Annotated in this window: 52 protein-coding genes, 1 tRNA gene and 1 other RNA gene (1 of these 54 cut by a window edge); 33 read left to right on the top strand and 21 right to left on the bottom strand. The window is 65.9% G+C overall.

The genetic code is table 11. From position 1 onward, the window contains the following. Positions 1-106: 106 nt before the first annotated feature. On the bottom strand, positions 107-682 hold the full coding sequence (locus tag B4E96_RS01865; RefSeq protein WP_102160020.1) for a MerR family transcriptional regulator: 576 nt from the start codon (positions 680-682) through the stop codon (positions 107-109). Between the two features lie 230 nt (positions 683-912). Continuing rightward, positions 913-1,635 (bottom strand): lysophospholipid acyltransferase family protein, encoded by a 723-nt coding sequence (locus B4E96_RS01860; protein ID WP_102160018.1) that lies wholly within the window; start codon positions 1,633-1,635, stop codon positions 913-915. 160 nt (positions 1,636-1,795) lie between these two features. On the opposite strand from B4E96_RS01860, the gene B4E96_RS01855 reads away from it, so the two are divergent. After that, the gene (locus B4E96_RS01855) at positions 1,796-2,578 is read left to right on the top strand and encodes an alpha/beta hydrolase (protein ID WP_286956210.1); all 783 of its coding nucleotides are present in this window, start codon (positions 1,796-1,798) and stop codon (positions 2,576-2,578) included. 1 nt (position 2,579) lies between these two features. Beyond that, on the top strand, positions 2,580-3,017 hold the full coding sequence (locus B4E96_RS01850) for a hypothetical protein (protein ID WP_102160014.1): 438 nt from the start codon (positions 2,580-2,582) through the stop codon (positions 3,015-3,017). A gap of 31 nt (positions 3,018-3,048) precedes the next feature. Here B4E96_RS01850 and B4E96_RS01845 read toward each other — a convergent pair whose 3' ends face one another. Further along, a complete protein-coding gene (locus B4E96_RS01845; RefSeq protein ID WP_217004927.1) occupies positions 3,049-3,375 on the bottom strand; it encodes a hypothetical protein in 327 nt (108 codons plus the stop codon). Positions 3,376-3,511: 136 nt separating this feature from the next. On the opposite strand from B4E96_RS01845, the gene B4E96_RS01840 reads away from it, so the two are divergent. Further along, positions 3,512-5,278 (top strand): DEDD exonuclease domain-containing protein, encoded by a 1,767-nt coding sequence (locus B4E96_RS01840; protein ID WP_259856709.1) that lies wholly within the window; start codon positions 3,512-3,514, stop codon positions 5,276-5,278. 13 nt (positions 5,279-5,291) lie between these two features. Here the strand turns inward: B4E96_RS01840 and trpD are convergent, their stop codons facing one another. Further along, positions 5,292-6,401, bottom strand: coding sequence for an anthranilate phosphoribosyltransferase (trpD, locus tag B4E96_RS01835; protein ID WP_259856707.1), 1,110 nt, complete (start codon positions 6,399-6,401; stop codon positions 5,292-5,294). Positions 6,402-6,739: 338 nt separating this feature from the next. On the opposite strand from trpD, the gene B4E96_RS01830 reads away from it, so the two are divergent. The 4 genes from B4E96_RS01830 (at position 6,740) to B4E96_RS01815 (ending at position 10,946) form a co-directional block, all read left to right on the top strand. Next, positions 6,740-7,378 carry a cytochrome c oxidase subunit 3 gene (locus B4E96_RS01830; RefSeq protein WP_259833249.1) on the top strand — a complete coding sequence of 213 codons (639 nt, stop codon included), beginning with the start codon at positions 6,740-6,742 and terminating at the stop codon, positions 7,376-7,378. Between the two features lie 82 nt (positions 7,379-7,460). Beyond that, positions 7,461-8,213, top strand: coding sequence for a c-type cytochrome (locus B4E96_RS01825; RefSeq protein WP_414632662.1), 753 nt, complete (start codon positions 7,461-7,463; stop codon positions 8,211-8,213). Between the two features lie 43 nt (positions 8,214-8,256). Beyond that, positions 8,257-9,306, top strand: a complete 1,050-nt coding sequence (locus B4E96_RS01820; protein WP_165882982.1) for a ubiquinol-cytochrome c reductase iron-sulfur subunit — start codon at positions 8,257-8,259, stop codon at positions 9,304-9,306. A gap of 2 nt (positions 9,307-9,308) precedes the next feature. Beyond that, positions 9,309-10,946 (top strand): cytochrome b, encoded by a 1,638-nt coding sequence (locus B4E96_RS01815; protein WP_217004935.1) that lies wholly within the window; start codon positions 9,309-9,311, stop codon positions 10,944-10,946. Between the two features lie 1,052 nt (positions 10,947-11,998). On the opposite strand, the gene B4E96_RS01810 is transcribed toward B4E96_RS01815, so the two are convergent. From B4E96_RS01810 to B4E96_RS01785, 6 genes are all read right to left on the bottom strand, one after another. Next, positions 11,999-12,400 (bottom strand): cytochrome c oxidase subunit 4, encoded by a 402-nt coding sequence (locus B4E96_RS01810; protein ID WP_217004937.1) that lies wholly within the window; start codon positions 12,398-12,400, stop codon positions 11,999-12,001. After that, on the bottom strand, positions 12,397-14,109 hold the full coding sequence (ctaD, locus tag B4E96_RS01805; RefSeq protein ID WP_259856704.1) for a cytochrome c oxidase subunit I: 1,713 nt from the start codon (positions 14,107-14,109) through the stop codon (positions 12,397-12,399). The genes B4E96_RS01810 and ctaD overlap by 4 nt, the downstream gene beginning before the upstream one ends. Continuing rightward, complete coding sequence (coxB, locus tag B4E96_RS01800) at positions 14,106-14,996, bottom strand: cytochrome c oxidase subunit II (RefSeq protein ID WP_286956205.1); 891 nt, start codon at positions 14,994-14,996, stop codon at positions 14,106-14,108. The genes ctaD and coxB overlap by 4 nt, the downstream gene beginning before the upstream one ends. Positions 14,997-15,128: 132 nt before the next feature. Further along, positions 15,129-15,767 carry a leucyl/phenylalanyl-tRNA--protein transferase gene (aat, locus tag B4E96_RS01795; protein ID WP_286956204.1) on the bottom strand — a complete coding sequence of 213 codons (639 nt, stop codon included), beginning with the start codon at positions 15,765-15,767 and terminating at the stop codon, positions 15,129-15,131. A gap of 16 nt (positions 15,768-15,783) precedes the next feature. Continuing rightward, entirely contained in the window at positions 15,784-16,137 is a 354-nt protein-coding gene (gene erpA / locus B4E96_RS01790) for an iron-sulfur cluster insertion protein ErpA (RefSeq protein WP_102159991.1), read from the bottom strand. Between the two features lie 154 nt (positions 16,138-16,291). After that, a complete protein-coding gene (locus tag B4E96_RS01785) occupies positions 16,292-17,656 on the bottom strand; it encodes a M20/M25/M40 family metallo-hydrolase (protein WP_102159990.1) in 1,365 nt (454 codons plus the stop codon). Between the two features lie 33 nt (positions 17,657-17,689). On the opposite strand from B4E96_RS01785, the gene B4E96_RS01780 reads away from it, so the two are divergent. Beyond that, positions 17,690-18,325 carry a DUF3043 domain-containing protein gene (locus B4E96_RS01780; protein WP_165882987.1) on the top strand — a complete coding sequence of 212 codons (636 nt, stop codon included), beginning with the start codon at positions 17,690-17,692 and terminating at the stop codon, positions 18,323-18,325. 148 nt (positions 18,326-18,473) lie between these two features. On the opposite strand, the gene B4E96_RS01775 is transcribed toward B4E96_RS01780, so the two are convergent. Then, positions 18,474-19,553: a quinone-dependent dihydroorotate dehydrogenase gene (locus B4E96_RS01775; protein ID WP_286956203.1), complete on the bottom strand. Its 1,080-nt coding sequence runs from the start codon at positions 19,551-19,553 to the stop codon at positions 18,474-18,476. A 164-nt stretch (positions 19,554-19,717) separates the two neighbouring features. On the opposite strand from B4E96_RS01775, the gene B4E96_RS01770 reads away from it, so the two are divergent. The 3 genes from B4E96_RS01770 (at position 19,718) to sucB (ending at position 24,908) form a co-directional block, all read left to right on the top strand. After that, positions 19,718-21,229 (top strand): leucyl aminopeptidase, encoded by a 1,512-nt coding sequence (locus tag B4E96_RS01770; protein WP_259800402.1) that lies wholly within the window; start codon positions 19,718-19,720, stop codon positions 21,227-21,229. A gap of 223 nt (positions 21,230-21,452) precedes the next feature. Then, positions 21,453-22,844 (top strand): dihydrolipoyl dehydrogenase, encoded by a 1,392-nt coding sequence (lpdA, locus tag B4E96_RS01765; protein WP_286956201.1) that lies wholly within the window; start codon positions 21,453-21,455, stop codon positions 22,842-22,844. A gap of 21 nt (positions 22,845-22,865) precedes the next feature. After that, on the top strand, positions 22,866-24,908 hold the full coding sequence (gene sucB / locus B4E96_RS01760) for a 2-oxoglutarate dehydrogenase, E2 component, dihydrolipoamide succinyltransferase (RefSeq protein WP_286956200.1): 2,043 nt from the start codon (positions 22,866-22,868) through the stop codon (positions 24,906-24,908). Positions 24,909-25,011: 103 nt separating this feature from the next. Here sucB and B4E96_RS01755 read toward each other — a convergent pair whose 3' ends face one another. Next, the gene (locus B4E96_RS01755) at positions 25,012-26,610 is read right to left on the bottom strand and encodes a hypothetical protein (protein WP_286956199.1); all 1,599 of its coding nucleotides are present in this window, start codon (positions 26,608-26,610) and stop codon (positions 25,012-25,014) included. Between the two features lie 154 nt (positions 26,611-26,764). On the opposite strand from B4E96_RS01755, the gene lipB reads away from it, so the two are divergent. From lipB to B4E96_RS01740, 3 genes are all read left to right on the top strand, one after another. Then, complete coding sequence (lipB, locus tag B4E96_RS01750; RefSeq protein WP_259800385.1) at positions 26,765-27,403, top strand: lipoyl(octanoyl) transferase LipB; 639 nt, start codon at positions 26,765-26,767, stop codon at positions 27,401-27,403. Between the two features lie 78 nt (positions 27,404-27,481). Next, on the top strand, positions 27,482-28,522 hold the full coding sequence (lipA, locus tag B4E96_RS01745; RefSeq protein WP_259800384.1) for a lipoyl synthase: 1,041 nt from the start codon (positions 27,482-27,484) through the stop codon (positions 28,520-28,522). Between the two features lie 64 nt (positions 28,523-28,586). Beyond that, positions 28,587-29,315, top strand: coding sequence for a DUF4191 domain-containing protein (locus B4E96_RS01740; protein WP_286956198.1), 729 nt, complete (start codon positions 28,587-28,589; stop codon positions 29,313-29,315). Positions 29,316-29,405: 90 nt separating this feature from the next. On the opposite strand, the gene B4E96_RS01735 is transcribed toward B4E96_RS01740, so the two are convergent. Next, positions 29,406-29,846 carry an RDD family protein gene (locus B4E96_RS01735; protein WP_165882996.1) on the bottom strand — a complete coding sequence of 147 codons (441 nt, stop codon included), beginning with the start codon at positions 29,844-29,846 and terminating at the stop codon, positions 29,406-29,408. A gap of 180 nt (positions 29,847-30,026) precedes the next feature. On the opposite strand from B4E96_RS01735, the gene glnA reads away from it, so the two are divergent. Together glnA and B4E96_RS01725 are read left to right on the top strand one after the other, a co-directional pair. Beyond that, positions 30,027-31,451: a type I glutamate--ammonia ligase gene (gene glnA / locus B4E96_RS01730; protein ID WP_165882997.1), complete on the top strand. Its 1,425-nt coding sequence runs from the start codon at positions 30,027-30,029 to the stop codon at positions 31,449-31,451. Between the two features lie 140 nt (positions 31,452-31,591). Beyond that, entirely contained in the window at positions 31,592-33,061 is a 1,470-nt protein-coding gene (locus B4E96_RS01725; RefSeq protein ID WP_286956196.1) for a mycothione reductase, read from the top strand. 146 nt (positions 33,062-33,207) lie between these two features. Here the strand turns inward: B4E96_RS01725 and B4E96_RS01720 are convergent, their stop codons facing one another. The 3 genes from B4E96_RS01720 to B4E96_RS01710 are packed head-to-tail and all read right to left on the bottom strand — an operon-like array spanning position 33,208 to position 37,921. After that, positions 33,208-36,381 (bottom strand): bifunctional [glutamine synthetase] adenylyltransferase/[glutamine synthetase]-adenylyl-L-tyrosine phosphorylase, encoded by a 3,174-nt coding sequence (locus B4E96_RS01720; RefSeq protein ID WP_286956195.1) that lies wholly within the window; start codon positions 36,379-36,381, stop codon positions 33,208-33,210. Next, positions 36,378-37,715, bottom strand: a complete 1,338-nt coding sequence (locus B4E96_RS01715) for a glutamine synthetase family protein (protein ID WP_286956433.1) — start codon at positions 37,713-37,715, stop codon at positions 36,378-36,380. Before B4E96_RS01715 ends, B4E96_RS01720 begins: the two co-directional genes overlap by 4 nt. A 5-nt stretch (positions 37,716-37,720) precedes the next feature. Beyond that, positions 37,721-37,921: a hypothetical protein gene (locus B4E96_RS01710; RefSeq protein ID WP_102159962.1), complete on the bottom strand. Its 201-nt coding sequence runs from the start codon at positions 37,919-37,921 to the stop codon at positions 37,721-37,723. Between the two features lie 179 nt (positions 37,922-38,100). Between B4E96_RS01710 and ald the strand changes: the two genes are divergently transcribed. From ald to bioD, 7 genes are all read left to right on the top strand, one after another. Beyond that, positions 38,101-39,219, top strand: coding sequence for an alanine dehydrogenase (gene ald, locus B4E96_RS01705; protein ID WP_286956194.1), 1,119 nt, complete (start codon positions 38,101-38,103; stop codon positions 39,217-39,219). Between the two features lie 72 nt (positions 39,220-39,291). Then, the gene (map, locus tag B4E96_RS01700) at positions 39,292-40,203 is read left to right on the top strand and encodes a type I methionyl aminopeptidase (RefSeq protein ID WP_286956193.1); all 912 of its coding nucleotides are present in this window, start codon (positions 39,292-39,294) and stop codon (positions 40,201-40,203) included. Next, positions 40,200-41,039 carry a polyphosphate--glucose phosphotransferase gene (ppgK, locus tag B4E96_RS01695; RefSeq protein ID WP_286956192.1) on the top strand — a complete coding sequence of 280 codons (840 nt, stop codon included), beginning with the start codon at positions 40,200-40,202 and terminating at the stop codon, positions 41,037-41,039. Before map ends, ppgK begins: the two co-directional genes overlap by 4 nt. Positions 41,040-41,104: 65 nt before the next feature. Beyond that, the gene (bioB, locus tag B4E96_RS01690) at positions 41,105-42,331 is read left to right on the top strand and encodes a biotin synthase BioB (protein ID WP_286956191.1); all 1,227 of its coding nucleotides are present in this window, start codon (positions 41,105-41,107) and stop codon (positions 42,329-42,331) included. After that, complete coding sequence (locus B4E96_RS01685; RefSeq protein WP_286956190.1) at positions 42,324-43,649, top strand: adenosylmethionine--8-amino-7-oxononanoate transaminase; 1,326 nt, start codon at positions 42,324-42,326, stop codon at positions 43,647-43,649. The genes bioB and B4E96_RS01685 overlap by 8 nt, the downstream gene beginning before the upstream one ends. Further along, the gene (locus B4E96_RS01680; protein WP_286956189.1) at positions 43,646-44,797 is read left to right on the top strand and encodes an aminotransferase class I/II-fold pyridoxal phosphate-dependent enzyme; all 1,152 of its coding nucleotides are present in this window, start codon (positions 43,646-43,648) and stop codon (positions 44,795-44,797) included. The genes B4E96_RS01685 and B4E96_RS01680 overlap by 4 nt, the downstream gene beginning before the upstream one ends. Then, on the top strand, positions 44,794-45,531 hold the full coding sequence (gene bioD, locus B4E96_RS01675) for a dethiobiotin synthase (protein WP_286956188.1): 738 nt from the start codon (positions 44,794-44,796) through the stop codon (positions 45,529-45,531). The genes B4E96_RS01680 and bioD overlap by 4 nt, the downstream gene beginning before the upstream one ends. A 124-nt stretch (positions 45,532-45,655) precedes the next feature. Here bioD and rnpB read toward each other — a convergent pair. Further along, positions 45,656-46,021: RNase P RNA component class A (rnpB, locus tag B4E96_RS01670), an RNA gene on the bottom strand. A 109-nt stretch (positions 46,022-46,130) separates the two neighbouring features. On the opposite strand from rnpB, the gene B4E96_RS01665 reads away from it, so the two are divergent. Further along, positions 46,131-46,892 (top strand): YaaA family protein, encoded by a 762-nt coding sequence (locus B4E96_RS01665; RefSeq protein ID WP_259833284.1) that lies wholly within the window; start codon positions 46,131-46,133, stop codon positions 46,890-46,892. A 17-nt stretch (positions 46,893-46,909) separates the two neighbouring features. On the opposite strand, the gene B4E96_RS01660 is transcribed toward B4E96_RS01665, so the two are convergent. Further along, positions 46,910-47,650, bottom strand: a complete 741-nt coding sequence (locus B4E96_RS01660; protein ID WP_286956187.1) for a zinc ribbon domain-containing protein — start codon at positions 47,648-47,650, stop codon at positions 46,910-46,912. Position 47,651: 1 nt separating this feature from the next. Next, positions 47,652-48,506 carry a Nif3-like dinuclear metal center hexameric protein gene (locus tag B4E96_RS01655; RefSeq protein WP_286956185.1) on the bottom strand — a complete coding sequence of 285 codons (855 nt, stop codon included), beginning with the start codon at positions 48,504-48,506 and terminating at the stop codon, positions 47,652-47,654. Positions 48,507-48,639: 133 nt separating this feature from the next. On the opposite strand from B4E96_RS01655, the gene B4E96_RS01650 reads away from it, so the two are divergent. The 5 genes from B4E96_RS01650 to B4E96_RS01630 all read left to right on the top strand — a co-directional run bounded on the left by B4E96_RS01650 (position 48,640) and on the right by B4E96_RS01630 (position 53,190). Then, positions 48,640-50,151, top strand: a complete 1,512-nt coding sequence (locus B4E96_RS01650; RefSeq protein ID WP_286956183.1) for a fatty acyl-CoA synthetase — start codon at positions 48,640-48,642, stop codon at positions 50,149-50,151. An 85-nt stretch (positions 50,152-50,236) separates the two neighbouring features. Further along, positions 50,237-50,310 (top strand) — tRNA-Val (locus B4E96_RS01645). Between the two features lie 274 nt (positions 50,311-50,584). Beyond that, complete coding sequence (locus tag B4E96_RS01640; protein ID WP_286956182.1) at positions 50,585-51,391, top strand: helix-turn-helix domain-containing protein; 807 nt, start codon at positions 50,585-50,587, stop codon at positions 51,389-51,391. 4 nt (positions 51,392-51,395) lie between these two features. After that, on the top strand, positions 51,396-51,803 hold the full coding sequence (locus tag B4E96_RS01635; protein WP_286956181.1) for a VOC family protein: 408 nt from the start codon (positions 51,396-51,398) through the stop codon (positions 51,801-51,803). A 298-nt stretch (positions 51,804-52,101) separates the two neighbouring features. Next, the gene (locus tag B4E96_RS01630) at positions 52,102-53,190 is read left to right on the top strand and encodes a glycosyltransferase (protein ID WP_286956180.1); all 1,089 of its coding nucleotides are present in this window, start codon (positions 52,102-52,104) and stop codon (positions 53,188-53,190) included. Positions 53,191-53,218: 28 nt separating this feature from the next. Here the strand turns inward: B4E96_RS01630 and B4E96_RS01625 are convergent, their stop codons facing one another. Continuing rightward, positions 53,219-53,512 (bottom strand): putative quinol monooxygenase, encoded by a 294-nt coding sequence (locus B4E96_RS01625; RefSeq protein ID WP_286956178.1) that lies wholly within the window; start codon positions 53,510-53,512, stop codon positions 53,219-53,221. Between the two features lie 52 nt (positions 53,513-53,564). Next, positions 53,565-53,954, bottom strand: coding sequence for a DUF4870 domain-containing protein (locus B4E96_RS01620; protein ID WP_286956177.1), 390 nt, complete (start codon positions 53,952-53,954; stop codon positions 53,565-53,567). Between the two features lie 113 nt (positions 53,955-54,067). Here B4E96_RS01620 and B4E96_RS01615 point away from each other — a divergent pair, with 113 nt between their 5' ends. The 4 genes in view from B4E96_RS01615 to B4E96_RS01600 are tightly spaced (at most 24 nt apart) and all read left to right on the top strand, a layout consistent with a single transcriptional unit that may run on beyond the window. Further along, on the top strand, positions 54,068-54,730 hold the full coding sequence (locus B4E96_RS01615) for a hypothetical protein (RefSeq protein ID WP_286956176.1): 663 nt from the start codon (positions 54,068-54,070) through the stop codon (positions 54,728-54,730). Continuing rightward, positions 54,727-55,023, top strand: a complete 297-nt coding sequence (locus tag B4E96_RS01610; protein WP_191726325.1) for a transcriptional regulator — start codon at positions 54,727-54,729, stop codon at positions 55,021-55,023. Before B4E96_RS01615 ends, B4E96_RS01610 begins: the two co-directional genes overlap by 4 nt. After that, entirely contained in the window at positions 55,023-55,967 is a 945-nt protein-coding gene (locus B4E96_RS01605) for an ABC transporter ATP-binding protein (RefSeq protein ID WP_286956174.1), read from the top strand. The genes B4E96_RS01610 and B4E96_RS01605 overlap by 1 nt, the downstream gene beginning before the upstream one ends. A 24-nt stretch (positions 55,968-55,991) precedes the next feature. Then, on the top strand, positions 55,992-56,636 hold the 5' portion of the coding sequence (locus tag B4E96_RS01600) for an ABC transporter permease (RefSeq protein ID WP_165883022.1). The gene runs 147 nt beyond the window's last position; the window shows 645 of its 792 coding nt (coding positions 1-645); the start codon lies at positions 55,992-55,994; its stop codon lies beyond the right edge, outside the window.

The following is a 56,636-nucleotide window of genomic DNA, read 5'->3' as shown; positions in this document are numbered from 1 at the left end:
GAGCGTCTGAGACACAGGCCGCTGCGAGCCGGAGTCTCTTTCCCCACGCAAAAGCGAAGCGGCCGGGAGCAATCTGCTCCCGGCCGCTTCGCTGTGACGACGTTGCTCAGTTGGCCTTGCGGCGCTCACGAAGCTGCGCAAGCTCATCGACGAGCGGCAGTTCGTCTTCCGGACGCTCGCTTGGCAGTTCAACCAGCGATCCTTCGACTTCGCGGAAAACGCTTCCCACCGCGATGGCGAAGACTCCCTGGCCACCCTGCACTAGGTCGATGACCTCGTCAGTCGACGTGCATTCGAAGACGCTCGATCCATCACTCATCAGAGTGATCGTGGCCAGGTCCTGCACACCGCGTTCGCGCAGATGCCCGACTGCCGTGCGGATCTGCTGGAGACCCACGCCGGTGTCGAGAAGGCGCTTGACGATCTTGAGGACGAGAATGTCGCGGAAGCTGTAGAGCCGCTGCGATCCCGAACCGGTAGCAGTCCGGATCGACGGGACTACGAGATCGGTGCGTGCCCAGTAGTCGAGCTGGCGGTAGGTGATGCCAACGACCTTGATGACTGTCGTTCCGCGGTAGCCCGCGTCTTCGTCAAGGTTCGGCAGATCATCATCGAACAGCAGACCTTGAGCTGAAGGCGGCACGGCGGGCGCAGCAGCCTGTTCCTGACTTGAGCGGTTCACACCGACTCCTCCTTTTAGCCCCTAGGGGAAGCGAAGTCGCATTCCGGTTTGCGGCAGTGTCACAATTCTACCGCATGACCTTCGAGCGACTCGGGGTTAACGTACACATCGAACCTACTGGCTGAGTTTCCCCTGGCCAAACACCTGCCGATAACGATTTGCGCGTGTCGCCGTTATCGAAGAAATCGAACGACTTTCGACTCCAGCGTGCCAGCTGAACCCCAGTCGAATCAGGCCTTCGCATCACCGGACGGCTGATCGTCTGCTTTCTTCGCAGCCAGCAGCTTCGTCTTGGCTGACGAGGCATAGGTGTCGATATACCGCTGACCAGACAGGCGGAGGATCTCGTACATGATGTCGTCGGTGATCGACCGCAGGAGGAATCGGTCACCGGCCATGCCCTCGTACTCGGAGAAATCAAGAGGCTCTCCGAACACCACGCCGATCCGGCGCAACCGCGGAAGCATCCGACCGACAGGCTGGACCTTGTCAGTTCCGATGAGTGCAACCGGCACAACCGGCACGCCGGCTTCGAGGACGAGCCGCGCCACGCCGGTGCGCCCGCGGTAAAGATTGCCGTCAGGGCTGCGGGTTCCTTCTGGATAGATGCCGAGGAGATTGCCTCCATTGAGGACCTTCAACCCGGAGTGCAGCGACGCTTCAGACGCCGAACCGCCGGATCGGTCCATGGGCAGCTGGTTCGTCAGCCGGAAGAACCACCTCGTTGCGGTGCCCTTGACTCCTCGGCCTGTGAAGTAGTCCTTCTTGGCCAGATACACAACGGGTCGGGGTGCGACGAGCGGCACGAAGATCGAGTCCATGAAGGACAGATGGTTGCCGGCGATGATCGCCCCGCCGGACTCGGGAATGTTCTCCAAGCCGCGCACCCACGGGCGGAAGAGCGCACGCAGGAATGGCCCGACGATGATGCGCTTGAGCAGCCAGTAGAACACTCGACCCCTCTCGACGAGTCTGAGTCACGAACGAATCCGAGACTACTACAACGCCGAGGTGAGCAGGAAAACGCTCGCGGTCGCCCGCCCCCGCCCACGCGATCGTCGATCTGCGCTCAATCGCTGTCAGAGTCACTCCTTATATGGCAGTCTGGTGCCCATGTACGACAATGCCTCTGGCGACGAGCACGACGTCCATGCAGCGATCAACATCAGTTCGCAGTCTTCGTCGACCGCTGTCCTCTTCCTCCACGGTTTCACCGGTTCGCCGGCGGTCTTCGCCGATGTGGCGCGCGAGGTTGCCAGTCGGGCCGATGTGTCAGTGAGCGTGCCGAAACTGGCAGGACATGGCACCACCTGGCAGGACATGAGCCGCACCCGCTGGCAGGATTGGCTTGCCGACGCTGAAAGAGCGTTGATGGGTTGCGCCGACGAGCACGACACCGTCATCGTGGTCGGCCTGTCGATGGGCGGAGCGCTGGCCCTGACATTGGCAGCCGACCATCCGGACCTGGTTGACCGGCTCGTGCTCATCAATCCAGCGCTATACGTCGACTCCCCCTTGGCCCCGCTGACACCGATCCTTCGGCACGTCATCAAGTCCGTTCCCGGCATCGGCGGCGACATCGCGCTGCCCGGAGCAGCCGAGCACGCGTATACACAGACGCCGGTGGCCGCAGTGGCGTCATTGCACCAAGAGCTCAAACACCTGCGCCGTCGCCTGTGGCAGGTGTCGGCACCGACAACGCTGTGCATCTCGACCACCGACCATGTCGTTCGCCCCCGCTCGGCTCGTCTGCTGCGCAACGCCCTGCTCACCTCGCCGCGTGTCGTCATTCTGCGCCGCAGCTACCACGTGGCCGCAGTCGACTACGACGCAGATGTCATCGTGGGCGAGATCGTCAGCGCCGTGAACACCGACAGCAGCGTCCGGACGAGCTGAGATGTCTCCATCCTCACGCGACGACCACTCCTCATCAGACGATGACAAGTTCGAGCCCACGTGGGACGCCTTGGATGACAGCGAGCGTGTTGACGATACGCGGTGGGAGGATCTCGTATCCGACATCAACCGCGACCAGGGGTTCGTGCCGGAGATGTCCTCGGACGAGATCCGCGACGCGCTAGCCGAGGACGAGGAGTGGCAGCCACCGGATCCCGGACCGGTCGGCTGGCGAACCGCCTCCCCGCTCTTCATGCTCGGCATCGTCGGGCTCATCGGCGGCATCAGCGCGCTGGTCCTCAGCGCCTTCCTGTTTCGCGGGCTGCCCGGTTACGCGCTCGTCGGGATCATCGTGGTGATACTGCTCAGCACCTTCGTGCTGATTCGGCATCTCCCCCAGTACCGCTCACCCGATGACGGTGACGGCGCGCAGGTCTGAGTATTCCCCTCAGCCTTCCGGATGCAGCCGATCAGGCGCCTCTGGCGTTCCGCAGCATTGAACCGCGCAGGCCGGCAGGACGCATCTCAGTCGTGGCGTCTTCAGGTCCGAGGCTGACGAGCTGCGGTACGAGGCCTGCGTCTCCGAGGATTGCCAGCGCCTCGACCTCACACTCCTCCAGCACGTCCGGGCTGGAGAGAATCCAGTCCGGACGCTGAGCAGGCAGGCGATCCATCGGGTTGGGCCGCTGGCCGACGTCGCTGCGGTCGATTGCTGCTGCCAGGCAGTTAGGGGCGGGACAGTCGATTCGTCCGGTGGCATCGATGAGGTGGTCAGGGTGGGTGCATTCGACAATCATGGTCAGCTCCTCAGGTCAGTGCTGTGTCGATGAACGTGCACCATTGACGCTACGGGCACCCACTGACATCGCCTGGCGATCCGATCACTGCATCGCAGTCCGAGGCGTTGTCTGCGGCGCGTGACATCATGTTCCTATGCCAGCCAGCCACCAGCCCCCGCTGTTCGATCAGGCCTCGCAGCCCCGCAGTGGGCAGCTTTCCTTCGCCGATGTGGGCACGCCTCTGCACGACGTCACTTTCGTGACTGTGGACCTGGAGACAACCGGTGCCCACGCGCAGCGCGAGGAGATCACCGAGATCGGTGCGGTCAAAACTCTAGGCGGTGAGGTGGTTGGTGAGTTCTCCACCCTTGTGCGCCCCGAACAGGCGGTCATCTCTGCGTTCGTCGAGCGCCTCACCGGCATCACCAATGGAATGGTGGCAGGAGCACCAACGATTCATGCTGTGCTGCCGAGCTTTCTGGAGTTCAGCCGCGGAGCTGTCTTGGTCGCCCACAACGCAGGATTCGACATCGGGTTTCTCAAGGCTGCGTGCGCACGCCTGGATTATCAGTGGCCGAACCCGCACGTGCTCGACACAGTTCGCCTTGCACGCCATGTCGTACCCCGGCCCGAGGTCCGCAATCACAAGCTGGCAACGTTGGCGCAGCACTTCGCCACCCAGACACCACCGACTCACCGCGCTCTCGACGATGCCAGGGCCACGAATGAGATCCTGCACCACCTGTTCGAGCGCTTCGGCTCATACGGGATCACCACCCTTGAAGAGCTGGGGACCGTGCGCACCTCCGGCTGGCAGAAGCGCCAGCGGAAATCGCATCTGGCGCGCGATGTGCCCGCACTGCCAGGCGTCTACATGTTCCTCGATGGTTCGCGCCGCACGCTGTACATCGGCACCAGCCGGAACATGGCCGCACGTGTGCGTCAGTACTTCAACGCCGGAGAAACACGCGGACGGATGACCGAGATGATCACCGCGACACAGGAAGTCTCGACACTGGTGTGCGAGACCGTACTTGAGGCCAATGTCCGGGAGGTACGGCTCATCGCCGAGCTGCAGCCGCCGTACAACCGGCGTTCGAAGAACGCCCATAAGCGCGCGTGGCTGCGGCTGACAGACGAGCCGTACCCTCGCTTGTCGGTGACGCGGACTCCGCCTGCGGCCGATAGACCGGAGCGGCACCCCCGCCTCGGGCCGTTCAGATCACAGGCAACCGCACAGCGGATCAAGGACACCTTAGAACGCGTCGTCACCGTCAAGCGGTGCACGCGGTCGGCTGCCGCAGCCCGCCGAACCCCCTGCGCAGCCGCTGAAATGGGACGGTGCGCCGGCCCGTGCATCGGCCAGAGCCAGGAAGAGTACCTCACCCAGCTGACCGATCTCGTCTCCTTTCTCAGCGGCGATTCCTCCGGACTGCTCGAACAGATCCGCGAGGCGATGATCGCCGCCAGCGCGACGCAGCGATACGAGCGCGCCGCTGAGATCCGCGACCTCGCAGCTGACCTGCTGCGCACAACCGTGTCCGATGAGCAGCGGCGCGGGCTCTACGCCGTGCCTGAGATCATCGCCGCCCAGCCGCGCGAGTACGGCAACCCAGCAGCCGGTGACGACGTAGCCCTGATCCGATACGGAAAACTGGCAGGCAGTGCGCACGTCGCGCATCCGAGCCGGATTCCAGAAGTCGTGTCAGCCCTGCAGCTGACGGGCGAGCATGTCGATGAGCCGGTTCCGGGCACAGGCAGCACCTATGAAGAGGAGACCGATATCGTGCTCCGCTGGCTGCAGCGGTCGGGCACCCAGTTGCTGTCGGTCACCGGAACCTGGTGTGCACCCCGATGCGGACATGCATTCGGGCTGCACACCAGCGGCTTCGCCCCGACGAGCAGCTCAGCCCCGCAGTGAGGGGCTGAGCAGATCACCCCTCTACAGGCACCTCGTCGCGGCCTGAGAGACGACGGGAAGCGGCGATGAGCTCCTGCAGCTTGTCGTACGCTGCGCCGGAGTCGAGATGCTCGCGGGCGATCTCGATCTTCGCCGCAAGGCGCTCAGCGAAAGGCCCCTCGGCAGACGGGTCCGCAGCGACGAGTGCGGCGGCGGAGTTGAGCAGGACGATGTCGCGCACTGGCGAGTGCTCACCGGCCAGCACGCTCTGGATGGCCTGGGCGTTGAATGCCGGGTCGCCACCGCGCAGGTCGTCCTTGGTCACCCGCGCGAAGCCGAGGCTGCAAGCGTCGAACTTGCTGTGCGTGATCTCCCCGTCGCGGACCTCCCAGACGTCGTTGACTGCGGTGTTGCTCAGCTCATCAAGCCCATCCTGTGAACGGAACACGACTGCCGAGTCGCCCCGGCGGGCCAGAACACCGGCAACCAGCGGCGCCATCTCCCTGCTCGCAACACCGATCGCCGTGGCACGGGTGCGCGCAGGATTGGTCAATGGCCCCAGAATGTTGAACGCCGAAGGCACCTTGATCGCCCGGCGCACCGGGGCGATGAAGCGCATGGCCGGGTGGTAGACGTTGGCGAAGCAGAAGGCCATCCCCACCTCGTCGGCAAGCTGCCGCGACTGCTCGGGAGTCAGATCGAGCACAAGTCCAAGCGTTTCGAGCACGTCAGCCGAGCCCGAGGCCGAGGAGGTCGCTCGATTGCCGTGCTTGACGACACGCTGGCCGGTTGCGGCGATGACGAACGAGGAAGTCGATGAGATGTTGACGGTCTTGGCCCGGTCTCCGCCAGTGCCGACGATGTCGACAGCATCGCTGAGGCCTTCCAGCGGCACGGCATGTCCCATCATCGCCTCGACCAAGCCGGTGATCTCCTCAACCGTCTCCCCTTTGGCGTGATGGGCGACGAGGAATGCCGCCATCGTCACATCCGGGACGCTGCCGGACATGATCTCGTCCATCGCCCACCCGGCGGTCGCCGCGTCGAGGTTCTCCTTGTTCATCAGAGCCACGAGCAGATCCGGCCACTCCCGCACACCGGAGACGGTGGCAGGAGCATCGGCTGCAGAAGGAACGGCAGACATAGGGGCCTTTCGAGTTGGTGCGGATCATGCGGACAGCGGCCAGGCTGTCACCGGAACATCCTACGCGCCACGCACACAGCACACCGAACCCGTTCACCGGCGGCTCTGCGCAAGCGGCGATCCGAACCTCCGCCCGTCCCCCACCTCGGGACCGGCCGCTGATGTGCGCCGATGCCGTTTCGACGCGGTTCGGAGTTCGCGACACGCGCACGTTGCAGAGTCGTGACGAACCGACCGGCCGCGAGTTCTCGCTGGAAATTCCACACGCTGTAGAAAAACTCACTCAACTAGCTGAGCAAAAGGTGAATTTATCCTGCGGACTGGGTAATAATGGAGGCGTGTCTACTGCCACTGCAACTTCAACAGCGCCGGTTCATCCAGTCGTAAACAGGCCCAACACGACGACAGTCGGGTTCATCGTGTGGCTGTCGAGCGAGCTGATGTTCTTCGCCGCGCTCTTCGCCATGTACTTCACCATCCGGTCCGTTGTGCCCCAGATGTGGGAGATGGAGACCGCTAAGCACGACGTCGTGTTCGCTTCGATCAACACGTCGATCCTGGTGCTTTCATCGGTCACCTGCCAGCTGGGTGTCTTCAAGGCTGAGCACTTCAAGCCGCGCCGCACCGGCGGGCTCATGAACATCGGCTCGTGGGGCATGATCGAGTGGTACTACCTCTCCTTCATCCTCGGCTCGATCTTCATCGGCGGCCAGGTCTTCGAGTACGCCACCCTCGTCTCCGAGGGCATCGCAATCAACTCGAACGCCTACGGTTCGGTCTTCTACCTGACCACCGGTTTCCACGGCCTCCACGTGCTCGGCGGACTCATCGCGTTCCTGCTCGTCATCGGACGCGCCCACGCCGCAAAGCGCTTCGGCCATCGAGAGGCGACGTTCGCCATCTGCATGTCGTACTACTGGCACTTCGTCGACGTCGTGTGGGTTGGCCTGTTCTTCGTCATCTACATCTTGATGTGACGCGCCCGTAAGACCTCACCCCTGGCAACTGCAACAAAAGGACTAACTAGTGAAGCTTCTAGCGGAACGACGCCGGCACCCCATGGCACTCGTCGTGCTCCTGCTCGTCGGCCTGCTCCTCACCGGAGGCGCATACGCCGCATTCACCGGAACGAGCACTGCGAACGCTGAAGAGTACTCCGCCTCAGATGTTAAGGAAGGCGAGAAGCTCTTCATCACGAACTGCGCGACATGCCACGGCATGAGCGGTGAGGGAACCGAGAACGGCCCCGGCCTCATCGGCGTCGGCGCCGCTGCTGTCGACTTCCAGGTCGGCACCGGCCGCATGCCGCTGCAGATGATGGGCCCGCAGGCTCAGGTCAAGCAGCCCCAGTTCAGCGAAGAGCAGACCCGTCAGATGGCTGCCTACGTCGCATCCCTCGGCCCCGGACCGGCAGTTCCGGAGGACGAGTACCTGGATCCTTCCAAGGGTGACGCAGCAGCCGGTGGCGGACTCTTCCGCACCAACTGCGCGATGTGCCACAACGTCGTCGGTGCCGGTGGTGCACTGACCCGCGGCAAGTACGCCCCGAGCCTCTCCGGCGTCTCCGAGAAGCACCTGTACGAGGCCATGCAGACCGGCCCGCAGAACATGCCGATCTTCAACGACGCGAACCTCACCCCTGAGCAGAAGCGCGACGTCATCGCCTACATCAAGGAAGTCACCGAGGAGACCCCTCCCGGCGGATTCTCCCTGGGCTCGCTCGGACCGGTGTCTGAGGGTCTGTTCATCTGGTTCTTCGGCCTGGCAGGCGTCATCGGCATCACGATGTGGCTGTCCTCGCGTTCGAAGTAACCCGCAAGTTTTCATCCGTATCGAGTAATAGACGAGGAAGCGAATGACCTCGAAGCATCTCACTGCCGAAGCCGGCAGCCAGCTCGAGCAGGTGAACGGGCACACCAACCCTGGTCTGCCCGAGCACAAGCCACGCGTCACTGACAGCTCGCCGCAGGCTGAGCGCATCACCGAACGCCAGATCGCCGGCTGGTTCATCCTGTCGATGATCGGAACGATCGGCTTCATCGTGTCGTACTTCCTGTTCGACTCAGAGCCGGGTACGTACAACAACCTGCGCCTGCAGAACACGGCGTTCGGCATCACTGCGACGGCCGCCCTGGCCGGCATCGGCATCGGCGTCATCCTGTGGGCCCGCCAGCTCATCCCCGACGCCGAGGTCGTCGAGAGCCGCCATGACATCGCCGGCTCGGAAGAGGATCAGGCTGTGGCCGTTGAGATCCTCAACCAGGCGAAGGAGGAGTCGGGCATCGCCCGCCGTCCGTTCCTGCGCAACACCCTCATCGCAGCGGTCGCGCTTGCTCCGCTGCCGGCGATCCTGGTCTTCCGCGACCTGGGACCGCTGCCGGGTGACAGCCTGTTCAAGACCCTCTGGGGTCCGGGCGTGCGCCTGTGCCAGGACCCGGGCATGGTTCCGGAAGAGGATCGCTACATCCGCGCCGAAGAAGTCACCATCGGTTCGGCCTTCCACGTGATCCCGGAGAAGATGCACGAGTCGGAGCACCCGCTTGATGAGAAGGCCAAGGCCGCTGTTCTCCTCATGCGCGTTGACCCACGCGAGCTCAACACGGATCCCGAGAAGGAAGACTGGGGCGTCGACGGCATCGTCGCCTACTCCAAGATCTGCACCCACGTCGGCTGCCCCGTCGCACTGTATGAGCACCAGACGCACCACCTGCTGTGCCCGTGCCACCAGTCGACCTTCGACGTGACCAACCACTGCGCGGTCATCTTCGGACCGGCTAAGCGCCCGCTGCCCCAGCTGCCGATCGCAGTCGACGACGAGGGTTACCTCGTGGCTCAGCGCGACTTCCCTGAGCCCGTCGGACCGACCTTCTGGGAGATCAACATGAGGGAGACTTCGGTAGAATGACGATGACGCACGAACCCACTACCGCGGTCGGCAAGGCGGCGAACTTTGCCGAGACCCGCGTCGGCGCCTCGAAGATGGTCCGTGAATTCGGACGCAAGATCTTCCCCTCCCACTGGTCCTTCATGCTGGGTGAGGTTGCGCTCTACACCTTCATCATCCTGGTTCTGACCGGCACGTTCCTGACGTTCTGGTTCAAGCCGGCGATGGGTCACGCCATCTACGAAGGCCCCTACATTCCGCTGCAGGGCGTCGAGATGTCCGAGGCCTACGAATCGACTCTGGCGATCTCGTTCGAGATCCGCGGCGGACTCTTCATCCGCCAGATGCACCACTGGGCAGCCCTGCTGTTCATGGTTGCCGTCTCGGTTCACGCACTGCGCATCTTCTTCACCGGCGCATACCGCCGCCCGCGTGAGATCAACTGGATGGTCGGCATCGCGCTCATCGCCCTGGGCATGGGTGCAGGCTTCACCGGCTACTCGCTGCCTGATGACCTGCTCTCCGGCAACGGCCTGCGCATCATCGACGGTCTTCTGAAGTCGATCCCGCTGATCGGCACCTACACCTCCTTCTTCCTGTTCGGAGGAGAGTTCCCCGGTGTCGACATTGTGTCCCGCCTGTACACGCTGCACATCATGATCGTCCCGGCGCTCATCATCGCCTTCATCGCGATCCACCTGATGTTCGTCGTGATCCACAAGCACACCCAGTGGCCGGGCGCCGGACACACCAACCGCAACGTTGTCGGCGAGCCCGTTCTGCCGACCTTCGCTGCGAAGGGTGGCGGCTTCTTCTTCATGATCTTCGCCCTGCTGTCGTTCCTGTCCGGCATCTTCACCATCAACGCCGTGTGGAACTACGGACCGTACGACCCGTCTCCCGTCTCGGCTGGTACGCAGCCTGACTGGTACATCGGCTGGATGGACGGATACCTGCGTATCGTTCCGGGCTGGCTGGAGTTCTACATCTTCGGACTGCCATTCAGCCTCAACATCAACACCGCACTGCTCGCAGCCCTCGTGCTGTTCGGCGCCATGGCGATCTGGCCGTTCTTCGAAGCCTGGCTGACGAAGGATTACCGCGAACACCACATCCTCGACCGCCCGCGCAACAACCCGACGCGTACGGCTGTCGGTGTGGCCGCAGTCGTGTGGTACGCAGTCATGTGGGCCGCCGCTTCCGGTGACCTCATGGCCGTGTTCTTCCACATGTCGCTCAACGACATGATCTACATCTTCCGCATCATGTTCTTCCTTGGACCGATCCTCGGCTTCATCATCACGAAGCGGGTCTGCCTGGGACTGCAGCGGAAGGATCGGGAGATCGTCCTGCATGGCTTCGAATCCGGTGAGATCATCCGTCTGCCGCACGGCGAGTTCCAAGAGCGCCACAAGCCGCTCGACCCGCACAAGCTGTGGAAGCTCATGGCCTATGATTCGCCGCGCTACATCCCGGCCGAGCCCGGACCTGATGGGAAGATCTCTAAGGGTGAGAGGCGCCGCGCGACCATCGCGAAGTACTTCTACGAGGATCGGGTCGCACCGGTGACGAAGGAAGAGCTCGATGCCGCTCACCACGATCACCACGCAGTGGAAGCCGGCAGCCACGAAGTCGGATCCCGTGGCTCGATCGGCCACTGATTCGCTGATCACCTGAGAGAGGCGCCAGTCATTGCGACTGGCGCCTCTTTCGTAACTTCCAGGGGCGCTGGCTGACAGCTTCCAGGAATGACAGCGCCCCGTCGCAGCACGTCTGGGATAGCTGCTGCCGCACGTCGCGGAATCAACGCTCGGAGCGCCGGGATATCCCTCGAACCTAGCGCCTGCTCTATTCTTCAGAGTCGCCTCACGGGATTGATGAAGCACGGAGCCGCTCTGGCCCCCTCTGATCCTGCTCCCCCGCGGACGACGGCCACTCGCGTCTCGGATCAAGCCTTCCCCGCGCGTCACCATACGGGCGGCCCGTAGGCCTCCTCGGCGACATGCAATTCAGCCTTGAGGAGGGTTGCGCGCAGCAGCCGATGAGATCGCGTCTCAACCATGCCGGCTTCTGCGTGCTGGAACCAGGCTTGAGCAGTGCGTTCGCAGGCCGGCGTCACATGCTTCCACATCGACCGCTCGTTCAGCCGACCTCTGCAACTGGGCCGTCAATAGGGCCGCTCCTTCCTGGGCGGCTGCCCGGCTGCGAAGGACGACTGGCTCTGCCGCAGGATGCGTATCCTGTCCATCGACGATAGAAAGCGCAGAGATTCTCGATCGTCATCTTCTTACACGGCACCGGCAGCGGACTCAGCGGCGCTCTGCCCATTCACGATGTCTTCGGAGAGCCCGCAACGTCCAGCACACGGCTGCGCGGCGGGAGCCTCTCCGCATTAGAAGTGACGGACACCGGCGACCGACGGGCCGCTCGAAACTGCTGGCACCGCTCATCACAGCTGCAGGCTGGACGTACGCGGTACGCGGCATGCACACTGCGTCGGCCTCGATCAACTGCCAAATCGGTGGTGGATGGCTGGCCGGCGCTGGAAGCGTTACCGGCCTCTCCTCCACAGAGGTGGCAAGCTCTGCGCAAGGCTCGGATCGTCGCAGCGCGCACTTCCTGCTCGTCCGCCCACAGGTTTGAGTCGCGACAGCAGCGAAAAGGGCCTGCCAGGATGATGAACATCCTGGCAGGCCCTCGGGCTCACAGAGCATCAGTGTGCGTGGTCGCCCCGGTTGTACTCGTAGACGAGTCCGATGACGCCGATGAAGGCGATCACGGCACCGAACGGGAAGATCCACCATCCCACGGCAACGCCGAGGAAGCAGATGCCTGCACCGGTGGCGATGATGATGGGCCACCAGCTCCACGGGCTGTAGAAGCCGTACTCGTAGTGTTCGTCAGAGATCTCGGCATCGAGGCGATCCATCGGAGTGTCTCCGACGCTGCGGTGCTGCAGGAACAGGTAACCGCCGATCATGATGGCCATACCGCCGAGCAGCAGGATGGCCGGGAATCCGACGAGCTCTTTGAAGTCCGTCAGGATGCCGTAGACGATCGCGACGGGGACGAAGAAGAACAGCCCTGAGGAGAAGATGATTGCTGCAGTCTTCACTTGGCGGTCTCCTTCTTCTCAATCATCGAGTAGGCGTCACGCGGGTGACCAGCGAGCTCGAGGAGCTCGGGGTGGTTGGCGTCGAACACCGGGCGCTCCGAGCGGATGCGCGGCAGCGAGGTGAAGTTGTGACGCGGCGGCGGGCAGGAGGTCGCCCATTCGAGCGAGGAGCCGTAGCCCCACGGGTCATTGACGGTGACCTTCGGTGCCTTGCGTGCGGTGACCCAGACGTTCCAGAACCACGGGATCATCGAGAGGCCGAGGATCAGTGCGCCGACGGTGGAGATCTGGTTCATCCAGGTCCAGCCGTCCTGCGGCAGGAAGTCGGCGTAACGACGCGGCATGCCGTCGGCACCCATCCAGTGCTGGACGAGGAACGTGCCGTGGAAGCCGATGAACAGGAGCCAGAAGTGGATCTTGCCCAGGGTCTCGTCGAGCATCTTGCCCGTCCACTTGGGCCACCAGAAGTAGAATCCGGCGAACATTGCGAACACCACGGTGCCGAAGATGACGTAGTGGAAGTGCGCAACGACGAAGTAGGAGTCAGACAGCTGCTGGTCCAATGCCGGGCTGGCCAGCACCACACCAGTGATGCCACCGAAGACGAAGCTGACGAGGAAGCCGAGCGACCAGAGCATCGGGGTCTCGAATGTGAGCGAACCGCGCCACATCGTGCCGATCCAGTTGTAGATCTTCACACCGGTCGGGACGGCAATGAGCATCGTCATGAAGGCGAAAAACGGCAGCAGCACCGCGCCGGTGACGTACATGTGGTGTGCCCACACCGTCACGGACAGCGCCGCGATCGCGATCGTTGCGTAGACGAGACCCTTGTAGCCGAAGATCGGCTTGCGGCTGAAAGTCGGGAAGATCTCCGAGACGATGCCGAAGAACGGCAGCGCGATGACGTAGACCTCCGGGTGACCGAAGAACCAGAACAGATGCTGCCACAGGATCGGGCCGCCGTTCTCCGGGCTGAAGACGTGTGCGCCGAGGATGCGGTCGGCGCCGAGCGCGAGCAGGGCGGCGGCCAGCGGCGGAAACGCCATCATCACGAGGATACCGGTGATGAGGGTGTTCCAGGTGAAGATCGGCATGCGGAACATCGTCATGCCCGGGGCGCGCATCGTGATGATGGTGGTGATGAAGTTCACCGAGCCGAGGATCGTGCCGAAGCCCTGGAAAGCCAGGCCCATGACCCACATGTGTCCGCCGATGCCCGGTGTGAACGTCGTGTTCGACAGCGGGGCGTAGGCCGTCCAGCCGAACGATGCCGCACCCTGCGGGGTGAGGAAGCCGGCGCAGGCGATGAGGCTGCCGAACAGGAAGAGCCAGAAGGCGAAAGCGTTCAGGCGCGGGAATGCCACGTCAGGAGCGCCGATCTGCAGCGGCATGATGACATTCGCGAATCCGGCGAACAGCGGAGTTGCGAACATCAGCAGCATGAGCGTGCCGTGCATAGTGAACAGCTGGTTGTACTGCTCCTTGGTCTCCAGGACCTGCATGCCCGGCTCGAAGAGCTCGAGGCGGATGAGCAGCGCCATGACGCCGCCGATGCAGAAGAACGTGAACGACGCGATCAGGTACATGTACCCGATGGTCTTGTGGTCCGTCGACGTGATCCAGTTGACGATGACCTTGCCCAGGCTCTTGGGCACAGGTGCCTGGTCGACTGTGACAGTGCGGTTGCTATCAGCGACTGCGGTCACTCGTCATCCCCTCCCTCATGTGGGTTCTTGTACCAGTCAGTGCGGTCGTACTCGGGTCCGAGGCGGCCGGTGTTGCCTTCCTCGCGCAGCGAGTCGGTGTACGCCTTGTACTCGTCCATGGAGACGACCTTGACGTTGAAGAGCATCTCGGAGTGGAACTCGCCGCAGAGCTCAGCGCACTTGCCGACGTACTCGCCTTCCTTCAGCGCCTGGAAGTGCAGCGACGACGTGCGGCCTGGGATCATATCCCGCTTTTCGAGGAATGCCGGAACCCAGAACGAGTGGATGACGTCACGGGAGCGCAGCTGGATCTCCAGGTCGGTGTTCGACGGCAGGTACAGAACCGGGACCTTCTCGCCGGCCTTCTCCGTTCCGTCGAGATTCACCTGAACACTGGAATAGTAAGCGTCCTCAGTGATGTAGTTGAAGTCCCATGCCCACTGCTTGCCGACCACTTCGACGACAACCTCGCCAGGAGTGTCGTCATAGCTGGTGTTCTCCACAGCCTTGACGGTTTCGAAGAAGAATCCGATGACGAGGATGATCGGCACAACCGTATAGAGGATCTCCACCGGCATGTTGTAGGCCAGCTGGACGGGCAGCCCGCGCTCGTGCTTGCGACGGCGGTAGGCGACAACGCACCACAGGAGCAGGCCCCAGGTGACGAAACCGACGATGAGCGCGGCGATCCAGCCGCCGTTCCACAGGTGAATGTAGTGATCGGTGTGGGACGTCGCTCCCTTGGACTCAGGTGGGAGGAATCCTACTTCCCAATGCTCCTTCGAGCAGCCGGAGAGCAGCGCAACGACGCCCAGGACACCAATGACACCGAGCCGCTTGGCCCAGGCCGAGGGGCCCGAGCGGACTGGCTGATTCGGAGAATCCACGTGCAGCCTTTCGCAACTTTGTCAGCTCCTCGCGGGCCCTCTCATCTGAGCGGACGCACGCGAATCGCCGAACACTGACTTTGTTCTCGTCCACCTTACCGCTACAAGAGGTAGAAATTCACTTCCGACTGCTCATTTCGTGAGAAAAGCCTGGAAATGCCGGCCGCCCCGCGCGACGGCAAGCGCTTCGAGGTATTCGAAGGCGCTGATCTCCGACACGCCGAGGGTTTCGAGGTGTGAGGTCTGCCACTGCGTATCGATGATCCACGGGGTGTGATCGCCAACGCTGTCGAGCAGTTCGACGAGCTTGACGAGGGCGACTTTTGAGGCGTCGCGGCTGGTGTGAAACATCGACTCCCCGCAGAACACTCCCCCGAACGCGACCCCGTAGAGTCCACCGACGAGCCGGCCGTCCTCGTAGACCTCGATGGAATGGGCGTGTCCGGCCTCATGCAGGCGCTGGTACAGCCGTGCGATCTGCGGGGTGATCCAGGCTCCGTCGCGGGACGGGTCTGCACAACCGGCCACCACCTCGGCGAAGGCGGCATCGACCGACCATGTGAACCGTTTGAGTGAGCGGCGGAGCGAACGCGTCACGCGGAGGTCGCCAGGCCGGAGCACGCCGCGCATCACCGGCGCCCACCAGCCGATCGGCGGTGCGCCGTGCTGGCCGATGCCCATCGGGAAGAGCCCGGCCCGGTATGCAGACAGGACCTGGTCGATCCCGCTGATGGCGCCGATGGCGCGGAGATCGTCCAGGCTCTGTGACATGGCTGGTACGGCTGGGTCAGCTGAAGGAGTCGCCGCAGGCGCACGAGCCGGCGGCATTCGGGTTGTCGATCGTGAAGCCCTGCTTCTCGATGGTGTCGGAGAAGTCGATCGTCGAGCCGTTGAGGTAGGGCACGCTCATCCGGTCGACGATGACCTCGACGCCGTCGAAATCGCGCACGGCATCGCCGTCGAGGAACCGTTCATCGAAGTACAGCTGGTAGATCAGGCCCGAGCAGCCGCCGGGCTGCACGGCCACGCGCAAGCGCAGGTCATCGCGACCCTCCTGCTGCAGGAGGCTGCGGACCTTGTCGGCCGCCTCGGAGGTGAGGTCGACTTCGTGCGTGGCGCTCGTGTCCTGCGTGGCGGTCATGAGGTCTCCTTACATCAGTTTGGTCGTGCAGTCAGCTCTGGGCACTCCGGCTGGCTGCGGCGCGGCCGCCCCGGATGGGTCCCGGAGGCGGCGTCGCCTGTTCAACGTTCATCGTTGCGCCATTATTCCATTGATCGCGCTGCAGCGAGAGCGCTCAGTCGCGGGCGAGCCGGTCGAGCAGCAGCGCCTCGGAGATGATCGCTGAGCGGAAGTCGGGCAGGTACAGCGATTCGTTCGGGCTGTGGGCGCGGGTGTCGGGGTCTTCGATGCCGGTGACGAGGATCGATGCCTGCGGGAATACCTCGACGAGGTCGGCGATGAACGGGATCGAACCGCCGAGTCCCATCTGGACTGCCTCTGCGCCGAAGCCCTCGCTCAGCGCCTCCATCGCCGTCGCGATGACCGGATCGGAGGAGTCAGCACGCCACGGGGCACCGGATTCCTCGGCTCCGAACTCCACCTCCGCGCCGAAGGGCACGTACTCCTGCAGATGCCGCTTGACTGCGGCCAACGCATCGGCGGGGTTCTCCCCCGGCGCCAGGCGGATTGAGATCTTCGCGCGCACGCTGGCCAGCAGCGTGTTCGAGGAGTCGTCGACGTTCGGGGTGTCGATGCCGATGACGGTGATCGAGGGCTGGTGCCACAGGCGCGAGGCGATCGAGCCGCGGCCGATGAGCTCAGTGCCTGCCAGGGCGACCGTGTCGGTGCCCATCGGGTCATCGCCGTACTCAGCTGCCGCCTCTGGCGCGGAGCGCAGACCAGCGACGGCCACTGCGCCGTCCTCGTCGTGCAGGGTGGCCAGCAGCCGGGTCATCGCCAGGGTGGCATCCGGCACAGCCCCGCCGTACATGCCCGAGTGCACGGAGTGGCTGAGCGTGCGGACGGTGAATTCGAGTCCGGCCATGCCGCGCAGACTCGTCGTCAGCGCGGGCTTTCCGCAGGCGAGGTTGGAGGAGTCGGCGACGATGATCGCGCTGCCTGCGAGCTTGTCGCGGTAGGTCTCCAGGAAGCTGCGGAAGCTCGGCGAGCCGATCTCCTCTTCGCCTTCGATGAAGAGGACGACGCCGACACCGAGTTCGTCGCCGAGCAGCTGCAGGGCGGTGAGGTGGACGAGGATGCCGGCCTTGTCATCGGCGGCGCCGCGGCCGTACATGCGGTCGCCGCGGATCGTCGCCTCGAACGGCGGAGTGTCCCACTGACTCAGGTCGCCGGCCGGCTGCACATCGTGGTGGGCGTAGAGGACGACGGTCGGCCGGCCCTCAGGAGCCGGGCGGCTGGCGACGACAGCGGGGAACCCGGGAGTGCCGTCGGGGTTCTCAGCCCGCAGCGTCTCGACGGTGTCGAATCCGAGCGGTTCGGCCATGCGCGCGACAGCCGCCGCGGTGGCGTCGACATGGGCGGGATCCGCCGTCGGCCAGGCCAGGGATGGGATGGCAACGAGTTCGCTCAGGCGGGCCAGGACGTCGTCGTAGATCGCGTCGAGGCGGGAGGTCAGTTCAGCACGGTTCAGGTGGGTCATAGGGCGATCCTATAGTCGGATACGATAGAGGGCGTGTTTGGACGGAAGAAGAACTCCCAGGATGAATCGCCCGCAGAGCGGACGGGCTCCCATGCTGCCTCCGCAGGCCCGGTCGACGAGGCTGCCGAGGCGGTGAATCCGGCTGAGGCGAAGAAGAACCGCCCGACGCCGAAGCGCTCCCAGCAGGAGGCTGCCCGCCGCCAGCCGCTCGTCGGCGATGACCGGAAGTCGGCGAACAAGCAGGCGAAGGCTGAGATCCGCCGCAAGCGCGATGAGGCGCGCATCGGCCTCATGCAGGGTGATGAGAAGTTCCTCGGCCCGCGCGATCGCGGCCCGCAGCGCCGCTATGTGCGCGATTTCGTCGACGCCCGCTTCTCGATCGGGGAGATGTTCATCCCGTTCGCCTTCGTCGTGCTGCTCATCGGCTTCATCATCTCGACTCCGCAGGTGCAGATCATCACGAGCTACGCCGTCTACGGCCTCATCCTGCTCGTCGTCATCGACTGCTTCATCCTCAACTACGTCATGAAGGGCCGGATGGCCCAGAAGTTCGGCGGCAAGGAGAACCTCGAGCGCGGCCTGACCTTCTACGCCGTCATGCGCGCCATCCAGCTGCGGGTGCTGCGCATCCCCAAGCCCAAGGTCAAGCGCGGCCAGTACCCGTCCTGATCTCCGGTCCCGAGGCGGTGGTTCCGCCCGCCGAGCCCGCACCCGAGGTGCCGGCTGAGGAGATGAGAGAAGCGCCCCCGTTCGTGCGGGGGCGCTTCTCCTCTATATAAGGGGTCTCTGGCGATGAAACCCGTGGATGCTCCGGAGCTCAGGGCTTGCGGCGCAGTGTGCGCAGCATGCGGCCTGGCCACAGCGGCCCCCCGTAGATGAGCCCGGAGTACACCTGAACGAGGTCGGCGCCGGCACCGAGCCGGGCAGCGGCATCCCGTGCGTCGGCGATCCCGCCGACGGCGATGACCGTGAGCTTGTCCCCGACGTGGCTGCGCACCAGGCGCAGCACCTCGAAGGCGCGTTCGGCCAGCGGGTCACCGGAGATCCCACCGGCCTCGGATTCGGCGAAGGCCCGGTCGGCGCCGGTGAGCACACTGCGGTCGATCGTCGTGTTCGTCGTGATGAGCCCGTCGACGCCGGTGCGCAGAGCGAGGTCGGCGACGGCGAGGACGTCCTCGTCGGCGAGGTCCGGGGCGATCTTGATGAGCAGCGGCACATGCCCGAGGCTCGAGCGCGGAGTCCCGACCGCCTCGGCGGCGGCGCCGCGGACTGCGGTGATGATCGGTTCGAGCGCCTCAGCGGACTGCAGGTCGCGCAGGCCGGGGGTGTTCGGTGAGCTGACGTTGATGACGAGGTAGTCGGCCAGCGGGGCCAGCTGGGCTGCCGACTGGCGGTAGTCCTCAGCAGCATCGGCGGCCTCGACGACCTTCGTCTTGCCGATGTTGACGCCGATGATCGGGCGCTGATCCTCCGGCAGCTTGGCGATGTCCTCACGGGCCCGCAGCAGTTCGAGCCGGGCGGCGGCCGCCCCGTCGTTGTTGAAGCCCATCCGGTTGAGCACCGCATTGTGGCCCAGCAGCCGAAACAGGCGCGGACGCGGATTGCCCGGCTGGCCGTGAGCGGTGACAGTGCCGATCTCAACATGGCCGAAGCCCATCTGGGTCAGCGCCCGGATGCCGATGGCGTTCTTGTCGAAGCCGGCGGCCATGCCCAGCCGGTTGGGAAAGCGCAGGCCGAGCACCTCGACGGGGTCCAAGGTTCCACGGCTCATGACTGCGCGGCTGAGCCGGCGCAGGCCGGGCATGCGGTCGAGGGCCCGCAGGCCGGTGAAGCTGAGGTGGTGGGCGGTCTCCGCGTCGAGGCGGGTGAGCAGGGTGCGGAAGATCAGCGAGTACACGCTCTCATCCTAGCGAGGCCTCCGGCCGCCGGAGAACACGTGGGAGTTCGCTGACGAATCGAAGTTCGGCAGGTGACTTTCGTCCCAGCAGCGGCTGCATTGACTACGGTAGGAGGCGGAGCAGATCCCCTGCCTGAGATTTCTGTCTATTGGAAAGGAACAGAATGACGACCGCAGAACTGACGATCGACGCCGCGGCCTCCGAACCCGCCCGCAGCAAAGCCGACGTCCTGGTCATCGGTGTCGCCGCTGACGGCGATGCCGTGTCCATCCCCTCCGGTGTCGCACTGGCCGCTGGAGTCCGCAAGGAGCTCGTCGCCGCTGCCGCCGCTGTCGGCTTCACCGGCAAGGCCGGTGCGCTGGCCCGGATCCCGTCCTCCAAGGGCGTCGCCGCCGGTTCGGTGCTGCTGGCCGGCCTCGGTGACTTCGACGAGGTGGCCCTCGAATCAGAGCTCGACGCCGATGGCGCCCACGAAGCGCTGCGCCGCGCGGCAGCTGTGGCCGTGCGCTCGCTGACGAAGGGCGAATCGGTTGCTCTCGCCTTCCCGGCGCAGACCGCAGCCGCTGCCGAGGCGACGGCCACCGGTGCCGTGCTCGGCTCATACCGCTACACCGAGTACCGCTCGAACGCCGAGGAGCACAAGCGCGTCACCTCGGTCACGGTGCTCGCACCGAAGGGCTCGAAGGACGGTGTCGCACGCGGCCAGTTCCTCGGCGCGGCCACCAACCGCTGCCGCGACCTGGTCAACCAGCCGCCGCTGGACCTGTACCCGGAGACCTTCGCCAAGACGGTCACCGAACAGGCCAAGGCCCGCAAAGTCAAGGTCACCGTCATCGACGAGGCCGCTCTGGAGGCCGGCGGCTACGGCGGTCTGACCGGTGTGGGCAAGGGCTCGACCCGCGGCCCGCGCCTGGTGAAGATGGAGTACAAGCCGCGCAAGGCCAGGAAGCACCTCTCGCTCGTCGGCAAGGGCATCACGTTCGACTCCGGCGGCCTGTCGCTCAAGCCGCCGCAGGCGATGGAGGAGATGAAGTGCGATATGGGCGGTGCGGCTGCGGCCGCGCAGGCCGTGCTCGCCGCTGCCGACCTGGAGCTGCCGGTGCGGGTCACCGCGTGGCTGGCCCTGGCTGAGAACATGCCCGGCGGCAACGCCCAGCGTCCCTCCGATGTCATCCGCATCTACGGCGGCAAGACCGTCGAGGTGCTCAACACCGATGCCGAGGGCCGTCTCGTGCTCGCCGATGCGCTCGTCGCCGCGCAGGAGGAGAAGCCGGACCTGCTCATCGACATCGCGACGCTCACCGGCGCGCAGGTCATCGCACTCGGCAGCCGCGTCTCCGGTGTCATGGGCACCAACGGGGCACGCAACCGCGTCGTGCTCGCCTCGGAGGTCACCGGTGAGTCGATGTGGCCGATGCCGTTCCCCGAGGAGATCCGTTCGCACTTCGATTCGACGGTCGCTGACCTGAAGAACACCGGCAAGCGCGAAGGCGGCATGCTCGCCGCCGGTGTATTCCTCAACGAGTTCGTCGAGAAGGGCCAGCAGTGGGCCCACATCGACATCGCAGGCCCGGCCTTCAACAGTGAGAGCCCGTGGGGCTACACGGCCAAGGGCGGCACCGGTGTGCCGGTGCGCACCCTGGTCGAGGTCGCCGAGCAGCTCGACCGCAGCTGACGGCAGCCCACCTGAGTCAGGGGCGCAGCCGACACCCGGCGGCTGCGCCCTTGACCATGTGCCCACACCAGCCACCGCCTCGGGCCCGGAATCCACATGAGACAGACGTGAGCAGGGTTACGGGGGTGCAGGGGCGAACGGTTGCGACATTTCCGGGAAATAGTGGAAAGATGGAGACAAGTGCCGTGACCCGGCAGTTCATCCATTCAACGAGGAGCAACCTGTGAGCGAATCGGACAACACCTACGACCTCGTCATTCTGGGTGGTGGCACGGGCGGCTACGCTGCCGCGCTGCGCGCTTCCCAGCTCGATATGCGCGTCGCACTCATCGAACGCGACAAGGTGGGCGGCACCTGCCTCCACCGTGGATGCATCCCGACCAAGGCCCTGCTGCACGCCGCCGAGGTGGCGGATTCCGCACGCGAGGCCGCGTCCTTCGGCATCAATGTCGAGCTGCAGGGCGTCGACATGGCCAAGGTCCTGGAATTCAAAGACGGCATCATCGACCGCAACTACAAAGGTCTGCAGGGACTCGTGAAGGCGCGCGGCATCGACTACATCGCCGGTGAGGGCAAGCTGACCGGCAAGGACACCGTCGAGGTGACCACCGATGACGGTTCGATGACCGTGACCGGCAAGAACATCGTGCTGGCGACCGGTTCGACGTCGAAGACCATCGGCATCGAGATCGGCGGTCGCGTCATGACCTCGGAACAGGCGCTGCAGTACGACGAGGTGCCCGAGTCTGCGATCGTGCTCGGCGGCGGCGTCATCGGCGTCGAGTTCGCCAGCGTCTGGGCCTCGATGGGCTCGAAGGTCCACATCGTCGAGGGTCTGCCGAACCTGGTCGCCAATGAGGACGCGACGATCTCGAAGAACCTCGAGCGCGCGTTCAAGAAGCGCAAGATCAAGTTCACCGTCGGCACGATGTTCAAGAGCGTCGAGCAGGACGACGACGGCGTGCACGTCACCCTCGAAGACGGCACCGTGCTCGACGCTGCGGTGCTGCTCGTGGCCGTCGGCCGCGGCCCGGTCACCGAGGGCTTCGGCTTCGAAGATCAGGGCATCGAGATGGACCGCGGCTTCGTGCTGACCGATGAGCGCCAGCACACCGGCGTCGGCTCGATCTACGCCGTCGGCGACATCGTGCCCGGCCTGCAGCTGGCCCACCGCTCATTCGCCCAGGGCATCTTCGTCGCCGAGGAGATCGCAGGACTCGACCCGGCACCGGTCGTCGAATCCGGCATCCCGCGCGTGACCTACTGCGAGCCGGAGATCTTCTCCGTCGGCCTGACCCAGAAGCAGGCTGAGGAGAAGCACGGTGAGGACAAGATCAAGACGATCGAGTACAACCTCGCCGGCAACGGCAAGTCGACGATCCTCAAGACGACTGGTCTCATCAAGCTCGTCAGCCTCGAAGACGGGCCCGTCCTCGGCGTGCACGGAATCGGCGCGCGCCTGAGCGAGCAGGCCGGTGAAGCGCAGCTGATCGTCAACTGGGAGGCCTTCCCCGAAGAGGTCGCCGAGCTCATCCACGCCCACCCGACCCAGAACGAGGCGATCGGCGAAGCCGCCCTGGCTCTGTCCGGCAAGCCCCTTCATTTCCACAGCTAAGAGCGAGGGAGACGAAACGTTATGTCCAACAAAGTGCAGATGCCGGCTCTCGGTGAATCGGTCACCGAGGGCACAGTCACCCGCTGGCTGAAGGAGGTCGGCGAAGAGGTCGAGGTCGACGAACCCTTGCTCGAGGTCTCGACCGACAAGGTCGACACCGAGATTCCGAGCCCGTACGCCGGGACCCTGCAGGAGATCCTTGCGGACGAAGACGATGTCGTCGAGGTCGGCGGCGATCTGGCTGTCATCGGCGACGGTGACGGCGACTCCTCTGACGACTCCTCTGATGAGGATGCCGACAGTGATGATGCCGACTCCTCCGATGACGGGGCTGAGGATCAGGCTGACGAGGACTCAGCTGATGAGGATTCCGCAGACGAGGCTGACGACAGCGACTCGGACGACGCGGATGACTCCGACGACTCCGCTGATGATTCCGACGATTCGGATGACTCGGATGACAGCGACGAGAAGCCGAAGAAGAAGTCCTCGGGCGGTTCCGGTGACTCCACTGAGGTGAAGATGCCGGCGCTCGGCGAATCGGTCACCGAAGGCACCGTCACCCGCTGGCTCAAGGAGGTCGGCGACGAGGTGGAAGTCGACGAGCCGCTGCTCGAGGTCTCCACCGACAAGGTCGACACCGAGGTGCCCTCCCCTGTGGCCGGCACCGTGCAGAAGCTCATGGCAGATGAGGACGATGTCGTCGAGGTCGGCGATGTCGTGGCGCTCATCGGCTCCGGCGATGCCCCGGCTGACGACTCGGATGACGCGGATGACTCCGACGACTCCGATGAGGCCGAGACCACCGACCGCAAGACCGAGCAGGCCGATGACGTCTCCGAGGAGGACACCGACGACGACGTCAAGGAGGAGTCCGACGAGGACGACGAGTCCGATGACTCCGAGGTCAAGGACAAGGAGTCCGACGCCAAGGAGGCCAAGGACGAGGCCGAGAAGTCGGACAAGTCCGAGAAGAAGGCTGAGAAGAAGTCCGAGAAGTCGGAGAAGTCCGACGAGGACGCTGCCGCTGAGGCGCAGAAGGCCGCAGCCGAGCAGGCCGCCGGTGAAGAGGCCAAGCAGTCGATCTCCTCGACTGTCGCCCACGGTTCGGCGTACGTCACCCCGCTGGTGCGTCGCCTGGCCAAGAACAAGGGCGTGGATCTCTCCAACGTCACCGGCACCGGTGTCGGCGGTCGCATCCGCAAGCAGGATGTGCTCTCGGCAGCCGAGAACGCCGGCGGATCGAAGTCCGGCGGTGCTCCGGCACCGGCAGCCGGCAAGCCGGCTGTCACCGATGACCGCGAGCCGTTCGTCGTCAAGATCCCCGAAGAGGTCAAGAAGCTGCGCGGCACCACGCAGAAGGCCTCCCGGATCCGCCAGACGATCGCCACCCGGATGCGCGAGTCGCTGCAGAACTCTGCACAGCTCACGCAGGTCATCGAGGTCGACATGACCCGTGTCGGTCAGCTGCGCAAGGCCTACAAGGACCAGTTCCAGCAGACCCACGGCGTCAAGCTGACCTACCTGCCGTTCTTCGCCAAGGCCATTGTCGAAGCACTCCAGGTCCACCCGAAGGTCAACGCCACCTACGATGTCGAAGCCAAGGAGATCACCTACTTCGACCACGAGAACCTGGCTGTTGCCGTCGACACCGAGCGGGGTCTCCTCGTTCCGGCCGTCAAGGACGCCGGCGACCTCTCGATCGCAGGTCTGGCCAAGGCCATCGACGATGTCGCTGAGCGCACCCGCACGGCCAAGATCGGCCCGGATGAGCTCTCCGGCGGCACCTTCACGGTCACGAACATCGGCAGCGTCGGCGCGCTGTTCGACACCCCGATCCTGAATACCCCGCAGATGGGCATTCTGGGCACCGGTGTCATCACGCGCCGCCCGGTCGTCGTCGAGACCGCTGACGGCGGCGAATCGATTGCGATCCGCGACATGGTCTACCTGCCGCTGACGTACAACCACGAGCTCGTCGACGGTGCGGATGCAGGACGCTTCCTGCAGACCATCAAGGCGCGCCTCGAGGACGCGAACTTCGTCGCCGACCTTGAACTGTGATCCGGAGCGTCAGCTGAGCCTCACGGCCAGCTGACGCACGGCACACCGGCCACTGCGGGTGGGATGCTCCGGCATCCCACCCGCAGTGTCGTCTCAGCCCGTCTCAGCTCTCCTCGATCGCGTCATAGACCCTCCAGCTGCCGTCCTTGCGGCGCAACTCGACGCGCATGCGCACGCTGCCGTAGTCGTGGCCGGACCCATCGGGTGCGCTCACCTGCGTCCGTGTGGCGACGTCGAGCTCGGCTCGGTCCGCCTCCTGCTGCGTGATCTGAGCCGATTCGATGTCGATGCTGATGTCACTGCCTTGGAAGGCCTCGACGTCGGCTGCGCCATCGGCTGCCGCTGCCGGGGAGCCTGCGACCGTCAGCTCCGCCAGCGCTGCGGCATCGCCGAGGTGATAGGCCTGCTCGCGTCTGCGGGTGAGCGCGGCGAACGCGTCCTTGGGGTTCTCCGGCCCCGAGGCGGTGGTCGCCGCAGGGCCTTCAGTTGCTTGTTCGCTGGGCGGGTTATGGCCGGCACTGCCCGGGGCGACCGCCTCACCTCCGGGATCGATGAGACCGGTGAGCAGCGCGATCCCCGACAGGCTCAGCACGAGTGCGGCCGCAGCGCCGATGAGCATCGTGCGGTTCAACGGCAGCCGCGGGAGGTGGAAGCCGCTTATTCCGGAGCCTCTCCCCTGCCGCGTGCGCTGCGTCGGCTCGTGGGTGCGCCTCTGTGCCTTCCGCGAAGTGGAGTTCTTCATGCGGCGCATTCGGTCGCGTCTGGCGTGCCCGGCGGCCGCGCGCAGCCGGCCGATCCCGCTGCCCTTGGTGCTGTCTTCGGCCCGGCGAGCCCTTTCTTCACGCCGGCCGCCTGAGGTGCGCTCGCGGCTGCGCTCATAGCGGCCGGTGAGTGCCGACGCGACGCTTGCGTCGACGCGCAGCTGGGCGGTCACCGCCTCGGACACCGAGACCTCCGCCTCGACGGGGACGAACGGAATCTGCTCCGGCTCGCCCATTGCCGCAAGCCTCGTCAGCAGCTCGGGCCCGGGCGCGGGACCGCCGCCGGGTTCGGCTTCGAGCAGTTCGATGATGATGCCGGCCAACGGCTCCGGAACGGCTGGGGTGAGGTCTGGCACCGGCACCCCGTGCTCCTCCCATGTCAGGCCGGTCAGGCACAGATAGGCAAGCTGACCGAACTCGACCGCCTCGCTCGACACTGACTCAACCGGCACCGTATGGCCGGGCACGAGGTGAATGGCACCGGCATCATCGACGCCGAAGGCGCTGCGGTGGCAGCGCAACCGGCCGGAACTCGGTGCAGGGGCGGCACACAGCGCCTCCAGGCAGGCACCGAGCACCGCCAGAGTCTGCCCGAGGGTCAGCCCGGCATAGCTGCGCAGCGCATCGACGAGCAGACCGCCGTGGAAGCGGGGCACGATGAGCCCGTTGCCGCCTGCCTGCCGCGGCTGGCCGAGCACATGGGCGGGCTGCCCATCGACTGAGGCGACGTCGCTTGCGCGGGTGCCGTCCGCCTCGGGAACGGCGGCAGGATCGCAGCTCACCGGTCCGCCAGTGAGCTCGGCGGTGCCGATTCCCGGCCACCGGTGCGTGATATCGGCCACATCGCCCTCGGGCAGGAACCAGGCGGTGCGCTGCCCTGTGCTGATGCGGCGGATCCCCGGTGCCACCTCGGCGACGGTGTGCCACGTCTGCTCGGCCATGTCCCTCCTGTCTGCACTCGTGGTGATCGGCTGTGCGGCAAGGCTACGGCTGGGCTGGAGGGTGTTGCCATGGGCTTGTCGGATCTGTGGATAACCGTCGGCGGCGGATGCGGACGGCTTTGCCCGCCTGCAGCGTGCGGCATAGGGTGAGTGCATGTCATTCACAGTGGAATGCCTCGGGTATGCACACGACTATGTCGACTACCGCAGCGCCTGGGATCTCCAGCAGCGCTATCACGCCGACGTCATCGCCGGCACGCGCGAGTCCACCCTCCTGTTCCTGGAGCATTCCCCCGTCTACACCGCTGGCAAGCGCACCGAAGACCATGAGCGCCCGGTCGACGGAACGGAGGTCATCGACGTCGACCGCGGCGGCAAGATCACCTGGCACGGACCCGGCCAGCTCGTCGTCTACCTCATCTACCGGCTCAACGACGCCAAAGACGTCAAGCTCTTCGTCGACCAGATCGAAGATGCCCTCATCGACGTGTGCGCGTCCCTCGGCATCGAGACGATGAAGGTCGACGGCCGCTCCGGCGTGTGGCTGGCCGCCACCGACACACTGCCCGAGCGTAAGATCGGCGCGATCGGCATCCGCATCCACGAAGGCGTGACGATGCACGGGCTGGCCCTCAACTGCTCGAACGACAACACCGGATTCGACTCGATCGTGCCCTGCGGCATCGCCGATGCCGGGGTCACGAGCTTGAGTGCCGAAACCGGCCGCACTATCACCCCCGCCGACGTCGCTCCGGCTGTCGAAGCGGCGCTCGCCAGGCACATCACCGCCTGAGACAATTGAAGCCCCGGCATCAGCCGCGCCGGCCGGCGCACCTGCACGAGGCACGACCACCGACGAGAAGGACCCACAGTGACGATTGCTCCTGAAGGACGCAAGATGCTGCGTGTCGAGGCACGCAACGCCCAGACGCCGATCGAGAAGAAGCCGTCCTGGATCAAGGCGAAGGCCAATATCGGACCGGAGTTCACCGAACTCAAGTCCCTGGTGCGCTCCTCGAAGCTCAACACGGTCTGCGAGGAGGCCGGCTGCCCGAACATCTTCGAATGCTGGGAGGACCGCGAGGCGACCTTCCTCATCGGCGGTGAGCAGTGCACCCGCCGCTGCGACTTCTGCCAGATCGACACCGGCAAGCCGGCCGACTTCGACGCCGACGAGCCGCGCCGGGTGGCCGAATCGGTCGCGACGATGGGCCTGCGCTACTCGACGATCACCGGTGTCGCCCGCGACGACCTCGACGACGGCGGTGCCTGGCTGTACGCCGAGACCGTGCGCCTCATCCACGCGATCGAGCACGAGGACGGCCACCAGACCGGCGTCGAACTGCTCATCCCCGACTTCGACTCCAACGACGACCAGCTCGCCGAGGTGTTCTCCTCCCGGCCGGAGGTGCTGGCCCACAATGTTGAGACCGTCCCGCGGATCTTCAAGCGCATCCGCCCCGGGTTCCGCTACGAGCGATCGCTGTCGGTCATCACGAAGGCCCGCGATGCCGGCCTGGTGACGAAGTCGAACCTCATCCTCGGCATGGGTGAGACCAACGACGAGGTCATCGAGGCGATGCAGGACCTCTACGATGCCGGCACCGACCTGCTGACCATCACCCAGTATCTCCGCCCATCACCGCGGCACCATCCGATCGAGCGCTGGGTCAAGCCGCAGGACTTCGTCGAGCTGCGCGATGCCGGTGAGGAGATCGGCTTCGCCGGTGTCATGAGCGGACCGCTCGTGCGCTCGTCCTACCGGGCCGGCCGGCTGTGGGCGCAGGCGATGCGCCGCCGCGGTGAGGAGATCCCCGCCCACCTGCTGCACCTCGACCGGGAGATGCCGGCCAAGCAGGAGGCGCAGGCGGTCGTGAATACCTTCGGACCCGGCGAAGAGGTACAATTCTAGGTTGTCCGCCCAGCACGGCTGGGGCGTCATCCGCCACACCAATGAAAGCTGATTGAGCACAGGAATGTCAGAAGAGAAGCCACGCCGCTTTTTCAAGCGCAAGCCGAAGGATCCGAGCAAGCCGGGCCGCATCGCGCAGATGCGCCAGGTTGTGCAGCTGTCGAAGAAGCACACCCCCGCCACCGTCTGGCTCATGCTCGCCGCGATCGTCGGCCTCACCGCCCTGGGTGTCGGGGTGGGCTTCCTCTTCGGCCCGATCTGGCTGTGGACGATCCTGGGCCTCATGCTCGGTATCTTCCTGGCCCTGTTCATGCTCGGCCGCTTCGCTGAGACTGCCGCGTTCAAGGAGATGGAGGGCCAGCCCGGTGCGATCGGTGCGGTGCTCAACACCTGCCGGCGCGGCTGGCTCATGGATGAGCAGCCCATCGACGTCGATCCGCGCAGCCGCGACCTCGTCTTCCGCTCCACCGGCAAAGCCGGCGTGGTGCTCATGAGCGAAGGCCCCAAAGGCCGGGTCGAGAAGCTGCTGGCCAAGCAGAAGAAGCGCCACGAGCGCGTGCTGCCCAATGTGCCGATCTACACGCTGCAGGGCGGCGAACAGGACGGCCAGATCCCGATGAGCAAGATCGTGCGCACCGTCCACCGGCTTCCGCGCAAGCTGAACAAGGCCGAGATCCTCGCCGTGCGCAACCGGCTGACCGCCCTCGGTTCAGTGACGAAGAACCCGCCGATCCCCAAGGGCATCGACCCGATGAAGGCCCGGCCGAACCACCGCGCGATGCGCGGACGGTAAGCCCCACGCAACGACGAAACGGCAGGCAGTGCACATGCACTGCCTGCCGCTTTCGCATGCCCAGGCGAGGACCGCCTCGGGAACGGAAGATCAGCTGCGCACAACGGCGGTGCGGGCGGCGATGTCGTGGAAGCCGCGCCGGTCGGCATCGAAGATGACGGCTGGGATGACGAGCATGAGCAGCAGGGTGCGGATGAAGCCCGAGGCGATGCCCGGGGTTGCGCCGTCGAGACGGATGACGCGGATGCCGAAGATCTTCTGCCCGACTGTTGTGCCCAGCAGCGAGACGAGCACGAGGTATTCGATGAAGAAGATCGCGAGGATGGCGAGATTGCTGCCCTCGAAGAGCCAGAACGCGATCCCCAGGCACATGAGGTAGTCAAGCCACAGGGCAAGCAGGCGGCGCCAGATCGGCGCGATCGAGCCCGGCCCGGTCTCAGGCAGGCCGAGCCGGCTGCCTGGCCAGCTGCTGCCGGTGCTCGCGGCGGTGGGTCCGTTGAGCCATGAGCCGAAGTCATCTCGCTGAATCACGCCCTCAAGTGTAGCCGCCGGCAGCCGGTGGCTTTGCACCGGCAGAGGGTGATGCAGAACTCGCCGACGTCGCCGAAAACGGCGTGGCACCTGTTCTGGCAAGGGTGTGGGGTGAATTAGGATGGAGAACACACCACAGGGCCACGCCCGAGTCGTGGCCCGCGACTTCCAGGAGTGATCTTGTTCAATACCCCGGCAGAGCTCGTCGCCTACATGAAGGAAAACGACGTCGACTTCGTCGACATCCGGTTCTGTGACCTTCCCGGTGTGGTGCAGCACTTCAACCTCCCGGCCTCGGCCTACGGCGAGGAGGAGCTGGAAGAGGGTCTGCTATTCGACGGTTCGTCGATCCGCGGGTTCACCTCGATCCACGAGTCGGACATGAAGCTCATCGCCGATGTCACCAGCGCCTACATCGACCCGTTCCGCATGGCCAAGACGATGGTCATCACGCATTCGATCGTCGATCCGTTCACCGACGAGCCGTTCTCCCGCGACCCCCGCCAGGTCGCAGCGAAGGCCGAGGCGTACCTCAAGTCGACCGGCATCGCCGACACCGTGTTCTTCGGTGCGGAGGCTGAGTTCTACCTCTTCGACTCGATCCAGTACCAGAACCACCCGGGCAACAGCTTCTTCAAGATCGACTCGGTCGAGGCCGCCTGGCGCTCCGGTGCCGAGGAGGGCGGCAGCAACCTCGGCTACAAGACCCCGTTCAAGGGCGGGTACTTCCCGGTCTCCCCGCAGGATCACTTCGCCGATGTGCGCGATGCGATCTCGCTGACGCTGGCCGAGATCGGCTTCGAGGTCGAGCGCGCCCACCACGAGGTCGGCACCGCCGGCCAGCAGGAGATCAACTACAAGTTCGACTCGCTGAAGAAGGCCGGCGACCAGCTGCTGGACTTCAAGTACGTCGTCAAGAACGTCGCCTGGGACTTCGACAAGTCGGTGACCTTCATGCCGAAGCCGCTGTTCGATGACAACGGATCGGGCATGCACTGCCACCAGTCGCTGTGGAAGGACGGCGAGCCGCTGTTCTACGACGAGAACGGCTATGCCGGCCTGTCGGACGTCGCGCGCTGGTACATCGGCGGCCTCATCGAGCATGCCGGTGCGGTGCTGGCGTTCACGAACCCGACGATCAACTCCTACCGCCGTCTCGTCAAGGGCTACGAGGCTCCGGTCAACCTCGTGTACTCCTCGGGCAACCGCTCGGCGGCCATCCGCATCCCGGTCACCGGCACCTCGCCGAAGGCCAAGCGCCTGGAGTTCCGCGCACCGGACCCGTCGGCCAACCCGTACCTGGCGTTCTCGGCCCAGCTCATGGCAGGCCTCGACGGCATCCGCAACCGCATCGAGCCGCCGGAGCCGATCGACAAGGACCTCTACGAGCTGCCGCCGGAGGAGCTCGAAGACATCAAGCTCGTGCCCGGCACGCTCGAAGAGTCCCTGGCCGCACTCGAGGAGGACCACGACTTCCTGACCGAAGGCGATGTTTTCACCGAGGACCTCATCGAGACCTGGATCCAGTACAAGCGCGAGAACGAGCTCGACGTCGCTCGTCTGCGCCCGACACCGACCGAGTTCGAGCTGTACTACTCGATCTGATGAGCACACCGTGACCTGGCAGCCGGGCTCCGGCTGCCAGGTGCAGCGCCGCAGGCGGTCTCCCCCACCGGGATGCCGCCTGCGGTGTCTCTGTGTGGGCGGCCCGTTGACGATCGGGCTGATCTCGTAGGATATGGGTCATGACTCATTACGACGTACTCGTCATCGGCACCGGATCAGGCAACTCGATCATCGATCACCGCTTCGACGACCTCTCGGTCGCCATTGCCGAGTCCGCTCGCTTCGGCGGCACCTGCCTCAATGTCGGCTGCATCCCGACGAAGATGTTCGTGCACACCGCCGATCTCGCTCGTGACGCCGCTGACGGTGAGCGCTTCGGCATCGACACTTCGTTCAACGGCGCGAACTGGACGTCGATCCGCGACCGGATCTTCTCGCGCATCGACCAGATCGAGTCCAGCGGCCGCGCCTACCGAACCCATGAGCTCGACAATGTCACCGTCTACCCCGAACATGTCGAGTTCACCGGTGCCCGCTCCTTCCGCACCGCCTCGGGCACGGAGTTCACCGCCGACCGCATCGTCATCGCCACCGGCTCCCACCCGGTCGTTCCGACGGCCGAGGGCCTCGATCCCCAGCGCGTCGACACCCCCGGCTACCCGGTGCGCACGTCGGATACCGTCATGCGCATCGACGCGCTGCCTGAGTCGATGGTCGTCATCGGCGGCGGCGTCATCGCCGCCGAGTTCGCCCATGTCTTCTCCTCCTTAGGTGTGGAAGTCACGGTGCTCGTGCGCGGGAAGCGGCTGCTGAAGCACTCCGATGAGCTCGTCTCCGAGCGCTTCACCCATGCGTTCGGCGCCGCCCCGCGCATCGACCTGCGCACTGACACCGTGGCGACCCGCTACGAGATCCGCGAAGACGCTGAGGCTGCGCAGGGACAGCCCGACGCCCGGGCCGTACGACTGACGACCGATGCCGGGGATGTCATCGACACCGACCTCGTGCTCATGGCCACCGGCCGCACGCCCTCGACCGGGCAGCTGGGCCTGGAGCACACCGACATCGACGTCGAGCGGGGCTCGATCAGCGTTGATGAGTACCAGCGGGTGCGCTCCAGCGGGACGCCGCTGCCCGGTGTCTTCGCCCTCGGCGACGTGTGCTCGGACTATCAGCTCAAGCACGTCGCCAACCACGAGGCGCGCATTGTCAAGGCCAATCTGCTCGCCGACATCGCCTCCGGTTCCCTCGGCGGCGCGCAGGAGGCTGATCTCGTTGAGGTCAACCATCATGCGGTCCCGGCGGCAGTGTTCTCGCACCCCCAGTCGGCCGGCGCCGGCCTGACCGAGGCTGAAGCCCGGGAGGCCGGCTTCGACTGTACCGTCAAAGTCCAGGAGTACAGCGACGTCGCCTACGGCTGGGCGCTGGAGGACCGGACCGGATTCTGCAAGATCATCGCCGATCGCACCAGCGGGCAGATCCTCGGCGCCCACATCCTCGGCGCGGAAGCCTCGATGATCATCCAGCCGCTCATCCAGGCGATGTCCTTCGCACTGCCGGCGGATCAGATGGCCAAGCACCAGTACTGGATCCATCCGGCCCTGCCCGAGGTCGTCGAGAACGCCCTCCTCGGCCTCGAACTCGGCTGAGCACGTGCGAACCGACGCCCGGTCCCTGTCCTGGGGCCGGGCGTCGGAAAATGGCTGGCTTTGTCGAGTGGCCAGGCGTCCGACGTGTTCTGAGGCTGCTGTCGGGCTGTGCCGCTGCGCTCGCGCGCCGGGCCCGAGGCGGTGGTTCAGAACCGGCGGGAGTAGCCGCGGGCGAATTCGTCGGGATCGGCGACGTGGCCGCGGTTGGCAGCGTGGGCGTGACTGCCTGCCTGCTCCTCGTCGAAGTCGTAGAACAGCCGCTCCATGACCTTCCGCGCCCGGCGGGTGGCGCCGAGGTAGTCGTCGAAGAGGACCTGGCCGCACCCGGGGTCATAGTCGAGGAGCCGAGCAGTAGCCTCCAGTTCGGCTGAGTCCGCCGGCAGGGCGGCTGCCGTACGGCCGCGGAACAGCGTCACCGCTGAGCGCACACCGGTGGCCAGCAGCCAGGCTTCTCTCAGGGTCTCGGCGTCCTCGGCACCGATCTCACCGGCGGCGACGAGCGCGTCGAGGGCGGCCAGGGTCTCGGTGGTGCGCAGACGCGGATTGTCAGCGGCGTGCTGCATCTGCAGCAGCTGGATCGTCCATTCGACGTCGGACAGGCTGCCGCGGCCGAGCTTGAGGTGCCGATTCGGGTCAGCGCCGCGGGGCAGGCGTTCACTCTCCATGCGCGCTTTGAGCCGGCGCATCTGCCGCAGCGAGGATTCCGGCACCTCGTCGGGGTAGCGCAGCGGGTCGATGAGCTCGGTGAAGGCATCGCGCAGGGTCTGCTCTCCGGCGATCGGCCGGGCGCGCAGCAGCGCCTGCGCCTCCCACGGCTCGGACCATTTGTCGTAGTAGCCGGCGTAGGAGTCCAGGGAGCGCACGAGCGGTCCCTTCTTGCCTTCTGGCCGCAGGTCGACATCGATCTCGATCGGCCGGGACGGCCCGGCGCTGCCGAGCTGGTTCGTCACCTCCAGGGCGACCCGGCGGACATGCGAGCTGAGTTTCGAGCGGGCGTCGGCGTCGAGGTTCTTCTCCAGCGACCGGAAAACGAACATGACGTCGGCGTCGGAGAAGTAGCCGATCTCAGCTCCTCCGAGCCGGCCCATGGCGATGATCGCGAACTCGTACTCCCCCACCTCGGCGTCGGCATCGAGGCCCGCGCGCACGGCGCGCACGGTCGCGTCGATCGCGGTGTCCATGAGGATGGCCAGCTGCTTGGGGATGTCCTTGCGGTCGGCGATGCCGAGGATGTCGGACAGCGCGATGCGCAGCACCTCCCGGCTGTAGCGGGCCCGCACCGCCGGCACGGCTTCGTGGCCGTACCGGTCGACGATGCCGCGCAGCCGGGCTTCGATGTCTTCGGGCTCCTGCAGCTGCAGCCGGGTCTGGTCGTCCAGCCACGAGACGGCGCTGGGATTGCGCAGCAGCAGCTCGGTGGCGAACGACGACAGGGAGAGCACGTGGGCCATCGACTTCGCAGCGACGCCGGAGTCGCGCAACATCTTGACGTACCACGTCGAGGTCGACAGCGATTCGGACAGGCGGCGGAAGGCCAGCAGCCCGGCATCGGGGTCGACGCCGTTGGAGAACCAGTCGAGCAGTGCCGGCAGCACCTGCTTCTGCACCATCGCCGCACGCGAGACACCGGTGGTGAGCGCCTGGATGTGCTTCATCGCCGACTTCGGATCGCGGTAGCCGAACGCCGACAGGCGCTCGCGAGCCGATTCGGCTGACAGCCGGGAAATCGCCCCGTGGCCGGCGGCGGCTTCGAGGATCGGGCGGTAGAAGATCTGCTCGTGCAGTGCCCGGATCCGCCTCGAACGGGACTCCCGCTCCTCCTGCAGCCGCTGCGGGGAGCGGTCGCCGAGGGCGTAGACGCTGCGCGAGAGCGCGCGCATCTTCTTCTCCTGCGTCGGCAGCAGCGCCGTGCGGCGCATGCGCGGGATCTGCAGCCGGTGCTCGACGGTGCGCAGGAACCGGTAGGACTCGCTGAGGTCGGCGGCATCATCGGAGGAGATGTATCCGCGTTCGCCGAGACACTCGAGCAGCTCGAGGGTGTTCGTCACCCGGATGGCCTCGTCGTCGCGGCCGTGGACGAGCTGGAGAAGCTGGGCGGAGAACTCGACATCACGGAGTCCCCCGGCCCCGAGCTTGATCTGGCGTTTGGCCTCCTTGGCTGGGATGAGGTCGACGACGCGGATGCGCATCCGCCGCACCTCGTCGATGAACCCGGGCCTGGCCGATGCAGTCCACACGTGCGGGTTGAGGCTCTCGAACCAGGCGGCGCCGAGGTCGCGGTCGCCTGCGATCGGGCGGGCCTTGAGCAGCGCCTGGAACTCCCAGTTGTGGGCGATCTTGTCGTAGTAGTGCTCGAACTCCTCCAATTTGCGCACCAGCGGGCCATTCTTGCCCTCCGGGCGCAGCGCGGCATCGACCTCCCACAGGGGAGGTTCGGGCGCGTAGCCGGCGATGACCTCGGCCAGCCGGTGGGCGAGCTTCGTCGCCGTCCGGGCGCCGGATTCGTCGAGTTCGGCAACCTTCCGGGCCTGCGCACCGTGATCGGTGGCCTCATCGCTGGCCTCAGGCTCACCGGTCTCGACCGGCGCCCAGCAATAGACGACGTCGACATCGCTGACGTAGTTGAGCTCCCGGGCTCCGCATTTGCCCATCGCGATGACGGCCAGGCGCACCGTCTCGGCTTCCTCGGTCTCAGCCCGTGCGACGGCGAGGGCGGCGTCGATCGCCGCGGCGGCCATATCGGCCAGCAGCGCGGAGACGTCGCAGACGATCTCATTGGCGAACAGGCTGCCGAGGTCGTCGCTGGTGAGCTGGACGAGCAGATCCCGATAGGCCTGCCGCAGCGCGACCACGGCGTCCTCCCCCGTCACCGAGGCGACGGGCACCTCGGCGGCGGGATTGGCACCGACGGCTTCGAACAGGTGGGCGCGCAGCTGCTCCGGTTCGGCGGCCTCGGTTCCCAGCAGCAGGGTCTGGTCTTCGGAGGCGAGCAGGAACACGGCCTCGGGCCGGCGTACGAAGTGATCGACTGAGGCATCCGAGGTGCCGGCCAGGTGCGACAGGCGCGGCAGGAAGTTCGAGTGCTCGTCGACGGCGGCGGCGAAGCGGCGCTGGCCATCCTCGTCGAGTGCCTCAATCGTGCGCAGGATCCCGAGCGCGGCGGCATCCGGGTCGGGTGCCTGGGTGATGAGCTCGACGCTGACCGGTGAGCTCAGCGCCTCGCTGCCGAGGAGTTCGTCGGCCTCAGCCAGGAAGCCCCGGGCGCGGCGGGAGTCGCCGAAGCCGGAGCGGCTGCGCGCGGGGTCGACCTGGCGGCTCATATGGTGTTGAAGTGGCGTCGGTACTCGTGTGGGGTGACCTGGTCGCGGTAGTCGACCCACTCCTGCATCTTGTTGCGCAGCACGAACTCGAACACCGCTTCGCCGAGGGTGTCGGCGACGAGTTCGCTGTTCTCCATCTTCGCGACCGCGTCGTTGAGGCTCACCGGCATCGCCGAGATGCCGAGTGCGCGGCGCTCATGATCGGACAGCAGCCACACATTGTCCTCGGCCTCGTCGGGCAGCTCGTAGCCCTCTTCGATGCCCTTGAGGCCAGCGGCCAGCATGAGCGAGTACGTCAGGTACGGGTTGGCTGAGGAGTCGATGCCGCGGTATTCGACCCGCGCCGAGGAGGCCTTGCCCGACTTGTACTGCGGGATCCGCACGAGTGCGGAGCGGTTGCGGTGGCCCCAGCAGATGTAGCTGGGCGCTTCGTGCCCGGTCCACAGCCGCTTGTAGGAGTTGACGTACTGGTTCGTCACCGCTGAGATCTCCGGGGTGTGCTCCAGCAGACCGGCGACGAACTGCCGGCCGGTCTGGGAGAGCTGATACTCAGCACCGGGTTCGTAGAAGGCGTTCTCATCGCCTTCGAACAGCGAGACGTGGGTGTGCATGCCGTTGCCGGGCTCGTCGATGAGCGGCTTGGGCATGAACGAGGCGAACACGCCCTGTTCGAGGGCGACTTCCCGGATGACGGTGCGGAACGTCATGACGTTGTCGGCCATCGTCAGGCCGTCTGCGTAGCGCAGGTCGATCTCGTTCTGCCCGGGGCCGGCCTCGTGGTGCGAGAACTCCACGGAGATGCCCATCGATTCGAGCGTCTGCACAGCACTGCGGCGGAAGTTGTTCGCCGTGCCGCCGTCGACATGGTCGAAGTAGCCTGCGGTGTCGACGGGCACCGGCGGCTTGCCGCCGAGGTGGCCGGACTTGAAGAGGTAGAACTCGATCTCGGGGTGGACGTAGAAGGTGAAACCGCGGTCGCTGGCGATCTTCATCTGGCGCTTGAGCACATTGCGCGGGTCCGAGGCCGACGGGGTGCCGTCGGGATCGTAGATGTCGCAGAACATCCGGGCGGTCGGCTCGGTGTCTCCGCGCCACGGCAGCAGCGCGAAGGTCGCCGGATCGGGCCGCAGCACCATATCGGCTTCGAAGATCCGGGAGAAGCCCTCAACGGAGGAGCCGTCGAAGCCGATGCCCTCCCGGAAGGCGCCTTCGAGTTCGGCAGGCACGATGGCCACCGACTTGAGCTGGCCGAGCACATCGGTGAACCACAGGCGGATGAACTTGACGTCACGGTCTTCGACCGTGGACAGCACGTACTCCTGCTGGCGGTTCATCGACATCAGCCGTTCCACTCCTTGTCCTCAGCGTCCCACTGCTTCGTGTTCTCGGCTGCCTTGGCCAGGGCCTGTTCGGCTTCTTTGGCGGTGTCGTAGGGGCCCATGCGGTTCTCCCAGTTGCTCTGCGGGCCGTGCTCGACCTTGCCGGTCTTGGTGTTGAACCAGTACTTCTCGGCGCCGTAGGTCTCTTCCTGATCAGTCATCGCTGAGCTCCCTCGTCGGACGGTTAGGCAGCGCCGGGGACGCGTGTGCCCCAGGCACCCTGTCGTCCCAGTCTAGCGCGCTGACTGGCGGCAATTGGCCGCTATCGTCCGCGCGCCGTAAGGTGTGCGTCAGGGAGTTGTGAATTGCGCCCCAGAGCGTTGAAATGAAAGGTCTGTCAATGAAGATTGCCGTTCCCGCTGAAGTCAAGAACAGCGAATTCCGCGTGGCCATCACCCCAGCCGGTGTCAATGAGCTGACCAAGCGCGGTCACGAGGTCAGCGTCCAGGCTGGCGCCGGTCTCGGCTCGAGCATCACCGACGAGGAGTACGCCGCCGCCGGTGCCACCATCACCCCTGATGCCGCCTCGACGTGGGAGGCCGGCGAGATGGTGCTCAAGGTCAAGGAGCCCGTCGCTGAGGAATACGACTTCCTGCGGAAGGATCTCACCCTCTTCACGTACCTGCACCTGGCCGCCGATGAGCCGCTGACCAACCGCCTCGTCGAGGCCGGCACGACAGCGATCGCCTACGAGACCGTCCAACCCGATGGTCAGGGTCTGCCGCTGCTGGCACCCATGTCCGAGGTCGCAGGCCGCCTGTCGACCCAGGTCGGCGCCAACAGCCTGCTGAAGAAGAACGGCGGCCGCGGCATCCTGCTCTCGGCCGTCCCGGGTGTCGAACGCGGCAAGGTCACCGTCGTCGGCGCCGGTGTCGCCGGCACCGCTGCCGCCCGCATCGCCCTGGGTCTCGGTGCGCAGGTCGACATCTTCGACATCTCGCTGCCGCGTCTGCGCCAGCTCGAAGAGCAGTACGGCACCGGCCTGCAGGCCCGCATGTCCAACGAGTACGACATCGCCGATTCGCTGCGCACCGCAGACCTCGTCATCGGCTCGGTCCTCATCCCCGGCAAGCGCGCCCCGAAGCTCGTGACCGACGTGATGGTCCAGAACATGAAGCCCGGCTCGGTGCTCGTCGACATCGCCATCGACCAGGGCGGCTGCTTCGAGAACTCGAAGCCGACCACCCACGACGACCCGACCTTCGAGGTCCACAACTCGGTGTACTACTGCGTGGCGAACATGCCCGGTGCTGTGCCGACCACCTCGACCCGCGCCCTGACGAACGCCACCATGAGCTACGTGCTCAAGGTCGCCGACCAGGGATGGCGCGAGGCGATGAAGAAGGACACCGGCCTGGCACGCGGCCTCAACACCTTCGACGGCCACGTCATCAACGCCAATGTCGCCGAGGCATTCAACCTCGACTTCACCGCACCTGAGAAGGTCCTCGCAGACTGAGGCACGTCTCACCGCAGGCGGCCGTCTCCACACCTGGAGGCGGCCGCCTTCCGCGTTAGACTGGGGATCATCATGACTTCACACGCACCGCTTGGCACCCTGCGCAAAGGAACCGTCTCTCCGATCCTGCCCGTTCCCAAGGACATCCCGCGTCCGGAATACGTCGGCAAGGCCGTCCCGAACGAGGGCAACGCCGGCGATGTCTACTCCGCCGAGGACATCGAGAAGATCCGCGCCGCCGGCCGCATCGCCGCCAACGCGCTCGAAGCCGTCGGCCAAGCGGTGGCTCCCGGCGTCACGACCGATGAGCTCGACCGCATCGCCCACGAGTTCCTCTGCGACCACGGCGCCTACCCGTCATGCCTGGGCTACCGCGGGTTCCCCAAGGCCTGCTGCACCTCGGTCAACGAGGTCATCTGCCACGGCATCCCCGATGACACGGTGCTTGCCGACGGGGACATCCTCAACGTCGACATCACCGCCTACATCGAGGGCATGCACGGGGATACGAACTTCACATTCTTTGTCGGCGATGTCGATGACGAGTCCCGCAACCTCGTGCTGCGCACCCACGAGGCGATGATGCGCGGCATCAAGGCCGCCAAACCCGGCCGCCAGATCAACATCATCGGCCGGGTCATCGAGAAGTACGCCCAGCGCTTCAGCTACGGCGTCGTCCGCGACTACACCGGCCACGGCGTCGGCGCGGAGTTCCACTCCGGGCTCATCGTCCCCCACTACGACGCCGCCCCAAACCACGACGAGCTCATCGTCCCGGGCATGGTCTTCACCATCGAGCCGATGCTCAACCTCGGCACCGAGGGATGGGAGGCATGGGATGACGATTGGACGATCGTCACCGCCGATAAGAAGCGCTCAGCCCAGTTCGAGCACACCATCGCGATCACCGAGACCGGCGCCGACATCCTCACCCTGCCCGATGAGACCGCAGCCATCTACGGCGGACCAGGAGACCCGGCATGAGCCCGGCAGTACCGCGCGCCGACTGGGCGATCGGCGTCGACATCGGCGGCACCGGCATCAAGGCCAGCCTCATCGACCCGGTCGCCGGTGAGCTGGCGTTCAAGCGCCGCCGCATCCTCACCCCGCAGCCGGCCACCCCCGAGGCGGTGGTCGCCACGGTCAGCGAGGTCGTCCAGCAGGTCATCGACAAGGCCCTGGAGAAGGACATCATCGCCGATGCCGCCGAACTCGACCACGCCCCCATCGGCGTGGCCTTCCCCGGCGTCCTCAAGGACGGCGTCGTGCGCTTCGCCCCGAACCTCGACCAGTCCTGGATCGGCGAGCACCTGCCTGAGCATCTGGAGAAGGCAACCGGCCGCAGCTGCTACGTCCTCAACGACGCCGATGCCGCAGGCCTTGCCGAGATGACCTTCGGCGCCGGCCGCGACTACCGCAAGCAGACCGTCATCCTCACCACCCTGGGCACCGGCATTGGCACCGCGCTGTTCGCCAACGGCCAGCTCGTGCCCTTCACAGAGCTCGGCCACATCGAGATGAACGGCGCTGATGCCGAGACACAGGCCGCCGAATCGGTGCGCACCCGCGAAGGGCTGAGCTTCGAGCAGTGGGCTGAGAGGCTCCAGCAGTACTACGCGCAGATCGAGCTGCTCCTCCACCCCGACCTCATCATCGTCGGCGGCGGAGTGTCGAAGGAGCACGAGAGCTTCCTGCCGCTGCTCAAGCTCGAAGCCCCGATCCGGCCGGCTGAGCTGCGCAATGCCGCCGGCATCGTCGGAGCCGGCTACTCGGCCGCACGCGCCGGCCGGACGAAGGTGAAGAAGAACACCGCCAAATAGCGAGGTGAGCCACCCGGCGGCGTGCCGGTTTTGCACCCAGCTGAACACTGTTCAATAATTGAACGATGTTCAGCTACTCTTCGCTCGCCGATCGCGTCCTCGCTGGCACCCCGGCCACCGCTGACGACGCCCACGCCATCCTCTCCAGCTCCGATGAGGAGCTCCTCGACCTCGTCGCCGCCGCCTCCCGCCTGCGCCGGGAGCACTTCGGCAGCCGGGTGAAGGTCAACTATCTCGTCAACCTCAAGTCCGGCCTGTGCCCGGAGGACTGCGGCTACTGCTCGCAGCGCCTTGGCTCCGAGGCCGAAATCCTCAAGTACTCGTGGCTGCCCGGTGACGAAGCCCGCCGGCAGGCGGAGTTCGGCCTGGCCGGCGGCGCCTCGCGCGTGTGCCTGGTGGCCTCCGGCCGCGGCCCGTCGAACCGCGATGTCGAGCGCGTCTCCGGCATGGTCGAGGACATCAAGTCCGCCAATCCCGGCGTCGAGGTGTGCGCCTGCCTCGGCTTCCTCAAGGACGGCCAGGCCAAGCGCCTCAAGGACGCCGGAGTCGACGCCTACAACCACAACCTCAACACCGCCGAGTCCCACTACGCCGAAATCTGCTCGACGCACACCTTCGCCGACCGCGTCGACACCGTCGACAAGGCCCGCGAAGCCGGTATGTCGCCGTGCTCGGGCCTCATCGTCGGCATGGGCGAGACGAACGCCCAGATTATCGAGACGATCGAATCGCTCAAGGCCGTCGACTCTGATTCGATTCCGGTCAACTTCCTCATCCCCTTCGACGGCACTCCGCTGGAGGGCACGAACACGCTGACCCCGCAGCACTGCATGCGCATCCTGTGCGCGGTGCGGTTCATGTGCCCGGACCGCGAGCTGCGCATCGCCGGTGGCCGAGAGATGCACCTGCGCTCGCTGCAGCCGCTGTCGCTGCATGTGGCCAACTCGCTGTTCCTCGGTGATTACCTCACCTCCGAGGGCCAAGCCGCAGAAGACGATCTCGACATGATCGTCGACGGCGGCTTCGAGATCGTCGGTGCGAAGAACACCGCCCAGCTGCGCGATGAGCTCAAGGCCCACCGCGCCGCCCACCAGGCCGCCTTCGACACCAGTGCCAGCGGCACCGGCGCCTCCGAGGACACCGCCTCGGCGGCAAGCCCGGCGGCTACCGCGAGCACCCTGCCGTGCGGCAAGCCGCTGCCGCCCGCCGGCCACGAGGCGGGTTCGACCGGTGTGCAGATCCCGACGATCCGCCGCCGCGGTGCCGGCACGGAGCTCGCCCCCAATGCCTGACCAGCACCAAGCCTCGACTCTGAAGCGCGACACCGGCCTGCTGTGGCACCCGTATGGGCCACTCGATGCCGGTGCGCACTTCTCGGTCACCGGTGCCTCGGGCCCGTACGTCGACCTGATCGACGCCGCTGGCACCAGCCACCGGCTGCTCGACGGCATGAGCTCGTGGTGGTCGGTCGTTCACGGCTACCGCCACCCGGTCATGGACGCCGCGCTCACCGCGCAGATCGGGTCGTTCTCCCACGTCATGTTCGGTGGGCTGACCCACGATCCTGCCGTCGAGCTTGCCGAACGGCTCGTCGACGTCACTCCTGCCGGGCTCGATCACGTGTTCCTCGCCGATTCCGGTTCGGTCTCTGTCGAGGTCGCGCTCAAGCTCGCGATCCAGTACCAACGGGCGCGCCGGCGGCAGCGCGGCACGTTCCTCGCCCTCGAAGGCGCCTATCACGGCGATACTACCGGGGCGATGAGCGTGTGCGACCCGGTCGGCGGCATGCACGCCGATTTCGCGGCGCTTCTGGCTGAGAACGTCTTCCTGCCCCGGCCGCCGCTGCCGGAGGTGCCCGCCGCCGAGGTGGAGGCGTGGGTTACCCAGGCAGAGAACCTCGTCGACGCCCATGCTGAGGATCTGGCCGGCATCATCGTCGAACCCCTGTTCCAGGGGGCCGGTGGCATGCGGCCGTACCATCCGGCGGCACTGCAGGCGCTGCGCCGGCTGGCCGATGAGATCGATGCGGTGCTCATCGCTGATGAGATCGCCACCGGTTTCGGGCGCACCGGCACCGCCTTCGCCTGTGAGACTGCCGGCATCGTTCCGGATGTCATGTGCCTGGGCAAGGCCCTGACCGGTGGATACCTCACCATGGCCGCACTCCTGTGCCGCGGCCCGGTCGCTGAGGTCATCACGCAGTCGTCATACCGAGCGCTCATGCACGGCCCGACCTTCATGGCCAATCCGCTGGCCTGTGCTGCGGCGTCAGCCTCGCTTGGGCTGCTTTTCGGCGATGAGATGAGCGGCTGGCAGCCGGCGATCGAGCGCATCTCCCCGGCCTTGGAGGCAGGCCTCTCCCCTGCCCGGCAGCTGCCGGGCGTCCATGAGGCCAGGGTGACCGGCGGGATCGGCGTCATCGAACTCGACCGGCCCGTCGACGTCGGCCTCACCACCCGCATCGCGGCCAGGCACGGCGTGTGGTTGCGGCCGTTCCGCCAGCACATCTACACGATGCCCCCCTACATTTCCACACCGGAGACGATCGCCACGATCACCCTGGCGATGGTCGCCGCAGCGGCTGCCCACACCGAGGAGACGGAGTCGTGAACGCCGTCGCCGCCCGGCTCGCGGCTGCCGGTGAGCGACGGCAGGCTGCTGATATGCACCGCACTGATCCGGTGCTCACCGGCCTCGACCTCGCCTCGAACGATTACCTCAGCCTGTCCCAGCACCCGCAGGTGCGTGCGGCGGCCATCGAGGCGATCGAGCAGTTCGGCACCTCGGCACGTGCCTCCCGGCTCGTCACCGGCACGACGCGAGCCCATCACGCGCTCGAAGCCGGCCTGGCCGAGCGTCTGCTCCACCCGGCCTGCGTCACCTTCTCCAGCGGGTATATGGCCAATCTCGCTGCGGTGGCCACACTGGCTGGGCCGGATACGCTCATCGTCTCCGACGCCCACAACCACGCCTCGCTCATCGATGCGTGCCGGCTGACGAAGGCACCGGTGCAGATCGTCGCCCACAACGACACGGCAGCCGTCGAGGCCGCACTGGCCGAACGCCGCCAGCCCGAGGCACTCGTCATCGTCGAATCGGTCTACTCCGTCCTCGGTGATGCCGCAGATCTGGACGCACTGCTCGATCTGTGCGCCCGCTACGACGCGATGCTCCTCGTCGACGAAGCTCACGGCCTCGGGGTCGCCGGCACCGGTGAGCACACCGGCTTTGGTGCAACCGCCCAGCTCTCAGCCCACCGCGACCGGCTCGTCGTCACCGCCACCTTGTCCAAAGCTCTCGGCTCGCAGGGCGGTGCGCTGCTGGGCAGCGAGCTCATCCGCGACGCGGCGATCAACACCGCCCGCTCGTTCATCTTCGACACCGGCCTGGCACCGGCCAATGCCGCTGCCGCCCGTGCCGCACTCGACCTCATCACCCCAGAACGGGTCGCTGACATGGCGTCTGCCCGCGCTCAGCTGGCGGCCGCGCTCGAGGTGCCGGTCCCGGCCGGTGCGGTGCTCTCGGTGCCGATGCCCAGCCCCGAATCCGGAGTGCGAGCCCGCGCACTGCTGCGCGAGGAGGGCATCCTCGTCGGCTGCTTCCGCCCGCCGTCGGTCCCCGATGGCATCACCCGGGTGCGGCCGACCGCCCGCGCCGGCCTCAGCAGCGCCGAACTCGAACGCGCCTGCACCCGCATCCGTGCGATCACCGATGCCTGCGCATCCCTGGTCGCCGGCGCTCAGGTGACCGGGTCATGATCCCCCGGTACCTGCTTGTCACCGGCACCGACACCGGTGTCGGCAAGACGATCGCGACCGCCGCCCTGGCGGCAGCGCTCTCAGCGGCCGGGCGACGGGTCATCATGGTCAAGCCCGTGCAGACCGGGCACATCAGCCCCGATGACCCCGAGCGCACCGAACTGGAGGCACAGTACTCCGACGTCGTAACCGAATCCGATGCGCAGATCATCGCCCGGCTGGCCGGCATCGAGACGTACACACACACCACCCTGCGCCTGCCGATGGCACCAGTCCCGGCCGCCCGTGCCGAAGGCGCCAGCCTGCCGACAGCCGGTGAGCACGCTGAGTACATCCGCGAGCTGGCTGCGCAGACCAGCGCCGACCATGTCCTCATCGAAGGCGCCGGCGGGGTGCTCGTCGACTTCGGCGGGCACACGGCAGCCGATCTCGCTCGCACCCTGGCAGCCGAATCCTGTGAACCGGTCGGTGCCGTCATCGTCGCCCGCTCACGGCTGGGCACACTGAATCACACCGCACTGACCGCCGAAGCGCTGGCCCACCGCGGCGTGGACGTCACTGGCATCGTCATCGGCTCGTGGCCTGATCCTGCCCTGCCGGTCGATATCGACAACCGCGAGGCGCTCACGACCATCGCCCCGCTGCTCGGTGCCCTGCCAGCCGGAGCCGGCCACCGCCTCGGTGCCGGTGATTTCCAGGCCCAGGCACCTGCCTGGCTGCGCCTGCCGGACTGACCTGTTCATGAGTGCTCGTGCCACTCCTGCAGCACCCGGCTGAGATCCTGGTTGGCATCCTCGAGTGCCTTCTCATTGGCCGCCTGGCCGAACTATCAAATGTATAAAGGACTGCAAAGACGGGGAGGTCAGGCCGCCTGTACGCCGGGTTCTGTCCGCAGGCGGGTCGCCCCGGTCTGCGTGACGGTCATCTGTCTAGGAGCACCGTTGCCGGTGCCCTCAAGCGATCCACCCGACAGCTTCAGCGAGCAGCCGTCAGGCGCTGTCTGTGCGATCTTGCTCCCGGCGGGGTTTACCGTGCGATCCCAGTCACCTGGCACCCGGTGGTCTCTTACACCACCCTTTCACCCTTACCGGCCGATGGCCGGCGGTCTGCTTTCTGTGGCACTGTCCCGCGAGTTGCCCCGGGTGGGCGTTACCCACCGCCGTGCTCTGTGGAGCCCGGACGTTCCTCGTCAGCATCTGCTGCCGCGACCGTCCGGCGACCTGACCTCGGCCTCCAGTGTACGCCCGCGCCCGAGGCGACAGGCACCGGATGTGCGCATCCTCACCTGCACCTGAACGCAGGTTGGGGTCTGGAGATGGCTACGATGGCTGGCGTGATTGTTCTGCTGCCGCCCTCTGAGGGCAAGACGCTTGCCGCCTCGGGTCCGGTGCTTGATTTCGATGAGCTGAGCTTCCCGGAGCTCACCGGTGCCCGCATCGAGGTTCTCGAATCACTCGCCGAGGTCTCAGCTGAGCCCGATGCCTGCGAGCAGCTCGGTGTGGGGCTCTCCCTCCAGGACGATGTCGAGCGCAATACGCACCTGACGGAGATCCCCTGTGCTCCTGCGCTGGAGACTTACACCGGGGTCCTGTATGCCGCCCTCGATGCGGGGAGTATGCGCGGCAAGGCTCGCGAACGTCTCTCGCAGGTCTATGTATCCTCAGCGCTGTTCGGGCTCCTGGCAGCCGGTGATCCGATTCCTGCCTACCGGCTGTCGATGAAGACGAATCTCGCCGCGCATGGGGTGCTCGCCACATGGTGGAAGAAGCGCCTCTCACCGGTCCTCGATGAGGAGTTCGCCGGTCAGCTCATCCTCGACTGCCGCTCGACGGAGTACCGCAAGTCCTGGCCGGGGCCGGTCGATCAGGTCGTGACCGTTTCCGCAGTGACGGAGAAGAACGGCAAGCGCTCGGTCGTCTCCCACAACGCCAAGCTCACGCGCGGGGAGCTCGCCGGTCATCTGCTGCGCAGCAGGGCGGGCCTGCCGGAGACTCCTGAGGCGCTGCTCAAGGCTGCGCGCAAGCACTATGAGGCGGAGCTGACCCCTGCCACGAAGCGCAAGCCTGCCGAGCTGACGATCGTTCTGCCCGGCTGAGAACACTCACGTGCAGGTCAAGCGTGCAGCAGCAGAGCGCCGCACTCATCGCAGTCGGCGGTTGCTCCGGATCCCGAGGCGCCGAGTCGGTCGAGGGTCATCGCGCTGATCTGCGAGCCGCATGAACCGCAGGAGCCGGCGCTGACATGCGCGGCCGTCGGCTGACCGGCGGCGAATGCCTGCACCAGCCGGCTGCTGATCGGACCGGGCAGCTGGGAGGCGATCTGCTGGCGTTTGGCGGCGAGCTCTTCGCTGCGGGACTGCAGTTCGGCGGCGCGTTCGGCGCGTTCGGCCTGCAGCTGCTTGCCGGTGGCGGCGATCTGATTGAGGTCCTCGGTGACGGTGCTGATGCGCTCGGTGAGGTCGTCGATCTCGCCCATGACCTCGAGCTGGTCGTTCTCGCGCTCACCCTTGGCTGCAATCGCGGTGTCGATATCGGACTGCAGCGCCACGAGGTCACGGCTGGTCAGGCCTTCACCGGAGTTGAGGGCATCGCGCATCTGCTCGATGCGGGTGCTGCGGGCTTCGACATCGGCATCGATCTCAGCGGCCTGTTTGCGATACCCGGCCAGTGTGGCTTCGAGCTCCTTGAGCATCGCGGCAGTCGCCTGATGTTCGCCGGCGAGCTGCCGCACACGGGCGATGAGCTCAGTCTGTTTGGCCTCGTGCTCGGTCTTGCGTGATGCGGCTGCCGTTTCGATCCAGTCGTTCAGCGCCTGCTGCTCGCCTGTGCTCAGTGTTGTGGTGTTGGCTGTCATGTCATTCACCTGCCTGTCCGATGCGCTCCGTCCACGGGTCGGTCGAGATCTCCGAGACTGTGACCGTCACGTCCATGCCGCCTGCGCTCAGCTGTTCGCGCAGCTGTTCGGCGGCTCTGGCCATCCACATGGATTCGGCTGCCCAATGGGAGATGTCGATGAGATGCGGGGTGCCTGCGGCGCGCCGGTGGGCGGTGTCCCGGGCTTCGGTGGCCGGGTGATGGCGCAGATCGGAGGTGATGTAGACCTCGGCGTCGGTGGCGCGGACCTCGTCGAAGAGTGAGTCCCCTGCTCCCCCGAGCACTGCCACCCGCTCGACCTGAACCTCGGGGTCGCCGGCGATGCGGATGCCGGTGGCGGTTGCCGGTGCCTCCTTGGCCAGGCGGGCGGCGAGTTCGCGCACGCTCACCCGAGCGGGCAGGGTTCCGACCCTGCCGAGTCCCACTCCGGCAGGGGCGTCGCTGTGCTGGACGAGCGGGGTGCGCTCGGTCAGTTCGATCGCCTCGGCCAGAACGTCGGAGACCCCGCCGATGGCGGAGTCGGCGTTGGTGTGGGCGTTGTACTGGGCGATGCCGGAGCGGATGAGTTCCGTGATGGCCCCGCCCTTGAGAGTGTCGGCTGCCACGGAGGTGATCCCGCGCAACAGCAGCGGGTGATGGGTGAAGAGGAAGTCGGCTCCCAGGTCTTTCGCCTCGGCGATGACGGCATCCATCGGGTCGAGTGCGAGGTGGATGTGGGAGACCTCAGCAGACGGGTCGCCGACAGCGAGTCCGACGCTGTCCCAGGGCTCTGCGTAGGCCGGAGGCCACAGCGAGTCGCAGATGCTGACGATGTCCGAAACGCGAGGTGAGCCCATGCGGATACCGTAATACATTTCAGCTGCTGAGAACATTCGCCATGATGAGCCTGTCCGTGCTAGCCGCTGGCGGTCTGGCACAAGATGAGACCCCCGTGCAGAGCACTTCAAGCCCTAGCGCATAATCGATGGTATGAATCACATCACTGCCCTGAATGCCAGCACCATCTCCGATGCGGTGGCCCGGTCTGCACGCCGGAACACCGACCGGGTCGGCGTCGTCTTCGCCGACCGCACCTGGACCTACCCGCAGCTCGATGTCGCCATCACCGCCGTGGCCCGGCATCTGGTCTCACTCGGCCTGTCCAAGGGTGAGCGCGTCGCCGCCTACGGCAAGAACTCCGACCTGTACCTCATCGTGTTCCTCGCCGCCGCGCGCGCCGGCCTCATCCACGTGCCGGTGAACTACCAGCTCAAGGAGGCAGAGCTCCAGTACATCCTCACCGACTCCGGCGCCGGCGTCGTCATCGCCGATGCCGACCTTATGGAGCATGTCGAGAACACCGAGGCCGGCCAAGCCGCCCAGCGCCTGACGATGGACGACCTCGTGCCGGTCGCCACTGCCACAGATGTCACACCGGTCGGCGAGGGCGAGTTCGATGTCATCGACACCGACGCCGTCCAGCTGCTCTACACCTCGGGCACCACCTCGGCGCCCAAGGGCGCAGTGATGACGCACCGGTCGCTCATGCACGAGTACCTCAGCTGCCTTGATGTCCTCGACTTCTCTGCTGAGGACCGGCAGGTCCACGCACTGCCGATGTACCATTCGGCGCAGATGCACGTGTTCCTGCTGCCGAGCCTGCTCAAGGGCTCGTACAACATCATCGTGCCCGCTCCCGTCCCGGCTGAGCTCATCGAGCTGTTCGCCTCGGAGCGGATCACCTCATTCTTCGCCGCACCCACGGTGTGGGTGGCGCTGGCGAACACCCCGGCGTTCTTCGAACGCGATCTCTCCAGCCTCAAGCGCGCCTACTACGGTGCATCGATCATGCCCGGCCCGGTGCTGAAGAAACTGCGCGATCACCTCCCGGAGCTCGGCTTCTACAACTGCTTCGGCCAGTCTGAGCTCGGTCCACTGTGCACGGTGCTGCGACCGGAGGAGCACGACGATCATCCCGGATCGGCAGGCCGCCCGGTGCTGTTCGTCGACGCCCGCGTCGTCGACCCGATGGGCCAGGAGGTCGGACCCGGTGAGCAGGGCGAGATTGTCTACCGCTCCCCGCAGCTCATGCGCGAGTACTGGAACAAGCCCGAGGCGACCGAGGAGGCGCTGCGGGATGGCTGGTTCCACTCCGGTGACCTCGTCGTCGCAGATGAGCAGGGCTTCATCGAGGTCGTTGACCGCGTCAAGGACGTCATCAACACCGGTGGTGTGCTCGTGGCCTCCCGCCAGGTGGAGGACGCGATCTTCGAACTCGACGCCGTCGGCGAGGTGGCAGTCGTCGGCATGCCCGATGACAAGTGGATCGAGGCGATCACCGCGTTCGTTGTGCCGAAGGGTGAGATCACCGAGGACGCGGTCATCGACCACGTCAAGGAGCGCCTGGCTCCGTTCAAGGTGCCCAAGGCCGTTCACTTCGTCGAGGAGCTGCCGAAGAACACCTCGGGCAAGATCCTCAAGCGCGAACTGCGCGACCGCTGAGCATTGAGGCTGGGGCGTGTGGGAAAGCGCGCCCCGGCCTGCTCGTATGGCATACTGTTGTCCGGCCGGAGACGATTCCGCCTGGGGGCCTATAGCTCAGTTGGCTAGAGCATCTCGTTTACACCGAGAGGGTCGGGGGTTCGAGTCCCTCTGGGCCCACTTTTTCTTCAAGTCTCGGGACATCGTCCACTCGATGCCCCAAGACTTCTTCTCGTTTTGGCGCTGATGTCCCAGGCTACCCGCCATCGAGGAACGACACGCAGGACGCTTCACCGCCATCCTCACCAGCGCCGGCACCGCCTCGGTCAACTGGCTCATCCACCTCGGCGACCACATCTGCACTCACCATGACGGCCAGCCGTCAACCTCTCCCTGGGCCCAGGCGCCAGCTCTACAGGACATGAGCGCGTGGTCTCACAGCTAGGCTTGGGAGATGGAGACTGTGACACGGCCGGTTCATCCCGCACTTCAGAGCTGCCTGGCTGAGCCCATGGTGGCCTACGACATTGTGCTGCCGGTCGACGCCGTCCACGTGGGAGTGCCCAGCACGGCCGCCACGGTGATCATCGCGGTGGAGGAGCCTCTCGATGTGGGGTGGCTTCACGAACCCAACCGATCCACGGCGCGCTGGTGCTCGATCTCCGGTCTCCATCTGCGTCCTGCGCTGATTCACACGCACGGTCTCCAACGAGGTATTCATCTGGCTGTCACACCGATTGAATGCCGAGCACTCTTCGGCGCACCGATCGGCTCTGTGGCAACACACACCGTCGATATGGATGACCTGCCGCGAGGGCTGACCTGCGACGAGCATGAAGCCATCGCCAGTCGCACCTCGTGGACAGACCGCCTCGCCGCCGCGGAAGCCATGCTGTTGACCCGACTGAATCGGTGGGCTGGCGACCCCACGGTGACGGCGGCGTGGCGTCTCCTTGGGAGTGGTCTTCCGGTCGCCGAGGTGGCCGCGGAAGTTGGGTACTCGCGGCGCCACCTGAGAAATCGCGTCCGCGCAGAGTTTGGCCTGACGCCCAAAGAGATCAACCGTCTGGCCCGCTTCGAGAACGCCCAGCGCCTTGTCGCATCAGGAGCGTCCCTGACCGAGGCGGCCAGCAGCTGCGGGTATGCAGATCAGTCGCACCTCTCGCGGGAATGGAAGAGATTCGTCGGAGGCAGTCCCAAAGCTCGAACTGAAGACTTCCCAAATCTTCAAGACCTGGCACTGATCGCCGACCATGATTGAACACATGACGACAACCAAGCCCCAGCTGTTTCACTGCCTCACCTACGCCGATGCCGACAAAGGTCTAGCGTTCCTCGCCGCGCTCGGGTTCGAGCAGGTCCTCGTTGTCCGCAGCGAAGCAGACCCCAGCCGGGTTGAGCATGCCGAACTGCGCTGGCACGATTCGGGCGGGATCATGCTTGGCTCCGCCCGGCAACCAGGCCCTCACAGGATCCCAGACACGGCCGGCCAGGCCCGCTGCTATCTCGTGGTCCCGGCAGACGCTGACGTCGACGCAACCTACGAGAAGGCGATGGCAAACGGCGCCACGACCATCGAAGACCCCGCCGACCAGCCCTACGGCGGACGTGTCGCCACCGTCGCAGATCCAGAAGGCAATCACTGGTCTGTTGGCTCGTACCCGGGCGAGTGAGAACATGTCTTGACTCGGGACACATCTGGGCCCACTTCTTAGAATCTCGGGACATCGTTCACTCGATGTCCCGAGATCTCTTTTGCTTCGACATTGGTCTCTCGCGTCATCGTTCCGTATGTCTCATCAGCGGACACTTTCCGTAGACCTGTCAGCGATGCGGCGTCGTTCTGCCCACTCGTGGAGAACTCGCCCGCCGCCGGGGTGACCAGCACTGTTGCAGTAACGTGGGTTTGAGAACCATCCGTGATTTCGTTCCGGAACCGCCCACCGAACCCGATGCCGAGAGGATGTGGCAGTGAAGGCACTCTTCTTCACCGCCGACCTCGGGGGCAATGTGCCGCCGATCCTCGCGGTCGCTGAGGAGCTTGCCGCCAGGGGCTGGGATATCGAGGTCGCAGGCCTGGCAGCTGGTGAATCCGGATTCCCCCAGCCGCACTTTGCAGCAGGCATCACAGCCGGACCCGTGTCAGGGATGGGCATCGCCCGCATTGCGTCGATCGTCAGGATCACTGCCAGCCCGTATGCACGCGAAGACGCTGCCGCCATCATCGCTGCCAGCCAGCCGGATGTCATCGCCGTTGACTGCCTGCTGCTCACTCCGCTGCGCGCCGCCCTCGTCTCCAGCATTCCGGTAGTGGTGCTCGCCCACACCTTCGGAAAATACTGGTCACGCCTGTACCACCCCTTCACCGCTGAGGGTCTCGACCTGTTCGGCGTGAGCCTGAGCAGGAACTGGGACCAGGCCGCGGCGCGGCTCATGCTCACCGATGCCGAACTCGACCCCGGCAGCCGCAACCCGGTGCTGCGCCACTGCACCTGGACTGGATCGACCGAACAGGCATCCCCTCCGACCCGGGGCCTACCCGGTCACCGTCCTCGCGTCCTCGTGTCACTGTCGACAACCGACTGGCCAGGCATGAAGCCGATCTACCGGCGCGTCATCGAAGCGCTCTCCCACCTGCCCGTCGACGCCATCGTCACCACCGGCGGTGCATCATTCAGCAATGAACTCGACGGGGCCGACAATGTCGAGGTGCGCGGCTGGGTCGATCATGCCGCGCTGATGCCGCAGATGGATCTGCTCATCGGGCATGGCGGACATTCGACGACACTCAAGGCGCTCGCCCATGGCATCCCGGTTCTTGTGATGCCGGTCAACCCGGTCTCGGATGAAGCCGGCATCGGTGATGTGCTGCGAGAACGCGGACTGGGAATGCGCGTGCGGCCTTCGGCGCGTCCGCGCAGACTGGCGGCCGCGGTCACCTCGCTGCTGACCGACAGCACTGTGCGCGAGAACGCTGCATCTCATGGGCGGCGGCTGCGCGCGCTCCGACCCGGTGCTGCTGTGGCGGCCGACCATATCGCCCGCCTCACCGCAGAGTAGTCGCAGTCCGTCGGCGCTGCAGCAGTTCTCAGCTGTCGGTCGCAGGCATGCCGTCGACGCTGTAGCGACGCTCGATTCCTGCGGTCGCCTGTCCCCATTCGCTGGATGCCACGCGCTCCTGATGGGTTGCGAATGCAGCTGGATCGGCGAAGCGCTCGGACACCTGCCAGATGAGAGGCTCACGCGTCTGGTCAACGGAGAAGGCAAGGCATCCGGGTTCGGCGCGGGTCCGCGCGATGTGATCCGGCAGGTATTCTTCTACGACCGCCAGTTCGTGGGCGTCAGTGCAGATCAGCTGTCCTGTCAGGCGAACCTCTGACATCAGTTCCTCCGTTCCGCGGCGTGTGTGATCAAGACTGTCACATGGCCATCGGTCACCGCAGCAGCGGAAGGGTCAGCGGGTAGCGGTACTTCTGGTAGCGGGAGGCAGCCAACGCCGCGATGATCGGGATGACGATGCTGACGATGTAGATGACTGCCCAGATGATCCAGGCTGCCGGCAGCAGGATGACGGTGAAGGCGAGGATCGAGGCGACCATCGAGGCCAGGGCAAGGGTGACGGCGAAGTTGAAGGAGCCGGCGGCCGCATTGCGGACAAGGTCGCTCCTGTCCTTGTAGATGAACCAGAAGATGAGCGGGCCGACGAAGGCCAGCATTCCGAGGCTCAGCACCGCGGAGATGATGAGCGAGAGGTGGCACAGAATCGCCCAGGTGCGGTCGGTGGACTGATGGCTGGTCTGGTGCGGGGCGTATGTCTCGTTCATGTCCTCCATTCTCCCCTGCTCAGCTGGGCGCCACCATGCGGTCTTCCTCCGCGTGCCCACGGCGGCCAACCAGAGGGTTGACACAAACTAGTTTGCGTTACAAACTTGTTTGCATGAACCAGATTCCGCAGCAGAACCCCGAACCGCACGATGCCGAGGGCACACCAGCTCTCAATCCGCGTCGCGCTCTGGAGATCGCCACCTCCGGGCAGCGCACAATCAGTCGTCGCGAACAGCGGGCCGGGATCATCACCTCACTGCTGTGGTCGGCCATCTGGTTCGTCGGGTACAGCGCCATGGCGGCCGCCTACGTCTTCGGGCTCATGCCCGCAGCCATCGCCGGCATCATCTTCGCCGCCGGCATGACGGCAGCCCTCATCGCCACAAGCATCATCAATGTGCGCGCCGCCTCCGGCCGCCGGGGTCCCGCCGCCCGGCAGGGCACGCTCTACGGCGTCACCTGGGCGCTCGTCGTCACCGTCATGATCATGGTGAGCATGCAGCTGGGCACCTACCTGCAGGACCCGCAGGTCATCGGCTGGCTGGCCAACTCGGCCGCCGTCTTCGGCGTCGGCATCATGATCGTCATGGGCGGCGTCATCTTCTCCGACCGGATGATGTTCGGATTCGGCATCGGGGCGATCGTGGCCCTCATCATCAGCCTGCTGGTCGGCCCGGAGCTCTTCACGCTCGTCTTCGCCGCAGCGGCCCTGGCAGGACTCGTCGTCAGCATCATCGCCCTCGCGCGCACCGGACGGGAAGCAGGCCGGTCATGACGGCACTGGATCCGGTCATCCATGCTGATTCGCGCCTGCGCATCATGGCCGCCCTGGCCGGGCTGCCGGCCGGCGACGAGGTGCTGTTCACCCGCCTGCGCAAGGACCTGTCGATGACCGCCGGGAATCTCTCAACCCACCTGCGCAAGCTCGAAGAAGCCGGCTACCTCACCCAGACCAAGACCATCGAAGGCCGCACACCGGCCACCTATCTCTCACTCACCGCCACCGGCCGTGCGGCCTATGAGACTTATCTGACCAATCTGCGCACCATCCTGGAAGGAAACCCCTGATGTCACCGACCCCCACCCTCAGCCAACCGCAGCGCACAAACGCGCCCACCGCCTCGGGCACGGCCGCTGTCACCGTCGACAACGTCGCCAAGTCCTTCAGCACCACCACCGTGCTCTCGCGCATGAACCTGCGCATCACCCCCGGTGAGGCCGTTGGGATCCTCGGGCCCAACGGCGCGGGCAAGTCCACGCTGCTCTCGCTCATCACCGGTGAGCGGACGCCTGATGCCGGCAGCGTGGCGATCTTCGGGGCCAACCCGCGCACACCCGAGGCGCGGCGCACGATGGGCGTGACCCCGCAGGCGACCTCCCTGCCGGAGGTGCTCAAGGTCCGCGAGGTCCTCGACTTCGTCGCCGCGCACTACCCGAACCCGCTGTCGACGAGTGAGCTGCTCGACGATCTCGACCTCACCGCACTGGCCGGCAAGCAGTGCGGCGGGCTCTCCGGCGGGCAGAAGCGCCGCGTCATGCTAGCCGTCGCGCTCGTCGGCAATCCCGACATGCTCGTCCTCGATGAGCCCTCGACCGGTCTCGACGCCGAATCCCGCCAGCAGGTGTGGCAGCGCATCCAGGCGTTCAGCGCAGCCGGTGGCACCCTGCTTGTCACCAGCCACCACTTCGATGAGATCGAGCGTCTCGCAGACCGGGTCGTCATGCTCGCTGATGGGCAGATCATCGTCGACGACCAGCTCGATCGCGTCCGCACCGCCGTCGACCTGCGCCGCGTCACCGTCACCCTTCCCGACGGCTCCGAGGCAGCCATCACCGCGCTGCCCGGTGTCACGGGCATCCAGCCCGGTGAGGGTGCCCGGCAGGTCATCACCTGCAGCGATTCCGATGCCTTCATCCGCGCCCTCATCGCCGAGGGCCTGCCATTCACCGATCTCGAAGTGCGCGGGGCCAGCCTCGAAGAGGCCGTCGCCGCCCACACAGCACGTCACTGACCGACAGCACCGACAGGAGCAGCCATGTCCACCACCGCCGCCCCGGCTCTATACCTCCCGCATCTCATCTACCGCACCCGCGACACCCTGCGCGTGCCCGTCGTCGTCATCTCCGCAGCCGTCTTCCCCGTCATGGTCTTCGCGATCTTCTTCCTGCCGTTTATGGACGGCACCCCTGCCGACCAGCAGGCAGCCGTCGCCCTGGCCGGTGTCGCCCAGCTCGGGCTCATGGGCGTGGTGAGCACGTTCCTGTTCAACTACGGCATCGGCATCGCCGAGGAACGCAAGGCCGAATGGTCGAACTACCTGCGCACCCTGCCAGCCGGCCCAGGCCCTTTCTTCTCCGCCCGCGTGGCGGTGGCGGTTATCGTCGTGCTCATCGCCGTCGTGCCGCTGTTCATCGTCGCGATGGCCGCCACCCCGGTCCTCGAGCCATTCGCCGCCGGTGAGCTGGGCTGGTGGCGTCTGCCCGCGCTCATCCCGGCGTGGATCCTGGCAGCGCTGCCGTTCCTCTTCGGAGGGCTGCTCATCGGCTACCTCGCCACACCGAAGGCTGCGGTGGCGATCACCCAGATCGCCTTCCTGCCCTTCGCCGCAGTCGGCGGTCTCATCCTGCCGGTGCAGGCGATGCCCGGCTGGCTCAACGCGATCTCCGAGTTCACCCCGGCC

The organism is Brevibacterium sp. UBA7493, from assembly GCF_002479565.1.
GTDB lineage: Bacteria > Actinomycetota > Actinomycetes > Actinomycetales > Brevibacteriaceae > Brevibacterium > Brevibacterium luteolum.
The sequence above is the reverse complement of the archived record's forward strand: the minus strand, read 5'-3'. Positions and strand labels throughout refer to the sequence as shown.

What these genes read in the sequence shown, in the direction of transcription:
- B4E96_RS01655 (WP_286956185.1), bottom strand. Translation starts at nt 48,506, where the DNA reads ATGGGCTCACCTCGCGTTTCGGACATCGTCAGCATCTGCGACTCGCTG.
- erpA (WP_102159991.1), bottom strand. Translation starts at nt 16,137, where the DNA reads ATGACCGCCACGCAGGACACGAGCGCCACGCACGAAGTCGACCTCACC.
- B4E96_RS01845 (WP_217004927.1), bottom strand. Translation starts at nt 3,375, where the DNA reads ATGATTGTCGAATGCACCCACCCTGACCACCTCATCGATGCCACCGGA.
- B4E96_RS01740 (WP_286956198.1), top strand. Translation starts at nt 28,587, where the DNA reads ATGTCAGAAGAGAAGCCACGCCGCTTTTTCAAGCGCAAGCCGAAGGAT.
- B4E96_RS01850 (WP_102160014.1), top strand. Translation starts at nt 2,580, where the DNA reads ATGTCTCCATCCTCACGCGACGACCACTCCTCATCAGACGATGACAAG.
- map (WP_286956193.1), top strand. Translation starts at nt 39,292, where the DNA reads ATGACTTCACACGCACCGCTTGGCACCCTGCGCAAAGGAACCGTCTCT.
- B4E96_RS01725 (WP_286956196.1), top strand. Translation starts at nt 31,592, where the DNA reads ATGACTCATTACGACGTACTCGTCATCGGCACCGGATCAGGCAACTCG.
- B4E96_RS01660 (WP_286956187.1), bottom strand. Translation starts at nt 47,650, where the DNA reads ATGACAGCCAACACCACAACACTGAGCACAGGCGAGCAGCAGGCGCTG.
- B4E96_RS01650 (WP_286956183.1), top strand. Translation starts at nt 48,640, where the DNA reads ATGAATCACATCACTGCCCTGAATGCCAGCACCATCTCCGATGCGGTG.
- B4E96_RS01825 (WP_414632662.1), top strand. Translation starts at nt 7,461, where the DNA reads ATGGCACTCGTCGTGCTCCTGCTCGTCGGCCTGCTCCTCACCGGAGGC.
- B4E96_RS01625 (WP_286956178.1), bottom strand. Translation starts at nt 53,512, where the DNA reads ATGTCAGAGGTTCGCCTGACAGGACAGCTGATCTGCACTGACGCCCAC.
- sucB (WP_286956200.1), top strand. Translation starts at nt 22,866, where the DNA reads ATGTCCAACAAAGTGCAGATGCCGGCTCTCGGTGAATCGGTCACCGAG.
- B4E96_RS01640 (WP_286956182.1), top strand. Translation starts at nt 50,585, where the DNA reads ATGGAGACTGTGACACGGCCGGTTCATCCCGCACTTCAGAGCTGCCTG.
- B4E96_RS01770 (WP_259800402.1), top strand. Translation starts at nt 19,718, where the DNA reads ATGACGACCGCAGAACTGACGATCGACGCCGCGGCCTCCGAACCCGCC.
- B4E96_RS01815 (WP_217004935.1), top strand. Translation starts at nt 9,309, where the DNA reads ATGACGCACGAACCCACTACCGCGGTCGGCAAGGCGGCGAACTTTGCC.
- B4E96_RS01755 (WP_286956199.1), bottom strand. Translation starts at nt 26,610, where the DNA reads ATGGCCGAGCAGACGTGGCACACCGTCGCCGAGGTGGCACCGGGGATC.
- B4E96_RS01840 (WP_259856709.1), top strand. Translation starts at nt 3,512, where the DNA reads ATGCCAGCCAGCCACCAGCCCCCGCTGTTCGATCAGGCCTCGCAGCCC.
- B4E96_RS01605 (WP_286956174.1), top strand. Translation starts at nt 55,023, where the DNA reads ATGTCACCGACCCCCACCCTCAGCCAACCGCAGCGCACAAACGCGCCC.
- aat (WP_286956204.1), bottom strand. Translation starts at nt 15,767, where the DNA reads ATGTCACAGAGCCTGGACGATCTCCGCGCCATCGGCGCCATCAGCGGG.
- B4E96_RS01715 (WP_286956433.1), bottom strand. Translation starts at nt 37,715, where the DNA reads ATGAACCGCCAGCAGGAGTACGTGCTGTCCACGGTCGAAGACCGTGAC.
- B4E96_RS01635 (WP_286956181.1), top strand. Translation starts at nt 51,396, where the DNA reads ATGACGACAACCAAGCCCCAGCTGTTTCACTGCCTCACCTACGCCGAT.
- B4E96_RS01785 (WP_102159990.1), bottom strand. Translation starts at nt 17,656, where the DNA reads ATGACCCACCTGAACCGTGCTGAACTGACCTCCCGCCTCGACGCGATC.
- lipB (WP_259800385.1), top strand. Translation starts at nt 26,765, where the DNA reads ATGTCATTCACAGTGGAATGCCTCGGGTATGCACACGACTATGTCGAC.
- B4E96_RS01720 (WP_286956195.1), bottom strand. Translation starts at nt 36,381, where the DNA reads ATGAGCCGCCAGGTCGACCCCGCGCGCAGCCGCTCCGGCTTCGGCGAC.
- trpD (WP_259856707.1), bottom strand. Translation starts at nt 6,401, where the DNA reads ATGTCTGCCGTTCCTTCTGCAGCCGATGCTCCTGCCACCGTCTCCGGT.
- bioB (WP_286956191.1), top strand. Translation starts at nt 41,105, where the DNA reads ATGTTCAGCTACTCTTCGCTCGCCGATCGCGTCCTCGCTGGCACCCCG.
- B4E96_RS01820 (WP_165882982.1), top strand. Translation starts at nt 8,257, where the DNA reads ATGACCTCGAAGCATCTCACTGCCGAAGCCGGCAGCCAGCTCGAGCAG.
- ald (WP_286956194.1), top strand. Translation starts at nt 38,101, where the DNA reads ATGAAGATTGCCGTTCCCGCTGAAGTCAAGAACAGCGAATTCCGCGTG.
- B4E96_RS01685 (WP_286956190.1), top strand. Translation starts at nt 42,324, where the DNA reads ATGCCTGACCAGCACCAAGCCTCGACTCTGAAGCGCGACACCGGCCTG.
- B4E96_RS01615 (WP_286956176.1), top strand. Translation starts at nt 54,068, where the DNA reads ATGAACCAGATTCCGCAGCAGAACCCCGAACCGCACGATGCCGAGGGC.
- ppgK (WP_286956192.1), top strand. Translation starts at nt 40,200, where the DNA reads ATGAGCCCGGCAGTACCGCGCGCCGACTGGGCGATCGGCGTCGACATC.
- bioD (WP_286956188.1), top strand. Translation starts at nt 44,794, where the DNA reads ATGATCCCCCGGTACCTGCTTGTCACCGGCACCGACACCGGTGTCGGC.
- B4E96_RS01620 (WP_286956177.1), bottom strand. Translation starts at nt 53,954, where the DNA reads ATGAACGAGACATACGCCCCGCACCAGACCAGCCATCAGTCCACCGAC.
- B4E96_RS01855 (WP_286956210.1), top strand. Translation starts at nt 1,796, where the DNA reads ATGTACGACAATGCCTCTGGCGACGAGCACGACGTCCATGCAGCGATC.
- B4E96_RS01710 (WP_102159962.1), bottom strand. Translation starts at nt 37,921, where the DNA reads ATGACTGATCAGGAAGAGACCTACGGCGCCGAGAAGTACTGGTTCAAC.
- B4E96_RS01610 (WP_191726325.1), top strand. Translation starts at nt 54,727, where the DNA reads ATGACGGCACTGGATCCGGTCATCCATGCTGATTCGCGCCTGCGCATC.